Annotated in this window: 48 protein-coding genes and 1 tRNA gene (2 of these 49 only partly in view); 33 read left to right on the top strand and 16 right to left on the bottom strand. The window is 71.6% G+C overall.

Annotated features, from left to right (window positions below; genetic code table 11):
• On the bottom strand, nucleotides 1-651 hold the 5' portion of the coding sequence (locus ACIQFY_RS14620) for an RNA degradosome polyphosphate kinase (protein WP_066656733.1). The gene continues 1,515 nt to the left of window position 1, outside the view; 651 of the gene's 2,166 nt are visible here — the first part of the coding sequence; it begins with the start codon at nucleotides 649-651; the stop codon falls past the left edge of the window.
• Between the two features lie 252 nt (nucleotides 652-903).
• Between ACIQFY_RS14620 and ACIQFY_RS14625 the strand changes: the two genes are divergently transcribed.
• From ACIQFY_RS14625 to ACIQFY_RS14650, 6 genes are all read left to right on the top strand, one after another.
• Nucleotides 904-1,185 carry a hypothetical protein gene (locus tag ACIQFY_RS14625; RefSeq protein ID WP_058740961.1) on the top strand — a complete coding sequence of 94 codons (282 nt, stop codon included), beginning with the start codon at nucleotides 904-906 and terminating at the stop codon, nucleotides 1,183-1,185.
• Between the two features lie 114 nt (nucleotides 1,186-1,299).
• A complete protein-coding gene (locus ACIQFY_RS14630) occupies nucleotides 1,300-6,603 on the top strand; it encodes a DUF6531 domain-containing protein (protein ID WP_400340708.1) in 5,304 nt (1,767 codons plus the stop codon).
• Nucleotides 6,604-6,626: 23 nt separating this feature from the next.
• Complete coding sequence (locus ACIQFY_RS14635) at nucleotides 6,627-7,061, top strand: hypothetical protein (protein ID WP_400340709.1); 435 nt, start codon at nucleotides 6,627-6,629, stop codon at nucleotides 7,059-7,061.
• Nucleotides 7,062-7,963: 902 nt separating this feature from the next.
• Nucleotides 7,964-8,425: a hypothetical protein gene (locus ACIQFY_RS14640; protein ID WP_400340711.1), complete on the top strand. Its 462-nt coding sequence runs from the start codon at nucleotides 7,964-7,966 to the stop codon at nucleotides 8,423-8,425.
• Between the two features lie 2,518 nt (nucleotides 8,426-10,943).
• Entirely contained in the window at nucleotides 10,944-11,576 is a 633-nt protein-coding gene (locus ACIQFY_RS14645; protein ID WP_251155259.1) for a hypothetical protein, read from the top strand.
• Nucleotides 11,577-11,641: 65 nt separating this feature from the next.
• The gene (locus ACIQFY_RS14650) at nucleotides 11,642-12,601 is read left to right on the top strand and encodes a DUF3592 domain-containing protein (RefSeq protein WP_400340713.1); all 960 of its coding nucleotides are present in this window, start codon (nucleotides 11,642-11,644) and stop codon (nucleotides 12,599-12,601) included.
• A 120-nt stretch (nucleotides 12,602-12,721) separates the two neighbouring features.
• Here the strand turns inward: ACIQFY_RS14650 and ACIQFY_RS14655 are convergent, their stop codons facing one another.
• Nucleotides 12,722-13,687, bottom strand: coding sequence for a hypothetical protein (locus tag ACIQFY_RS14655; RefSeq protein WP_326497020.1), 966 nt, complete (start codon nucleotides 13,685-13,687; stop codon nucleotides 12,722-12,724).
• 276 nt (nucleotides 13,688-13,963) lie between these two features.
• Here ACIQFY_RS14655 and ACIQFY_RS14660 point away from each other — a divergent pair, with 276 nt between their 5' ends.
• The 3 genes from ACIQFY_RS14660 to ACIQFY_RS14670 are packed head-to-tail and all read left to right on the top strand — an operon-like array spanning nucleotide 13,964 to nucleotide 22,543.
• Nucleotides 13,964-16,747 carry a hypothetical protein gene (locus tag ACIQFY_RS14660; RefSeq protein ID WP_326497019.1) on the top strand — a complete coding sequence of 928 codons (2,784 nt, stop codon included), beginning with the start codon at nucleotides 13,964-13,966 and terminating at the stop codon, nucleotides 16,745-16,747.
• On the top strand, nucleotides 16,744-18,201 hold the full coding sequence (locus ACIQFY_RS14665) for a hypothetical protein (protein WP_326497018.1): 1,458 nt from the start codon (nucleotides 16,744-16,746) through the stop codon (nucleotides 18,199-18,201). The genes ACIQFY_RS14660 and ACIQFY_RS14665 overlap by 4 nt, the downstream gene beginning before the upstream one ends.
• A 55-nt stretch (nucleotides 18,202-18,256) precedes the next feature.
• Nucleotides 18,257-22,543: an FtsK/SpoIIIE domain-containing protein gene (locus tag ACIQFY_RS14670; RefSeq protein WP_400340715.1), complete on the top strand. Its 4,287-nt coding sequence runs from the start codon at nucleotides 18,257-18,259 to the stop codon at nucleotides 22,541-22,543.
• A 200-nt stretch (nucleotides 22,544-22,743) separates the two neighbouring features.
• Here ACIQFY_RS14670 and ACIQFY_RS14675 read toward each other — a convergent pair whose 3' ends face one another.
• Genes ACIQFY_RS14675 through ACIQFY_RS14685 form a run of 3 tightly spaced genes read right to left on the bottom strand, consistent with a single transcriptional unit; the run spans nucleotide 22,744 to nucleotide 26,354 of the window.
• Entirely contained in the window at nucleotides 22,744-24,780 is a 2,037-nt protein-coding gene (locus tag ACIQFY_RS14675; RefSeq protein WP_400340717.1) for a serine/threonine-protein kinase, read from the bottom strand.
• A 48-nt stretch (nucleotides 24,781-24,828) separates the two neighbouring features.
• Nucleotides 24,829-25,671 carry a mycothiol synthase gene (gene mshD / locus ACIQFY_RS14680; protein WP_326497015.1) on the bottom strand — a complete coding sequence of 281 codons (843 nt, stop codon included), beginning with the start codon at nucleotides 25,669-25,671 and terminating at the stop codon, nucleotides 24,829-24,831.
• Entirely contained in the window at nucleotides 25,671-26,354 is a 684-nt protein-coding gene (locus tag ACIQFY_RS14685) for a response regulator transcription factor (RefSeq protein WP_066656694.1), read from the bottom strand. Before ACIQFY_RS14685 ends, mshD begins: the two co-directional genes overlap by 1 nt.
• A 118-nt stretch (nucleotides 26,355-26,472) precedes the next feature.
• Here ACIQFY_RS14685 and ACIQFY_RS14690 point away from each other — a divergent pair, with 118 nt between their 5' ends.
• The 3 genes from ACIQFY_RS14690 (at nucleotide 26,473) to ACIQFY_RS14700 (ending at nucleotide 28,632) form a co-directional block, all read left to right on the top strand.
• Nucleotides 26,473-26,754, top strand: coding sequence for a hypothetical protein (locus tag ACIQFY_RS14690; protein ID WP_326497014.1), 282 nt, complete (start codon nucleotides 26,473-26,475; stop codon nucleotides 26,752-26,754).
• Nucleotides 26,755-26,956: 202 nt separating this feature from the next.
• Nucleotides 26,957-27,559: an FABP family protein gene (locus tag ACIQFY_RS14695; RefSeq protein WP_400340719.1), complete on the top strand. Its 603-nt coding sequence runs from the start codon at nucleotides 26,957-26,959 to the stop codon at nucleotides 27,557-27,559.
• Nucleotides 27,559-28,632, top strand: a complete 1,074-nt coding sequence (locus ACIQFY_RS14700) for a YgfZ/GcvT domain-containing protein (protein WP_400340720.1) — start codon at nucleotides 27,559-27,561, stop codon at nucleotides 28,630-28,632. The genes ACIQFY_RS14695 and ACIQFY_RS14700 overlap by 1 nt, the downstream gene beginning before the upstream one ends.
• Before the next feature lie 104 nt (nucleotides 28,633-28,736).
• Here ACIQFY_RS14700 and ACIQFY_RS14705 read toward each other — a convergent pair whose 3' ends face one another.
• Nucleotides 28,737-29,510, bottom strand: a complete 774-nt coding sequence (locus ACIQFY_RS14705) for a class I SAM-dependent methyltransferase (RefSeq protein WP_326497012.1) — start codon at nucleotides 29,508-29,510, stop codon at nucleotides 28,737-28,739.
• Nucleotides 29,511-29,555: 45 nt separating this feature from the next.
• On the opposite strand from ACIQFY_RS14705, the gene ACIQFY_RS14710 reads away from it, so the two are divergent.
• Nucleotides 29,556-30,302 (top strand): phosphoglyceromutase, encoded by a 747-nt coding sequence (locus ACIQFY_RS14710; protein ID WP_066656688.1) that lies wholly within the window; start codon nucleotides 29,556-29,558, stop codon nucleotides 30,300-30,302.
• Nucleotides 30,303-30,362: 60 nt separating this feature from the next.
• On the opposite strand, the gene ACIQFY_RS14715 is transcribed toward ACIQFY_RS14710, so the two are convergent.
• A complete protein-coding gene (locus tag ACIQFY_RS14715; protein ID WP_251160948.1) occupies nucleotides 30,363-30,911 on the bottom strand; it encodes an AAA family ATPase in 549 nt (182 codons plus the stop codon).
• A gap of 22 nt (nucleotides 30,912-30,933) precedes the next feature.
• Entirely contained in the window at nucleotides 30,934-31,605 is a 672-nt protein-coding gene (phoU, locus tag ACIQFY_RS14720) for a phosphate signaling complex protein PhoU (RefSeq protein WP_326497010.1), read from the bottom strand.
• A 158-nt stretch (nucleotides 31,606-31,763) separates the two neighbouring features.
• On the opposite strand from phoU, the gene ACIQFY_RS14725 reads away from it, so the two are divergent.
• Complete coding sequence (locus ACIQFY_RS14725; RefSeq protein ID WP_400340721.1) at nucleotides 31,764-32,930, top strand: sensor histidine kinase; 1,167 nt, start codon at nucleotides 31,764-31,766, stop codon at nucleotides 32,928-32,930.
• Nucleotides 32,927-33,607 carry a response regulator gene (locus tag ACIQFY_RS14730; RefSeq protein WP_400340723.1) on the top strand — a complete coding sequence of 227 codons (681 nt, stop codon included), beginning with the start codon at nucleotides 32,927-32,929 and terminating at the stop codon, nucleotides 33,605-33,607. The genes ACIQFY_RS14725 and ACIQFY_RS14730 overlap by 4 nt, the downstream gene beginning before the upstream one ends.
• 105 nt (nucleotides 33,608-33,712) lie before the next feature.
• On the opposite strand, the gene ACIQFY_RS14735 is transcribed toward ACIQFY_RS14730, so the two are convergent.
• On the bottom strand, nucleotides 33,713-34,363 hold the full coding sequence (locus tag ACIQFY_RS14735) for a hypothetical protein (RefSeq protein ID WP_066656653.1): 651 nt from the start codon (nucleotides 34,361-34,363) through the stop codon (nucleotides 33,713-33,715).
• A 157-nt stretch (nucleotides 34,364-34,520) separates the two neighbouring features.
• On the opposite strand from ACIQFY_RS14735, the gene ACIQFY_RS14740 reads away from it, so the two are divergent.
• From ACIQFY_RS14740 to rlmB, 4 genes are read left to right on the top strand one after another with little or no spacing between them, the layout of a single operon-like run.
• Nucleotides 34,521-35,003 (top strand): CarD family transcriptional regulator, encoded by a 483-nt coding sequence (locus ACIQFY_RS14740; protein WP_017888066.1) that lies wholly within the window; start codon nucleotides 34,521-34,523, stop codon nucleotides 35,001-35,003.
• Nucleotides 35,004-35,054: 51 nt separating this feature from the next.
• Complete coding sequence (ispD, locus tag ACIQFY_RS14745) at nucleotides 35,055-36,224, top strand: 2-C-methyl-D-erythritol 4-phosphate cytidylyltransferase (protein WP_326497007.1); 1,170 nt, start codon at nucleotides 35,055-35,057, stop codon at nucleotides 36,222-36,224.
• A gap of 53 nt (nucleotides 36,225-36,277) precedes the next feature.
• On the top strand, nucleotides 36,278-37,687 hold the full coding sequence (gene cysS, locus ACIQFY_RS14750) for a cysteine--tRNA ligase (protein WP_326497006.1): 1,410 nt from the start codon (nucleotides 36,278-36,280) through the stop codon (nucleotides 37,685-37,687).
• A 28-nt stretch (nucleotides 37,688-37,715) separates the two neighbouring features.
• Complete coding sequence (gene rlmB, locus ACIQFY_RS14755; RefSeq protein WP_066656632.1) at nucleotides 37,716-38,726, top strand: 23S rRNA (guanosine(2251)-2'-O)-methyltransferase RlmB; 1,011 nt, start codon at nucleotides 37,716-37,718, stop codon at nucleotides 38,724-38,726.
• Between the two features lie 203 nt (nucleotides 38,727-38,929).
• On the opposite strand, the gene ACIQFY_RS14760 is transcribed toward rlmB, so the two are convergent.
• Both ACIQFY_RS14760 and ACIQFY_RS14765 read right to left on the bottom strand, forming a co-directional pair.
• Nucleotides 38,930-40,234: a DUF4032 domain-containing protein gene (locus ACIQFY_RS14760; protein ID WP_326497004.1), complete on the bottom strand. Its 1,305-nt coding sequence runs from the start codon at nucleotides 40,232-40,234 to the stop codon at nucleotides 38,930-38,932.
• 140 nt (nucleotides 40,235-40,374) lie between these two features.
• On the bottom strand, nucleotides 40,375-41,475 hold the full coding sequence (locus tag ACIQFY_RS14765) for an ABC transporter ATP-binding protein (protein WP_066656626.1): 1,101 nt from the start codon (nucleotides 41,473-41,475) through the stop codon (nucleotides 40,375-40,377).
• 254 nt (nucleotides 41,476-41,729) lie between these two features.
• Between ACIQFY_RS14765 and ACIQFY_RS14770 the strand changes: the two genes are divergently transcribed.
• A complete protein-coding gene (locus ACIQFY_RS14770) occupies nucleotides 41,730-42,647 on the top strand; it encodes a thioredoxin domain-containing protein (RefSeq protein ID WP_066656620.1) in 918 nt (305 codons plus the stop codon).
• Nucleotides 42,648-42,761: 114 nt separating this feature from the next.
• Here ACIQFY_RS14770 and ACIQFY_RS14775 read toward each other — a convergent pair whose 3' ends face one another.
• Nucleotides 42,762-43,655, bottom strand: a complete 894-nt coding sequence (locus ACIQFY_RS14775; protein WP_326497002.1) for a neutral zinc metallopeptidase — start codon at nucleotides 43,653-43,655, stop codon at nucleotides 42,762-42,764.
• Nucleotides 43,656-43,757: 102 nt separating this feature from the next.
• Here ACIQFY_RS14775 and ACIQFY_RS14780 point away from each other — a divergent pair, with 102 nt between their 5' ends.
• Nucleotides 43,758-44,900: a glycerol dehydrogenase gene (locus ACIQFY_RS14780; protein WP_400340725.1), complete on the top strand. Its 1,143-nt coding sequence runs from the start codon at nucleotides 43,758-43,760 to the stop codon at nucleotides 44,898-44,900.
• Nucleotides 44,901-44,934: 34 nt separating this feature from the next.
• Nucleotides 44,935-45,876: a 2-deoxy-5-keto-D-gluconate 6-phosphate aldolase domain-containing protein gene (locus ACIQFY_RS14785; RefSeq protein ID WP_251155273.1), complete on the top strand. Its 942-nt coding sequence runs from the start codon at nucleotides 44,935-44,937 to the stop codon at nucleotides 45,874-45,876.
• 45 nt (nucleotides 45,877-45,921) lie between these two features.
• On the opposite strand, the gene ACIQFY_RS14790 is transcribed toward ACIQFY_RS14785, so the two are convergent.
• Entirely contained in the window at nucleotides 45,922-46,728 is an 807-nt protein-coding gene (locus ACIQFY_RS14790; protein WP_400340727.1) for an NAD(P)H-hydrate epimerase, read from the bottom strand.
• Here ACIQFY_RS14790 and ACIQFY_RS14795 point away from each other — a divergent pair.
• The 4 genes from ACIQFY_RS14795 (at nucleotide 46,727) to ACIQFY_RS14810 (ending at nucleotide 50,381) form a co-directional block, all read left to right on the top strand.
• Nucleotides 46,727-47,512 carry an alpha/beta fold hydrolase gene (locus ACIQFY_RS14795; RefSeq protein ID WP_066656580.1) on the top strand — a complete coding sequence of 262 codons (786 nt, stop codon included), beginning with the start codon at nucleotides 46,727-46,729 and terminating at the stop codon, nucleotides 47,510-47,512. The two genes, ACIQFY_RS14790 and ACIQFY_RS14795, sit on opposite strands and share 2 nt — an antisense overlap.
• A gap of 74 nt (nucleotides 47,513-47,586) precedes the next feature.
• Nucleotides 47,587-48,618, top strand: coding sequence for an aldo/keto reductase (locus tag ACIQFY_RS14800; protein ID WP_326496998.1), 1,032 nt, complete (start codon nucleotides 47,587-47,589; stop codon nucleotides 48,616-48,618).
• Nucleotides 48,619-48,937: 319 nt separating this feature from the next.
• Complete coding sequence (locus tag ACIQFY_RS14805) at nucleotides 48,938-49,102, top strand: hypothetical protein (RefSeq protein WP_400340729.1); 165 nt, start codon at nucleotides 48,938-48,940, stop codon at nucleotides 49,100-49,102.
• 109 nt (nucleotides 49,103-49,211) lie between these two features.
• Nucleotides 49,212-50,381, top strand: a complete 1,170-nt coding sequence (locus ACIQFY_RS14810) for a hypothetical protein (protein WP_400340730.1) — start codon at nucleotides 49,212-49,214, stop codon at nucleotides 50,379-50,381.
• A gap of 52 nt (nucleotides 50,382-50,433) precedes the next feature.
• Here ACIQFY_RS14810 and ACIQFY_RS14815 read toward each other — a convergent pair.
• A tRNA-Thr gene (locus tag ACIQFY_RS14815) sits at nucleotides 50,434-50,509 on the bottom strand.
• Nucleotides 50,510-50,545: 36 nt separating this feature from the next.
• The gene (gene msrB, locus ACIQFY_RS14820; RefSeq protein WP_066656573.1) at nucleotides 50,546-50,950 is read right to left on the bottom strand and encodes a peptide-methionine (R)-S-oxide reductase MsrB; all 405 of its coding nucleotides are present in this window, start codon (nucleotides 50,948-50,950) and stop codon (nucleotides 50,546-50,548) included.
• Between the two features lie 65 nt (nucleotides 50,951-51,015).
• Between msrB and ACIQFY_RS14825 the strand changes: the two genes are divergently transcribed.
• From ACIQFY_RS14825 to ACIQFY_RS14855, 7 genes are all read left to right on the top strand, one after another.
• Nucleotides 51,016-51,483: a GNAT family N-acetyltransferase gene (locus tag ACIQFY_RS14825; protein ID WP_400340733.1), complete on the top strand. Its 468-nt coding sequence runs from the start codon at nucleotides 51,016-51,018 to the stop codon at nucleotides 51,481-51,483.
• Nucleotides 51,480-52,478, top strand: coding sequence for a DUF2332 family protein (locus ACIQFY_RS14830; RefSeq protein ID WP_400340735.1), 999 nt, complete (start codon nucleotides 51,480-51,482; stop codon nucleotides 52,476-52,478). The genes ACIQFY_RS14825 and ACIQFY_RS14830 overlap by 4 nt, the downstream gene beginning before the upstream one ends.
• 97 nt (nucleotides 52,479-52,575) lie before the next feature.
• Nucleotides 52,576-52,869, top strand: a complete 294-nt coding sequence (locus ACIQFY_RS14835) for a DUF3263 domain-containing protein (RefSeq protein ID WP_235426381.1) — start codon at nucleotides 52,576-52,578, stop codon at nucleotides 52,867-52,869.
• Nucleotides 52,866-53,456, top strand: a complete 591-nt coding sequence (locus ACIQFY_RS14840) for a LytR C-terminal domain-containing protein (RefSeq protein ID WP_326496994.1) — start codon at nucleotides 52,866-52,868, stop codon at nucleotides 53,454-53,456. Before ACIQFY_RS14835 ends, ACIQFY_RS14840 begins: the two co-directional genes overlap by 4 nt.
• A 159-nt stretch (nucleotides 53,457-53,615) precedes the next feature.
• Complete coding sequence (locus tag ACIQFY_RS14845; RefSeq protein ID WP_066656547.1) at nucleotides 53,616-53,819, top strand: cold-shock protein; 204 nt, start codon at nucleotides 53,616-53,618, stop codon at nucleotides 53,817-53,819.
• Between the two features lie 258 nt (nucleotides 53,820-54,077).
• Nucleotides 54,078-55,697, top strand: coding sequence for a chaperonin GroEL (gene groL, locus ACIQFY_RS14850; RefSeq protein WP_326496993.1), 1,620 nt, complete (start codon nucleotides 54,078-54,080; stop codon nucleotides 55,695-55,697).
• A 570-nt stretch (nucleotides 55,698-56,267) separates the two neighbouring features.
• Complete coding sequence (locus tag ACIQFY_RS14855) at nucleotides 56,268-57,143, top strand: hypothetical protein (protein ID WP_400340737.1); 876 nt, start codon at nucleotides 56,268-56,270, stop codon at nucleotides 57,141-57,143.
• 166 nt (nucleotides 57,144-57,309) lie between these two features.
• Here ACIQFY_RS14855 and ACIQFY_RS14860 read toward each other — a convergent pair whose 3' ends face one another.
• Nucleotides 57,310-57,671, bottom strand: partial view of a sensor histidine kinase gene (locus ACIQFY_RS14860; RefSeq protein ID WP_400340739.1) — the final stretch only. Its footprint extends 1,339 nt past the window's final position; the window shows 362 of its 1,701 coding nt (coding positions 1,340-1,701); the start codon falls outside the window, past its right edge; the stop codon is at nucleotides 57,310-57,312.

The raw sequence follows: 57,671 nt of genomic DNA on the forward strand, positions 1-57,671 counted from the left end.
GGGCAGCGCGATGAAGCGGGAGAAGTTCTGCGGCACCTTGAGGCGCGCGAACTCCTGCCGCTGGGACTTGGGGTTGCGGACCCGGACGGCGAGGTTCAGCGACAGCCCGGAGATGTAGGGGAAGGGGTGCGCCGGGTCGACCGCGAGCGGCATGAGCACCGGGAAGATCCGCTCGTTGAAGTACTCACGCATGCGCAGCCGGTCGGCCTCGTCGAGGTCGGACCAGTGCTCGACGTGGATGCCCGCGGCGTCGAGGTCGGGCTTCAACGACTCGATGAAGGCGGCGGCGTGCCGGTCCTGGAGCTCGTGCGCCTTCGCCGCGATGTCGCGCAGCACGTCGCTCGGTGCTCGCCCGACGTTGGTCGGGACCGCGATCCCGGTGTCGATGCGACGCTTGAGGCCCGCGACGCGCACCATGAAGAACTCGTCGAGGTTGGACGCGAAGATCGCCAGGAAGTTGGCGCGCTCGAGGAGTGGCTGCGTGCGGTCCTCACCCAGCTCGAGCACGCGCTGGTTGAAGCGGAGCCAGCTCAGCTCGCGGTCGAAGTAGCGGTCCGAGGGCAGCGACTCGTGCTCGATCTCGACGACCTCGTCGAAGTCGTCGAGGTCGGGAGCGACGGATTCGCCGTCGAGCTGCGGTTCGGTGTCCATGCCGACATCCTGCCACCAGCCCCCGCTGCCCGGAGGAGCACAGGTGGCCGCTGTGGAAACGGAGCGTGAACGACCCGCCTGTGCAGGGGCGTCTGCCTGTCGCGCCGGTCGTACCCCTCGAAGTGGGGGAGGAAACGTCACGATATACGGACGGTGACATTGCCGGGCTTCGCGGGTATGGTGGGCGGCGTTCAGGCCTCCGGGGGGATTCCACTGCGCGGGGGTGCAGGTACGAAGAGAATGAGGTTGACCATGTCGCGTGTCCTTTCCACCGAGCAGGCGAAGTCCGCCATCCGACAGATCCAGTCCATCGTGAACGGCGGCTTCACGGACCAGATCTCGCAGCTCGACGCCCAGGGGCGCATCCTGTCCGACTCGAACGTGTGGGACGGCCCGCTCGCCTCGACGTTCCGTGGGTCGACCTGGCCCGAGACCAAGGCTGCCCTCGACAAGGCGAAGACCGAGCTCGAGCAGCTCCGCACGCAGCTCGACAAGATCTCGCAGGACATCTTCACCGCGGGTGGCGGCGCGTAAGCACCCACCCCACGCCCGGTCCACCGTCACGGTGGGCCGGGCGTTCGCGGTCGGGGGGCCGACCGCACCACGAAAACGACCAGAACGAGCTGCGACACATCCGGGGGATGCACCATGGCCGACCTGCACGGCAACGAGCCCGTCGAGTTCGACAACGCGACGGCTGATGCGCTGATCCACGCGCTGAACGGTTCTGCTGAGTCCATCGACGGACAGAGCGGGAGCCGCACGTCCTACGTGACCACCGCGGCGCAGGAGTTCCGCGGGCACTTCTCCGACCTGTTCGCGAGCAACTCGGACAAGGCGCACAACGACGGCAGGACCATCGCCGACAACCTGCGGACCGTCGCGACATGGGTGCAGCAGATGAAGGAGGCGGCCGAGCGCGAGAACGCACGCCGCAAGAAGGCCCGAGACTGGTACGAGGAGCACGAGGACCGGAACTTCATCGAGTGGCTCGGCGACAGGTTGCACGGTGCACCCCAGCCGCCGGAGGTCCACCACGAGGCAGCTCCGACGTTCCGTCCCGCAGGCGGCCCGAGCACCGCGCGCGACACACCGACCCCCGGCTCGGGCGGTGGTGGCGGCGGCGGTACCTCGTCAGCGCGCCCGGCTGATCTCCGTGCGTTCGCTACCGGCACGCGTTCTCTCGACCAGGCGCTCGAAGGGAAGCCGGCGCAGCTGCGGGGCAAGCTCGCCGACTTCGCCGCGCGTTGCTCGTGGGGTCACATCGACGCGGGCGGACTGGTGAACGCGTTCGACAAGTGGCTGCAGGCGAACGGCCAGGACGCCACCTGGGCCGACACCGTCGCGGATGCCTTCACCGCGGCCGGCGGCGAGGGCAACGTCTCGACGGTCGCGGACTCCGCGCTCGCCGCGGCGCTCGCAGCCGCCGGGGTCTCCGAGACCCGGCAGGACCTGCAGTTCGAACCGCCGTCGGCGTACGGCGCCCAGCCCACGACGGGGTTCTCGATGGACCCGGTCAACACCACGACCGGCAACTTCCTCGAACCGGAGCTCGACCTCGGGTTCACCGGCGCCTCGGCCTCGCTCGAGGTCACCCGCATGTACAACTCGCTCGACGAGCACGTCGGGATCTTCGGCCCGGGGTGGTCGTCGATCCTCGAGACGCGCCTGCTCCTCGACGACGAGGGGGCGACCTTCGTCGGCGCCGACGGCCGTCAGATCCGCTTCCCGCGTTCCGGCGAGGGCTGGGACCGCGGGGTCGGCGAGAACCGCTGGCTCGCCGCCGAGGGCGACCTGCTCGTCGTGCGCGACAACGCCGGGGTCCGGATCGACTTCACCCCGTCCGGTCTCTGGACCGGGCAGCGCGGCGGAATCGGAATGGCGGTCCGGGTCGTCCGCGACGCCGACGACCTCGTCGTCCGCCTCGAGCACGAACGCGGCCGCTGGGTCGAGATCGAGCACGTGGACGGGCGCGTCGCGGTCCTCCGGGCGTCCGACGGCCGGCGGGTCGAGTACGGCTACGACGACCACGGGCGGCTCGTCAGCGTGACCGACCCCGTCGGTACCCGCCGCTACGGATGGAACGACGACGACCTCATCGTCACCGTGACATCGGCTGCCGGGGTCGTCGAGGTCGACAACACCTACGACGACCAGCGCCGCGTGGTCGAACAGGTCAGCCCGCACGGCCGAGCGGTGCGCTTCGCATACCTGCCCGGTCGCGTCACGGTCGTGTCCGACCACGACGGCTCGCGCGCGAACTCCTACATCGCCGACGCCAAGGGTCGGCTCGTCGGGGTCATCGACTCCGACGACCGACGGCAGTCGATGAGCTACGACCGACACGGCAACCTGGTGTCGACCACTGAGCGTGACGGCTCCGTCACCGTGCACGCCTACGACGACCGCGGTCGGAAGACCCGGACGGTGACCCCGTCCGGTGGTGACGTCACCTACGGCTACGACGACCAGGACCGGGTGACCACCGTCGTCACCGAGGCCGGGGCGGTCGTGTCCTACCAGTACCACGGCGACGACCGCGACCCGTCCGTCATCGTCGATCCGGTCGGCGGCCGCACCGAGCTCACGTGGACGGACGGGGTCCTCACCCACGTGGTCGACCCGACCGGGGTCGTCCTCAACCTCGAGCACGACGAATTCGGCGAGCTGGTCGCGACCACGAACGCGGTCGGGGACACCGCCCGGATCGAGCGCGACGCCGCTGGTCGTCCCGTCGCGGCGGTCAGCCCGTCCGGTGCCCGGACCGAGTACCGCTGGGACGCGGCGGGGCTCCTCGTAGAGCGCCGCGACGCCGACGGTGCCGTCTGGCGGTACGAGCACACGGCCGGTGGGCGGGTCGCGGCTGTCATCGATCCGCTCGGAGCCCGCACCAGCTTCGAGTACGCGGCGAACGGCGAGCTGGCGACGATCGTCGACCCTCTGGGTCGGCGGGTCACGCGGACGTTCGACGACCAGGGGAACGTCGCCGCCCTCGCCCTGCCGGGTGACGCGGTCTGGACGTTCGCGCACGACGGGTTGTCGCGCCTCCAGACCGTCACCGACCCGACGGGCGCGACGTGGCGGCACGAGTACGACGCCAACGGCGGCCTCGCCGCCATCGTCGACCCGACCGGCGTCCGGCAGGAGATCGCACGGGACGTCGCGACCGGCGTCGCGACCCTACGTGATGCGTTCTCCGCCACCACATTCCGTTTCGACGAGTTCGGGCGACCCGTCGAGCAGACGAGTGACGAGACCGGTTCCGAGCTGGTGACGTACGACGCAGCCGGACGGCCCGTCGAGCTCGTCGACGGCGAAGGCGGCCTGACGCGCATCGAGCGCGACCTGGGTGGGCGGGTGATCGCGATCTTCAGCCCGTCCGGCGCCCGCTCGACCTACGAGTACGACGCGTGCGGGCGGCCGTCCGCGGCCGCCGACGCAACGGGGGCGCGGACCACGCTCACCTACGACGCGGACTCCCGCGTCGTCGCCCGGACGCTGCCCACCGGCGAGGTCGAGGAGACCACCTACGACGCGGTCGGCCGCGTTGTCGCGCAGACGTCCGCGGGGTCCGGCACGAGCCGGTACCGCTACGACCGGGCCGGGAGGCTCGTCTCCAGCCACGACGCACGCTTCGGTCGACGACGGTTCCGCTACGACGCTGCAGGGCAGCTGGTCGAGGCCGTCGACGGGCTCGGGGGCACCACCCGCTTCGCCTACGACGAGCGGGGCCGGCTGATCGAGGTCACGGACCCCGCCGGCGGTGTCACGCGGCGCCGGTACGACGGAGCGGACCGCGTGGTCGCGGTCGTAGACCCGCTCGGTCGCAAGACGACGGCTCGGTACGACGCCGCCGGTCGCCAGGTGGAGCAGATCGACCCAGAGGGGCGGACCACCAGCTGGACCTTCGACGCCGCCGGCCGCTCGACGGAGGTCCTGGTCGACGGTCAGCTGGTGAGCGAGACCAGACGCGACGCCGTCGACCGCACTGTCGTCGTCACCGACCACACCCGTGGAGCGGGTCGGACGGTCGACCACGAGCTCGAGTACGACCGCCGCGGGCTCCTCGTCCGACGGAGCCGCGGCGGGCGTTCCGTGCGGTGGGAGTACGACGCCGACGGCAACCGGACGGCGCGGATCGACCCGACGGGCGCACGGGTCGAGTGGCGCCGTGATCCAGTGGGCCGCGCCGTCGCCGTCGAACGACAAGGGCTCGCCGCGGCGACCTTCGCCTACGACGCAGCCGGGCGGATCGTCCAGGCGTCGACCGGCGACATCGTCCAGTCGTGGTCGTACGAGCGGGGTTCGCTGGTCGCCCACACGACGACGACGCCCGATGGCGCGATGGTCACGCGCATCGAGCGCGACGACCAGGGCCGGATCACGGCGATCGACGGTCCGGACGGTCGTGTCGAGTACGCGTACGACGAGGCCGGGCAGCTCGTCCGCGCGGGCGACTCCGCGTGGGAGTACGGCGACGGCGGGCGGCTGCTGCGCGAGGTCGTCGACGGTGCCGCGACGACGTTCGAGTACGACGCCGCCGGGCAGCTCACGGCCTGCGTCCGAGGCGAGGAGCGGACGGAGTACCTGTACGACGGGCTCGGTCGACGGATCCGTCGCACCCACCCCGACGGGTCGACCGAGGAGTACGCCTGGTCCGACCTCGGGTCCCTGACCGCCGTCGTGTCGCGGGACCGTTCGTACGGCGAGACCGGTCGAGCCGAGGTGTGGACCGACGTGCTCGGAGAGCTCGCCGAGGTCGATAGCGCCGAGGTGTGGTGGGACTCCGCCGCGTCGCTGCCCGCGATGGTGTCGATCGGCGGTGAGAGCGTGCTCGACCTGCCGGGCGGCGCGGTCGCCGTGGGCGACGCTTGGTCGATCGCAGGCTGGCGGAGCGCTCGTTCTACGGATTCTTCGGACCCGTGGGCGGTGCTCGCATCGGTCGAGGGACCGGCGCTGCCCGCCGGTGTCGCGCTCACCGCTGACGGCGGGCTGTCGATCGCCGGATTGGAGTGGCTCGGGGCGCGCGTGTACGACCCGGCGGCGCGGGGCTTCCTGTCGACCGACCCGTTGGCGCCCGTGCTCGGAGCGGCGTGGGCGGGTAATCCGTACTCGTACGCCGGGAACGACCCGATGCACGCGATCGACCCCCTGGGGCTCCGACCGGCAACGGATGAGGACCTTGCGGCGTACCGGGATGCGAACCAGGGCGTCATCGGCGCAGTCCGGAACTGGGCTGACGAGAACTCCGAGCTGATCTCGAACATTGCCATCGGTGTCGGCGTCGTCCTGGCGGTCGGCGCTATGTTCACCCCTCTGGGACCCGTTGTTGCACTCGCTGTCGCAGCAGGATCTGGAGCAGCGTTGGCCGGAGGATTCTCCATCAAGAAGAACCGAGGACCGGACGGGCGCGTCGACTGGGGCAAGGTCGGTCAGGACACACTCGTCGGCGCAGCGGCCGGTGCCGCCGGTGGCGGCGCGGCGATAGGTCTCGCGAAGGCCGCGCCGGCCGCTTCGCTCGCGCTCGGGTCAGGTGCCAGGGGTGTGGCGTCTCAAGCGTTCTCGTCCGCAGGCCGTGGCGCGATTGCGTCTGGAACCTCAGGCGCTGTCAACAACGTCGGGGACTACTACTTCAACGACGAGATCAAGGACAAGAACCCGCTCGGGTACGCAACGGCAGCCGCGACAGGGTTCGGCACCGGAGCAGCGTCCAGCATCGCTACGGGACGTCTCTCAGGATCATTCGTCAACAGTTTCGGGATCACGTCCACGGTCGGAAGGGAGATAGCAGGCAACGCCGTCTCGAGCGGTGTCGGCGTCGTGTCGTCCGAGGTGAACGAAGCGATCCGGCCTGGCGGCGACCCCTCGCTCGGAAACATCATCCAGACCTTCACGACCGGCGCAGCGCAGGGTGGTGACGGCCCGACGGTCGGGGTCCATCGGAGATGGTGAGAGCCGGAAGGTACGGTGTTCGCATGACCGGGAAGTCGACTACTGCGGCGAGGAAGAAGCGTCCTGTCGTCGGGATCGCCATCGTATTGCTGCTGTTCGTCGTTCCAGGGCTGCTCTTCTTTGTGATACCCGTCGGGATCACGGCGTACGACGACTCGCATCGGATGCCGATCACGTGCACCGTCCGTAGCGCCGTCACCGGAACGGAATCGAGCGGCTCGTTCAAGGGGGGCGGTGCGTCGGGGCCTCAGGTCGTTGTCGTGACCGAGCAGTGTGGCAAGATCCTGCTCCAAGACGGCATCAATTCCTCGAACGCGGATGCCGTCGCGAAGGAACTGTCAGATGCCGACCTCGTGCGTTTCAATGTCGGCGATGCGGCATACCGACTTCGCGCCCAACTTGCACTTTTTGGCGTGTCACCGACTGCCTACAGCTTCGAAGTCCTCAACGGCAGCTGATGCGCGCGGGAAGCCTGACGGACCGTGACGAACACGCGGAGCCGACCCAGACGTGACGGTGGCGGCGTCCGGCAGCCTCGGGGTGCTGATCGCTTGCGGAGTGCTCGTCGTTGTCGGCACTCTGATCCCTCTCCTCTTTGCTGGTAGGGCTGCTTCCGAGGTGCTCGCGTACGTGCTGATAGGGCCTCTTGTGGCCATAGCCGTGGCGGCTGGAGGGGGCGCCGCGTTGGCCGGGGGCATGTCGATCCAGTCGAACAAGGGCAAGGACGGCAGAGTCGACTGGGGGCGCGGTGGGAGTTGACACACTCATCGGCGGGGCAGCCGGTGCTCTTGGAGGCGCCACGTCATTCGGACTGTCGAAGGCAGTACCTGCGATGGCTCGATCGAGCGTCAACATTCTCGCTCGAGCGGGCAGCTCGCGAGTTTCGGGCAGGCGGGTCAATCGGGAATCTCGAGTGCTGTCCAAGGAGCGGGATCGAACGCCGCAGACTACGGAGTCAACACTGGCTGGAGCGGTGACGCTGGGGGATACTTTGCTGCGGCTGGGACCGGAGCCGCAACGGGGGCGGGGTTCAGTGCTACCTCAAGCGTTCTCTCGCCGAAACTTGGTTCGGCAATGATCCAAAAAATGGGCCTTGCGAAGTACTTCTCCTCGAACGCGGGACTTCACATTGCTTCGTCGGGGCTCAGCGCGGGCACGCAAACCGCCAATGCTTTGGCTACGAACGCCTTCGACTCAGTTGCTGGAGGGCTCAGCAGCATCGTCAATGAGTCAATCCGGCCCGGAGGGGACACCTCGGGGGACAATATCGGCCGGTCGTTCGTCAGTGAATTCATCGGTGGGGCCGAGGGTCCTGACGTGCACTCGCGAACGGGGCGGCACGTAGGATGAGGCCAGATCGATGGCCGCCCTTAGGTCGAAGGAACAAGAATTGGTTGAGCCTCAAAGGAAGTTGAGGGCTCAGGTAGCCCGCAACCGCGTCGTCGGCGTACTGATGCTGCTGGTGTTCATCATTCTCCCGATCGTGACCTTCGTGTTCGGTCCTTCGATAATGAGTAGATATGACCAGCGCCATATGATCACGATTACCTGCGATGTCGCGGCTGCTAAAGGCGAGATTATGTCATCTCGTTCGACGAAAGGTGCAGGAGGATCGCAGGCGCAGGTCTCGTTCGACACGCGGTGTGGCAACCTTCTTTACCAGGATGGCGTGACGCGTCAGAACATGAGATCGATCGCTGCCTCCGTGTCCCCGGGAACGCCGTACCGCTTCCATGTCGGAGAAGGTTCGTTCAAGCTCCGGGCGGTGCTCAGTTTTTTGAAGGTCGCACCCGTGGTGCAGGACTACAGCAAGGCGGATTGATCCTCATCATCTCAGCCCGAGGAGGCTTTGAAGGTGGACCGAGCGCCTCAGCCGAGATGGCGTGTGACTCTCGGCGTCACAATGAGTCAATTGAGTGAAGACCTGATATTCGAAGATGGTGGAGGCGGGAGGAGCGGCGTCCGAATGACTGGGAGGTGGCCTGTCGCGGCGAGGGAGAAGCGTCCGGTCATGGGGAACACCATAGTATTGCTGCTGTTCGGAGCGACTCGGCCAAGGGTGACGCAGTCCGTGTAGCGAGGTGGACCCGTGACACACAGTAGGCTGGCGCCTGGAGCTGCGCCGGCGTCGAAGGGATCAGCCGTTAGGGGCCGAACCATCTTTGCGGTAGCGATCGCGCTCATCCTGGCCGTGGTGGCATTCTTTTTCTTCGGACGAGGATGGATTGCGTCCTACGACAAAGAGCATCCTGTCGCTCTCGACTGCAGGATCTCGAGCGCGAAGGCCTCAGCAGTTTCGACGCACTCGGGTCGAGGTATTGGGTCCTTCACTGATCAGGTCGAAATTCAAACCTCGAATTGTGGTCACCTGGTCCTCCGGGACGGGATCACGAGTGAGAACAGTGACGAGATTGCCGCGAAATTCCAGGTGGGCAATACGTACCGGATTACGCTGGGCGAAGATTCTTTGATTCTGCGACCGCTGTTATCGATTCTCGGGACGGTCCCCGAGGTTCGAGGGTACAAGCGGATGTAAGGTCCTACCCTGGGTCGTCGAGAACCTGGACATCTAAGGAGTCTGGTCGACCGGGAGGCGAGCGCTCGCTGATCCCCCTCTAGTAGTGCCCATCATCAATCAGGTGGGCGAGGGCAAAGCAATTCTGCCAGTCTGGCCGGATGCCGATGGCAATGAGACCGGGACAAGCCCTCTGAGTCACGGATACACGTCAAGCTTCCGTAGCGGTACGCCAGCGTACAAGGGTAAGGTCGCGCCTCAGACCGGAGATGATGGTCTTGTGTACGCAGGTGGAACACCGCAGGTGCACATTCCCGAGTTCTACAAGCATGGGAGCATCGTTGATAAGTGGGAGATCTTCTGACGGCGGACTACGTGAAGCACTCTTCGATCGACTCGGTCGAATCGCGGGTTTGGCAGCCACTCTGCCCGAGGAGCGGGCTGCCGCAGCGCTGACGAGGTACGCTGAAGGACTTCGAGAACCTGGGCCCCGCGTCATGCAGGTGCATAAGGATGTTGCATTACTCCTTCGAGCGGGGCCGGGGAGCCTTTCTGATCAATATTTCGTCCGGGACGACGGTACTCCAGACATCGAAATTTCCGAGCGCTTTGTTGCCCTCGTTGAGGACGCGCGGAGGCTGAATAGTGCGCTCGAGGCGAGATTTTAAGAGCGTTCGAAACGTGCTTAGCAACGGGTATTGGGTCCTTCGCCGATCAGGTTGACATTCAGACCGCGCGAATTGTGATCACCTCGTCCTTCGGGACGGGATCACGAGTGAGAACAGTGACGAAGTTGCCGCGAGATTTCGCTTGGGCAAATCGCAGGTTGGCGGAGCGCTCGTTCCAAGGGCCCTTCGGACCCGATACTGGTCGCAGGTGCCGTGATCGGAGGACCTATGAGCACGAATGACGAGGAGGTGTCCCGGCTTTGCGAAGAGGTCAGCGGTTACCTGCGTGGAGCACGCCATGACGAGGCCGCTCGCTGGTATGAACAACAGGCGCGGGCGCTCAGGAACGACGTGGGGACTGAACGAGCAGCGCTGATCCGGGCAATACACGAGTCGGTCTCGGCTGGGGCTGGAGGTCCACTTGGTGTCGTGTTGACCGATGGCGGAGGGAAGGCTGATGACGAGGCGACAACCAGGTACAAGGGCGCTCTTGATCGTCTGTTCCGCTTGACTACGCAGTCGCGCTGGCGTGATTGGTTGCGAACCTGGACGGGATGACGGCGAGCGATCATCGAGGAGAACCCATTCGTCTACGGCGCGCCCTTCACCTCCTCCGTACGTATCCAGGATCGGTGCCGACGATCACACAGTCGACATCTGGCGGGTCAACGACGTGCTGACGGAAGTGGCTCGTCAATGTGACCGACGCGCAGTTGCGGTACCGCTTCCGCCGACCCGGATTCTCTCGCGGCGACACGCTGTTGAGCAGAGCAGGTTTGACAGGCCTCGGAAGGACCTTGGCGAGCTTTGATCGCGAGGGCCGACTCGTCGTCTTCATGGCAGCAGCCCCGGTCCTACCCGCGGTTGTGGCCTCCTTCGTGACAGAGGAACTGCTGACATGGGCCTGGGCGGCTTGCGTAGGCGATGCGACTCGGTGCGGTGACGCTGCCGCGATTGACCGTGAGGGACCGGGGGCAGGGTCGGAACCCCAGCCTGATACGTTGGATGCAGGCGCCGGTAGTGCTGGCGCCTGACATCGAGTACCGCGCACAGGGGGCGCCGGCGCTCGAGGGGGCGTGAGAAGCCGGCCGCGTGTCGGCCGGAGCACGGAACTTCGGGGACGTCCGGCGCGCGAGTGCTGACCGCGAAGGACCATCATGACGACGCCGAACAACGGGCAGCCCGGCGACTGGCAGCCGAACAACGGGCAGCCGGACCAGCATGCGCCCGGCTTCCAGCAGCCGAACCAGCAGCAGGCGCCCGGCTTCCAGCAGCCGGGCCAGCAGGCACCCGGGTACCAGCAGCAGCCCTACGCCGGCGCGAGCGGGAGCGTTCCCCCCTGGCAGCCGCCGACCCCGGAGAAGAAGGGGAAGAACGTCGCACTCCGGATCCTCATCCCGGTCGTCGCCGTCATCGCCGCGGTGGGTGCGTCGCTGGGCGTCCGCGCGTTCTTCAACGCCACCGCCGAGCCCTCGCCGTCGGCCCTCGCGACCGAGGCGGCGAAGCAGGTCAACGAGAACTACACCTTCCCGCTCGAGCTCGACGAGGTGACCCGCTGGGACGGCGTGACGGCCGACGGCGCGCAGCTCGAGTACGCCTACACGATCGACTCCTCGGTCGATCCGGCGAGCCTGACCGCGGCGGACCTCAAGTCGTCGGTCGTGTCGAACGTCTGCCAGAAGAAGGAGTCGCGCGACCTGCTGTCGAAGGCGATCGTGATGCGCTACTCGTACGTCTTCGACGGCACGGACCGCACGATCGACTTCTCGGTCACCAGCGCCGACTGCTGACCCCGGGCGGAGGCTGAGGAGGGGTGACTCCTGCACGCCGGGTCTTCCATGCGCTTCTCGCGGCGGTGGCGCTGACCAGCAGCGGGCTCATCGAGCTCGGGCACTTCGGCGTCCCGGGCTGGGCGTTCGCCGTCGTCACCGTCCTCGGACTCGGCTACGGTGCGGCGCTCGTGCGCGTCCGCGCAGCGGGTTGCCTCGTACCGACGGTGCTGTTCCTCGGGAGCTTCGTCGTGCTCGTCGTCCTCGTCGACCACGCGTCGGACTGGGGGCCGCTGCAGTACGGGTGGCTGCCCGCGGTGCTCGCCGGGGCGCTCCTCGCTCGGGTGCTGTTCCCGGACGTCGGGGCGAGGCGGCGCAAGGAGACGGCGGGCCGCGGGCTGCGCACGGCGGGTGGGGAGTGGCTGCGTGAGCTCGGCCCGTTCATGCTGTGCACGGGCGCGTTCTGCGCCGCCGCGCTGGGGGCGATCCTGCACAGCGAGGGCGACGAGGCACTGCGCTACGACGACGCTCTCCGACGGACCGGTGTGATCGTCACCGGCGAGGTCGTGCACGTCGAGCGTGTGCACGTCACCGGGTACAAGGGGCGAGGACACAGCGAGTACACGCCGGTGACCCGGCAACGGTACGAGGGCGTGGAGTACGAGACGATGCTCGACGAGTACACGGTGTCGAGCGATCCAGACTTCTACCGGGTCGGACAGCGCCTGCAGATCATGGTCGACCCGGACGATCCGACGACCGCCGGCGTCCGGTCCGAGGAGCTGCACGGGATGTTCGCGCGGAACGTCGACGACGGTCGCAACTACGCATTCACCGCGCTGCCGCTGCTGGCTGTGGGCGCACCGCTCCTCGCGGTGCAGACGGTCGAGGGCATCATCCGGAAGATCCGCACCAGGCACAGGCGGCGGTGGGCGAGAGCCAGGCGACAGGTGCTCGCCGCTCGACGGCGCGCTCGCCGTCTGGCCGCCGGTGTCGCGTCAGCCCACCGCGCTGGATCGTTCCCGCCACGCACCCCGACCGAGTGACCGCGCGACCGTCACCTGAGCAGCACGCGACAGCAGGAGGCGATCGCCCCGACGGAGCGGCCGTCCGTCGGACCGGCACCGCGCCTCCAGGCCGGGTCGTGCGGGATCAGCTGCCGACGGTCAGCGCGGGAGCCCGTTCACCCACGCGCGGAAGGTGACGGCATCGCTGTCACGGAGGACGACTGCCGGTGCGTCCTGCGCCTCGTACAGGAGCGCGAGGCTCTCCGGCGGCAGACCGGCCAGCTGCCGACCCCCGAGCGACGTCGGGGCGACGAGTGCCGGGCTGGCGAGGAACGCGAGGGGCTGCGAGTCGGATTCGACAACCCCTGTCCTGCCGTCGATGAGCGCGCGGACCTCTCCGGGTTGCAGCGCGACGACGTCGCCGCCGACGAACAGTCGGATGACCGGGCGTGGGCGACCGCCGGGGCCGAGTGGGACGGTGGTCCAGTCGGCGCTGCACGCGGCACCCCGCCAGGGCGGGATCGAGACGCCGTCCGGTCCGAGCGCTGCGGGGGCCACTGCACGGGGACGGACGACGCGCTCCTGCAGGTAGGCCTCGAGCTCCGCGTACCCGCGGGCCAGGCCCATGACGGAGAAGAGGCGCTTCCCGGTCACGTCACGTGCCTGCAGGCCGCCGTACTGGTTCGCGATCGGCAGCACCGCCGCAATCTCGGCCAGGTCGACGCGGCGCTCCTGGTGGAGGCCCTGGCGGACCAGCAGGTGGTCCTCCATCGCGAGCACCCGAGTCCGGCGCATCGAGCGGGACAGCACGATGCCGCCGATGCCGGCCAGCAGGAGGACGACCGCCACGATGACGAGGCTGTGCTCGATGCCGGTCGAGATCGTCGTGGCGGCGCCGAGTGCCAGCAGGGCTCCGACCACGACGAAGACGATGGCGACCACGCGGATGAGGACCCACTGGAAGGTCCGCAGGCGCACGGTGACGAGCGCGCCGTCCTCGTTGGGCAGCGACTCCCCACGCTCACGACGTCGGCGGTCGCTGTGCTTGGTCGCGGCTGTCACCGACCTCGTGATGACGAACGCCGCCACCATCGCGATCCCCACGGACGTGATCGTGATCCACATGTGTCGTCCCCCTCGTGCTGCGGCCACTGGACAGAGTGGTCGACCGCCACGTTCGCGACGGTCGACCACTCGATCATGCATCCCCGACCACCGGATGGTGTTCGGTGATCCCCCCAGGGCGCGTTGTGCAGAGTATCAATTCCAGCAGGCCCCGCAAGTTCGCATGTCGCCGTGCTGTGGCTCGAACGGGGGTGGTCTCCTCCTGTGGAGGACGGAACCTCACGGTATTTCAGCGGCTAGGATCGACCACGCAGTCGATTCTTGAGGGGGACGATCGTGATGTTGACGCGCGCCGGGGGAACCGGGAACCGGCAGGGGAGCCGCATCGCGGGAGTGGTGGCCGTCACGGGCGCACTCGCGCTGGTGCTCGCCGGGTGCACCGCCGACCAGGACCAGGTGACGGATCCGTCACGCGTGCTGCAGACGGTGGACACGACGCTCACGACGAACGGCGCCGTGAACGCGATCTCGGACACGACGATCTCGGTCGCCGGCACGCGCTCGTCCTCGAAGACCGTCGACCACGACGTGCAGGACGCGGCGGGGGACCTGCCGCTCCGGATCACCACGCAGTACACGACCGACAAGCGCTCCGGGACCGACCTCGCCGACCTCGACGGGTACTCCGGTCGCGTCGAGATCGACGTCACCGTCGAGAACCTCACGGTCCGGTCGCAGAACCTGTCGTACGACGTCGCAGGGGCGTCCCGTTCCACGCCGGCGCTGGTCGGCGCACCGTTCAGCGTCGCCGCGTCGACCGTCCTCGACGGGGTCGCACCGGACCGCATCGTGACCGAGTCCGTCGACGGCGGCGCGTCCACCGACGGGGTCGTGAGCACCAACGCCTCCGGTGACGCAGTCGTGCAGTGGGGCCGGCTGCTGGCGCCGCCGACGTCGGGAGCGAGCAGCACGCTGCACCTCGTCGCCGACGTCCGTGACTTCTCGACGCCCGCCATCGACGTCGCGGCGCAGCCCGGGCTGACGACCGACCTGTCGACCAGCGGCGTGATGAACGGGGCGTTCGGGTCCGAGACGGACTCCGAGCTCGCCCTGCAGCGTCGGACGATCGACCTCATCGCGCAGGTCAACGAGGTCCTCGCCCGTGCCGGCGGGACCATCACCGAGGTCCGCACGAACCTCGAGTCGACGTCCGAGACCCTCGGTGTGCGGACGGCGGAGCGGCTGCAGGAGAGCAGCGCGTCGCTCGCGAGCACGATGCAGTCGCTGTCGGGTGAGCTCGGTTCGCTGAACGGTGACCTCGGCTCGACCGTGCAGGCGACGCAGTCGACGGTGCTGCAGCAGCTGCAGCAGACGACGGGCAGCCTCGACGCGCTGCTCGGGGACACGTCGGCGACGGCGCCGAAGGCGGTGCTCGACGGTGAGGGATGCAACGCGGTCCCGCAGACCGGTGCAGCGGGCTCGAGCGTCTACGGGAACCTGCTGCGCGTGTCCGCGCAGCTCGAGGGCTACGCCGACGCGAGCGAGGCGTGCAAGCAGCAGGTGAGCGCGCAGCTCGCGACCTCGGTGGGGCCGACCTCTCCGGATGCCACGGCCTGCGCCGCCGAGGAGGCCCGTGGTTCGTTGACCTGCGCGCTCTGGGAATCGTCGGCTGCCGTCAACACCTCGCTGATCGGCCTGGTCAGCAAGGGGCAGCAGCTCGCGGACGGGCTGGACCCGGACCTCGCGAAGAAGGCGATCGAGCAGTCGGACGACCTGAACGGGGATCTGCAGCAGATCTCCGAGGCGCTGCAGGACATCGCGAGCGACGAGGACGGCACGGTCGGCGAGAAGCTGCGAGCACTCGACGCGCTCGTCACCACCACCAACGCGTCGGTGCGACCGGTGCAGGAGGCCGTCACCAGCGTGCACCGGCGCGCCGTCGCCGCGCGTGCGGAGGTCGGGGACCTCGACGATTCCGGCCTGTTCGGGAAGTCGACCCTGCAGGCGCAGAACCGGGCGCTCGCCGATCGCCTGTGCCAGCTCGCCCGACCGGGCGTCCTCAGCCCGGGGGACCTCGACCAGGACCAGGTCGACACCCTGCGGGGTTACCTCACCGCGGAGCCCTGCCCGGGAACGGATCAGCCCGAGGGCACGACGCTCCGCCCCGGCTTCGGCTTCTCGACCCCGATGGACGAGCGGCTCGACGAGCAGGCGGCGGCGTGGGACGACGTCGTCACCGGTACCGATCTCTCGGCCGCCAGCGGTGTCGGGCCCGCCGTGCGCGACCTCGCCGCTGCTGTCGACTCGCTCGAGCCCGGTGTGCGTGACCTGCGTGAGGCGATCCGGGACGACAGCGGGTCGGTCGACCAGTCGGTCACGGACCTGCAAGCCCTGCTGGACCCAGCGATCGAGTCGGGCGCTGTCGTCAACGACCAGCTCCAGCAGGTGCGTGACCAGCAGGCGGAGCTGCAGGACGCCGTGCGCGAGGCGTTCCAGCAGGCGTCGGACGACTCGGGCAAGCAGGTGCAGGCCCTCATCGACGAGCAGGTGCGCAAGGTCAGCGACACCGCCGGCACGAGCCGAGAAGCCGTCGTCGACGCGTTCGACAAGTCGATCGCCGGCCTGCGCACCACCTCGGGCGAGGTCACGAGCGACTCGAAGGGCACCATCGACGAGCAGAAGGGCTCGCTGCAGGAGCAGAGCAGCAGCCTCGCCTCGTCCGTGGACGAGCAGACCGCGGCGAGCCTCCAGCGCATCGACGCGAGCACCAGCGCCTCGGTCCGCGACGTCGAGGGCGCCAGCACGCTGCTCACCGGCGACCTCAACCGCGTGATGCTCGACCTCGGCGACCGCGAGGTCAACGGCTCCGGCATCCTCGGTGCGATGGCCACGAGCGCAGCGAAGTCCGACTCCGCCGACTACCAGCTCGCCCTCGCGTCGCAGAACGCCTCCGGCTACGCCAACGTCCGTGCCGAGGACGTCGCGGGCATCCTCCTGCAGCAGCAGCAGTTCCGCGCCTCGCTCGACCGGGCGGCGAAGCTCCCCGCCTTCCGTCTCGACGTTCCGTCCAGCGCGACGTCGACGACGCTCTACGCCTTCCGGATCGGAGCCGAGCGATGAGCCACGTGCAGGACCACTCGACCGAGGCGGCCGCAGAGGAGCCCGCGGAGACCGCAGCGCCCGACGCCGCCCGGACCCGGAGGCGCCGCCGCACCGCGATCATCGTCGCGGTGGCCGTCCTCGTGGTCGCCGCCGTCGTCACCGCGCTGCTCGCGGTGCGTGTCTCCGCCTCGACCCCGGCCGAGGCGGTCTCCGCGACGGCACCGGTGCCGATCAGTGTCGCCCACGTCCCCGACGGCACGAAGATCGGCGTCGTGGTCACCCTCGGCGACGGCGAGGGTGCCCAGTGGGACGACGCCGCGCAGGGTGCCCTGGTGGCGCAGCGTCGCCTGGAGCTCGGCGGCACGGACGTGCAACTCGTGACGGAGAACGACGGCGGGTCCGCCGACGGCGCACGGAAGGCCGTCGAGGCCCTCGCGTCCGACGGCGTCTCGGGCATCGTCGTGGCCACGTCCGGCGACCACGTCCGTGGGGCGTTCACCGCGGCGGCCGACGCCGGCATCCCGGTCGTCGCACCGTACGCGGCCGGCGCGGACGATGCCTGGTCGACCGCGCCGTCGACGGAGTCCGTCGCGACGGCGCTGCAGGACGCGCTCGGCGACGCCGCGTCGCCGCTGCTCGTCGACCTGGGCGGCGGAGCGCCGTCCGGTGTGCGGTTCGCCCACGTCCTCGACGCGACGAGCGCACCCGACCTCGGCGCTCTCGCCACCACCGTCGCGCAGCGCACCGGCGCGGCGGCGGGCTCCACCGACGCCACGACGGCCGACGCCACGACGGCCGACGACCAGGCTGCAGCCGAGCAGGCCGGAGCCGAGCAGGACGGCGACGAGCAGGCGGCACCCGACTCCGACGCCGTGGTCGTCAGCGGTCCGGCCGGACGACAGGGAGCGCTCGTCGCCGCCCTCCAGGAGGCCAACGTCACCGCTCCGGTCGTCCTGACCCCCGAGGCCACCAGCCCCGCCTTCGCGGCTGCGCTCGCCCAGGCGGGCGGCAGCCTCAGCGGCGCCTTCCGCACCGTCGGGGTCGAGACCGACGACGCCCGCGCCCTGTCCTCGGACGCCGAGGGCCGCGCCATGTCGGCGTTCCTCGGCGGCGTGCGGGTCCTCGCGGACGACGCGGACGCGAAGAACCTGACCGGCGACCGGTCCTTCGCATCGGTGGCGTCGGTGGCGGACGCCCGCAGTCACGACGCGGTCGTCGCGCTGGTGACGGCCGTCGGGTCGGCCCGGAGCACGGACGCCGCCGAGGTGTCGGACGCGTTGGCCCGGCTCGACCTCGGGGCCGGAGACGGCCTCGCGGGCCCGGCACTCGACTTCGGCGCGCGACAGGCCCTCGGCGATCCCGCCGGTGTGCTCGCCGCCTCCGCGCAGGACCTCGGGCTCCGCCCCGCCGCCGCGACCGAGGACGACGGGGCCACGCCCGCGCTCGTCTGGTTCTCCGACTCGACCGACTGACCCCGTCCCACCTGCACCACCCGCACCGCCGCACCACGCCCAGGGAGGACCGCCCATGCGCCTGCTGATCGAGCTCGACGACCGCCGCGAGACGATCGAGGCCGACGGGTGGGCGGAGTCCTCCACGCTGGGAGACCTCGTCGCGGCGTCGCTCGGCACCCCGCTCGACCCCGGCACACCCCTGGCGGTCGACGGTCACCGGACGAGCTCCGACACCCCGTTGCGCGACCTGGTGCTCCTCGAAGGGTCCCGGGTCGCCCGCACCACCGAGGAGCCACCGCGCGCCGTCGACGGGTGGAGCGTGACCCTGGCGGGCGGCCTCGGGGCGGGCGTCGTCGTCCCGGTGCCGCGCAGCCGTCGGCTCGTCGTCGGACGCGCTCCGCAGGCGGACGTCGTGCTCCCCACCGAGAGCGCGTCCTGGGAGCACTGCACCGTGGAGCGCGAGGACGACGGTGTCCGGGTGCGCGACTCCGGGTCGACGAACGGCACGGTCATCGCGGGGGAGCGCATCGACGACGAGGGCGTCCTGCTGACCGGGACCACGAGCGTCATCGTGGGCGGCGCGGTCCTGCTGCTCCGTCCCGAGCTGCCGGAGACGACCGTGCCGGCAGCGGGCACGTTGCCCAACCTCACGCCGGCCGCCACGGCGCCGTTCAACCGACCGCCCCGGCCGGGACGGCTCACCGACACCGAGCCGGTGTCCCCGCCGACGCGCAGGGACGTCGCCCCGGCGTCGAAGTTCAGCTGGATCACGGTGGCGGCTCCGCTCGTGCTCGCCGGGGCGATGGTGCTCCTGCTCGGGGACGCCCGCTTCGCACTGTTCGCGCTGCTCAGCCCCGTGACCGCGATCGGCATGTGGTTCGAGCAGAAGCACCGCCGGGCGAAGAACCTGAAGGAGGAGGAGACGCGCTTCACCGAGGCGGTCGAGACCTTCCGGGGCGAGATCGCCGCGGCGGCAGCCGTCGAGGCGGCCCGCCGGCAGGACCTCGTGCCCGACCCGGCGACCGTCGTGCGTCGAGCGCTCGTCCCCACCACCGACCTGTGGCAGCGTCGGTCGGACGACGACGACTTCCTCAGCCTGCACGCCGGTACCGGTGACGCGCCGTGGCGTCCCGAGGTCGACCAGCGGGCGGCGTCGTCGAAGCTCGAGGACGAGGCGAAGGCCGCGATCGCGGACAGCCGGCTCACGGCGGCGCCGGTCGTCGCCGACCTGTCGGACGCCGGCGTGGTCGGCATCGTCGGTGACCGCGACGGTGCGCTCGCCCTGGCCCGCAGCCTGCTGGCGCAGGCGACCGTGCACTGCGGACCCGCGGACCTGACGGTCGGGGTGTTCTGCGACGCGGGCCGCGAGGACGACTGGTCCTGGGCCTCCTGGCTGCCGCACACGCGCGTCGCGGGCAGCAGCACCGGCGCCCGGTGGATGTCGGCGCAGCGCGACCAGAGCGCCGCCGTCCTGCGCGGGCTGCAGGAGTCGCTCGACGAGCTGCCCACGCCGAACCTGCTCGTCGTCGTGGACTCCGACGTCCTCACCGAGGGCCGCGACGCTCCGGCGCGCAGCCTGCTCGGCCAGGGCCGCGCGGTCCCCGGTGTGTCGCTGCGCCCGGGGGAGCGACGCCAGCGGGTGAGCGGCATCGTCATCGCGACGAACGAGCAGCAGCTGCCCGCCGCCTGCACGTCCATCGTCACGGTCGGTGCGGACGCGGCTGCGACGGTCTACCGCCCCGAGGACCGCACGCGGGTCGAGGACGTCGTGCTCGCCGGCCTCACCCCGGACACGGCGGAGCGCGCCGCCCGCGCCGTCGCCCACTTCGACGACCCGGAGCTCACGGTCCCCGGCGCATCGCTGCCGTCGCTCGTCCGCCTGCCCGAACTCCTCGCGCGGAGCGCCGCGGCCCCTGGCGCGGGCCACGGGACCGCAGCCGTCGACACGACCACCGCCGAGGGCATCCGGACCCTCTGGCAGACCAGCACCGGTACCTCGACCCCGGTCGGTTCCTCGGAGTCCGGCGTCCTCGAGATCGACCTGGTGCGCGACGGCCCCCACGGCCTGGTCGGTGGGACCACGGGTTCCGGCAAGAGCGAGTTCCTCCGCTCGTTCGTCGCCGGCCTCGCGGCCCGGAACGACCCCACCCGGCTCAACTTCCTCCTCGTCGACTTCAAGGGCGGCGCCGCCTTCGCCGCCTGCGAGCGGCTGCCGCACACCATCGGCACGATCAGCAACCTCGACGAGCAGCTGGCAGACCGAGCCATCCGCGCGCTCGAGGCCGAGCTCGAGCGTCGCCAGCGGGTCTTCGCGACGGCCGGTGCCGACATCGACAACCTCGACGCCTACCTGGCGACACGGCCGACCGAGCCGATGCCGCGCCTGCTCTTCGTCGTCGACGAGTTCGCCATGCTCGCGAAGGAGTTCCCGGACGTCCTGACCTCGCTCGTCGCGATCGCTGCGGTCGGCCGGACGCTCGGCGTGCACATGGTGCTGGCCACCCAGCGGCCGGCCGGCGTCGTGAGCGAGGACATCCTCGCGAACACGAACCTCCGGGTGGCGCTCCGCGTGCAGAGTCGCGAGGACTCGACGAACGTCATCGGCGTGCCCGCCGCGGCGGGCATCGGACGCCAGCAGACCGGCCGCGCCTACGTGAAGCTCGGGCAGGACGACATCACCCCGGTGCAGACCGCCCTGGTCACCGGCCGCGCGCGCGACGAACGGGTCGAGCAGCCGGTCTCCGTCCGCCCGACCGACGTCTTCGGCGTCCCGGCACCGGCGCCCGCACCCGGGCCGAGTGCGTCGGACGACACCGACCTCGACGTCCTCATCGAGGCGATCCGCGCAGCGAACGACGCCGCCGGGTACGCGGCACCCCGCCCCATCTGGCCCGAGGCGCTGGGAGCCCGGGTCGACCTGGCGGAGGTCCCGGAACCGCCCAGCGGCAGCGGGCGTCGTCTCGTGCCCGTCGCGCTCGCCGACGACCCCGACCACCAGCGCCAGGTCGCCGGCGGCTGGGACCTCGACGAGGGCAACCTCGTCCTGATGGGCATCCCGGGCAGCGGCACGAGCACCGCCCTGTCCGCCCTCGCCCTGCGCCTCGCGCGGACGACGAGCCCCGACGACCTCGACCTCCTCGTCCTGGACATGGGACCGGGGGACCTGGCACCGCTCGCGCAGCTGCCCCACACGACGGCCTACGTCGGGTCCGGCGCCGGGGCGGGCGAGCTGCAGGCCCGCTTCCTCCGGCACCTGCGCGCCGACCTCGAGCGCCGTCGTGCGAGCCCCGGCGGACGTCGCGCCGTCGTCCTGATCGACGGCCTCGCCGCGCTCCGCGACGAGTACCAGGACTTCGAGGGCCAGCAGCTCCTCGACGCCCTGTACCGCGTCTACGCGGAGGGGCCGGCGCTGGGGATCTCCTTCGCCGTCTCCACGACGCGGGCGAAGGCCGTGCCGTCCGCGATGGACGAGGTCACGACCCAGAAGTGGATGTTCCGCCTGGCCGACCCGTACGACTACGCGTCCATCGGGGTCCGTCCGAAGGACGTCCCGCCGCCCGTGCCGGGTCGGTACATCGACTCGACGACGAAGCTGCAGAGCCACGTCGCGACGCCGTCGGTGCCCCTCGCCGGAGCCGTCGCCGAGGTCGCCACGGCGTGGCCGGACGCCGCGGCGAAGACGAGCGCCGTCGGACGTCTGCCCGATGCGGTCCGGGTGCAGGACCTCCGGACCCCGGCCCGCTTCGACACGGAGCCGTGGCGCCTGCCGGTCGGCATCGCGGAGGACGACCTCGGCACCGCGGCGCTCGAGGTCTACGACGGCGAGCACGTGCTCGTCGCCGGCCCGGCGCGCTCCGGCAAGTCGACGGTGCTCCTCGCCCTCGCCGACCTGGCACGGTCCGCCGAGGGCGTCCGCCCCGCCGTGTGGGCGGTCTGCGACCGCCGGTCCCCGCTCGCCGACGGTGTGTTCGACCGCCTCGCGGTCGGTGCGGACGAGGTCCCCGCCCTGCTGGCCGGCCTCCGCCTGGAGCGGGGCCCGGTCCTGCTGCTCGTCGACGACGCCGAACGCTTCGACGACGCCGACCAGTCGATCGCCTCGCTGCTGTCCTCCGAGCGGCCGGGCCTGTGCGTGGTCGCGGCTGGCCGGTCCGCCGACCTCCGATCGCTCTACAGCCACTGGACGCGATCGGTCCGGAAGTCCCGCTGCGGCGTGCTGCTGCAGCCCGACGTCGACTACGACGGCGAACTGCTCGGAGTCACGCTGCCGAGACGGGCCCCCGTCGCGCTGACCGTCGGCCGCGGCTACGCCGCATCCGGCGGTGCGGTCCGGCTCGTCCAGACCGCCGCTGCCGGCGCCTGACCGGCGCGACCACCACCGGACGGGAGGCGCATCGCACCGCCGCCACGTGCCTCCCGTCCGGCGGGTCCGCGACCGGGAGGCACGGCACACCGCCGCCACGCACCTCCCGTCCGGCGGATCCGCGACCGGGAGTCGCGGTGCACGCCCGCCGCGCGCCTCCCGGCGTGACCCACGTCACGTCCCGCGAGGGCGGACGCCGGTCAGTCGCGGGTGGTGATGCCGAAGGGCGAGCTCTCGAGGTCCGTGAAGTTGCCCACCGTCGCGCGGACGGTGCAGGACGGCGCGACGGACAGTGCGGTCACGACGAGGCCGTCCGAGGACACGGCCAGCGCACCCGAGCACCCGTCGGCGAAGCGCACCCCGGCCTCCCCGCCGGCGACGTCGGTGAGCATCTCCGACGGCTTCCCGGTCGAGGGGCTGCGGTAGAGGGGGTTCAGTTCGTCGGCACCGCTCGGCCACACCGGTACGAGCGTCACGGGCAGCGTGGTCTGGCTGACCGTGCGGTCGGGCGTGCGGACCTCGACGCCCTGCAGTCGCTGCACGGGGTACGAGGTCCCGGTCACGGCCTGGTCGGTGACGGCCGTCGTGGTCGCGCTGCCCGCCGCGTCGAGCCACTCCTGGAGCCCGGCCTGGTCCGGCACGTCGGACAGTCGCACGGTCGCCTGCACGGTCAGGTCCTCGCCCGCCGGGACCACCACGTCGGAGAGCGTCCAGCCGCAGCGGACGTCGACGCCGGTCAGCGACGGTTGGTTCCGGGCACCACTCGCCTCGTCGCCGCTCCACGTCACCGCGGGACACTCGGACCGCGCTCCGACCCCGGGCACCACCTCGAGCAGCGGGCCGCGGAGCGTCGCGGACTGGGCGGCGTACGTGATCGACAGGTCCACCGTGCCGGCCTGCGGGTCGACGGTCGCCTTGCGGGTCGTCGAGAGTCCGGTCGGCAGCGGACGGTCCTGCTGGTAGGCGCTCGCGGCCTGCGCCGTGCGGGCCGCACTCGGGGTGTCCTTGCCGCCCACGGCGCCGGGGAGCCAGACGACCCCGCCGACGACGAGTGCGGCGACGAGCACCACGCCGAGGGCACCGAGCCCGAGCATGCGGTTCGTGAGCCAGTCCGGGCGCTGCCACCGGCCGCGCGCCGGGGCCTCGGGTTCGCGAGCGGCGGCGACCGGAGGGCGTGCGAGCGGCCGGAAGACCGTCTGCGAGCCCGCCTGCCCGAGTTCGGGCACCGGTCCGGCGTCCTCAGCAGCAGGTGACGGGCCGGAGCCGTCCGCCGGGGGACCGTCGGACGCGGTACCGCCGCCGGGACGGAGTCCGCGCACCACGGTGGCGGGCCGCTCGACCTCGGCGAAGGACTCCGGATCGGCAGTCGGGGCCAGCGCCGGGGCGTCGGCCAGCTGTCGGGCGAGGCGGCGCAGGGTGGCCGCGGCGTCGGCGGCCGCGGGTCGTGCGGCCGGGTCCTTGGCGAGCATCGTCGACACCGCCGTCCACAGCGACGCGGGGACGTCGAGCTGCGGCGGGTCCGAGGTGACGTGGCGGTAGGCGACGGCGAAGTCGGTGCCCGGTCCGGCGAAGGGGGTGCGTCCGGCGAGCAGCTCGTAGAGCATCACCCCGGCGCCGTACACGTCGGCCGCGGGGCCCGAACGCCCTTGGCTGATCGACTCGGGGGCCATGTACTGCGGCGTGCCGAGCAGCCCGGTCGTGGTTTGCTGCCGGTCGGCCATGACGGACGCGATCCCGAAGTCCGACACCCGGACGTCGCCCGTGGCGCCGGGTGCCCACGGGGACGCGAGCAGCACGTTGTCGGGCTTGACGTCGCGGTGGGTGACGTCCTGCCCGTGCGCGGCGGCGAGGGCGTCGAGCGTCTCGGCGGTGATCGTCAGGGCGTCCCGGGGCGGCAGCGTCCCGGCGTCGGCGAGCAGGTCGCGGGCGGAGCCCCCGCCGACCAGGTCCATGACGATCGCGAGTCGGTCGCCCTCGACGACGAGGTCGCGCACCCGGACGATCGACGGGTGCTGCAGGCCGAGCAGCACGGTGCGTTCGCGGACGAACCGCTCGACGACGGCCGGGTCGGCGGCGAGCTCGGCGCGCAGCAGCTTGGCGGCCACGTGCTCCCCGGTCGCGGTGTGCTCGGCGCGCCAGACCTCGCCGGTCGCGCCGGTGCCGAGCAGGTCGACCAGCCGGTACGACGCACCGAGCGGTTCGCCGCGGCCGTACTGCGCCCGACCCTGCTCCGTCACGTTGCCCCCGACTGCCCCCGGTCGACCCCTCGTCGACCTCGCGTCATGTTACCGGCCGGACCCTGCGGCGTACTGCACGTCGATCGCGTGCTGCGTGAAGCCGGACCGGCGGTAGAGCGCCAGCGCGGGCTCGTTGTCGCCCTCGACGTAGAGCGCAGACGCGGTCAGTCCACGACCGGCCAGCCGGGCCGAGCCCGCGCGCATCAGGACCCCGCCGAGCCGACGCCCCTGCAGGTCCGGCCGGACCGCGACCGCGTAGAACTCGCCGACGCCGTCCTCGACCTTGAGCCAGCACGATCCCGCGAGCGCGCCGGAGTCGTCGCGCAGGAGCAGCAGGTCGTCGCCGGAGAACCACGGCTCGGCCTCGCGGGCGCGCAGGTCCTCGAGCGTCATCCGGCCCTGCTCTGGGTGGTGCGCGAAGGCCGCGGCGTTGAGGGTCAGCCAGGCGTCCTCGTCCTCGGGGTCGCCCGGGCGGAAGGCGTCGATGCGGTACCCGTCGGGGACATCGGCCCCGGTGGGTTCGTCCGACACCGTCGCCCGGAGCTGCAGCAGGGTCCGTACCGGCGTCCAGCCGTACCGGTCGGCGAGGGCACGGGCGGCCGGGTGGTCCCCGTGCGCCCACGCGAGGCGCGGAACGCCCGAGGCCGCCGTCGCGCCCCCGGCGCCCGGGGTGAGCACCTGCGCGACGAGTGCCGACCCGACGCCCTGGCCACGGGCCTCCGGGGCGACGACGAGTTCCAGCTCGCCGTCCCGGACCACGGCGACCCCGCGTTCGTCCCCGACCACCGCGGCACGGCCGGCGCGCACGTCGACCAGGGTCTGGTCGGAGAACGGCGGGGCCTCGCCCGCGGCGGTCGCGGCGGCCGCGAGCATCTCGACGACGGCGAGCACTACTGGGCCGCCAGCCGGTCGGCCTCGTCGTCGTGCACGTTGAAGCGGTAGCCGACGTTGCGGACCGTGCCGATGAGCGACTCGAGGTCGCCGAGCTTGGCGCGGAGCCGTCGCACGTGCACGTCGACCGTGCGGGTGCCGCCGAAGTAGTCGTAGCCCCAGACCTCGCTCAGGAGCTGCTCGCGGGTGAAGACGCGCGAGGGGTGGGAGGCGAAGAAGCGCAGGAGCTCGAACTCCTTGAAGGTGAGGTCGAGCGGCCGGCCCCGCACCTTCGCCGAGTAGCTCGCCTCGTCGATGACGACCCCGGAGGCCTGGATCTTCGAGCCCGACGGGTTCTTGGCGGCGCGTCCCGTGGTGAGGCGGATGCGCGCGTCGACCTCGGCGGGCCCGGCGCTCTCGAGCACGACGTCGTCGACGTTCCACTCGCTGTTCACCGCGGTGAGCCCGCCCTCGGTCACGACGAGGATGACCGGCGTCGTCGAGCCGCTCGTCGCGAGGATCTTGCACAGCGCCTTGGCGCTCACGAGGTCGAGGCGGGCGTCCACGAACATCAGGTCGCTCTGCGGGGCGTTGACCAGCTGGGCGGCCTCGGCCGGGACGTGGCGGATCCGGTGGCTCAGCAGACCGAGACTCGGCAGGACGTCGCCGGGCGCGGCTGAGGTGAGTACCAGGAGCTGGGCCACAGGACCTCCAGAACGAGGGGACGTCGTGGAGCCATCCTAGTGATGTGTCGGAAGGGGCCCGCCGACCGGCCGGTCGGTCGGGCGTCCCGGTCGGCGAGGCCCTGTCATGATGGAACGCGTGACCGAGCCCGTCCCACCCCTCGACCAGCGCCGCCTGCGGCTCACCTCCGTGCTGCCGGTCTGGATCCTCGCCGTGGTCGGTGCGGTGCTCGTGCTGGCCCTGACGCAGAAGGACTCGTTCGCCTGGCTCCTGCTCGTCTTCGTGCTCTGCGTGCTCGTGAGCTTCGTGCTGCAGCTCATCACCGCGACCAAGGACGGGCTGGTCGAGCGGATCAGCATCGCGTCCTCCGGCGCCTTCGTCGTCGTGCTCGTCACGGCCGTGGTGCTGCTGGCGCGCTGAGCCGCGCGACCCGAGACCCGCGACCGCGCGACCTGCGACCGCGCGGCACGCCCCCTGGCGCCGTCAGGCGTCCCGCGTAGACTCGCGGCATGGATTCGCTGCTTGCGCTCGAGCTGTTCTACGTGGGCCTCCTCGGCCTGGCGTCGCTCGCGATCGCGTTCATCTCGGTCGTCGTCGTCGTGAAGCTGTTCAAGGGTCAGCGTTGATCGAACTGCCCGAGGGTCTGGCGCCCGAACTCGTCCCGCTGTCCTGGCTCGTCGGTGTCTGGGAGGGCACGGGCGTCGTCGAGTACCCGGTGGGTCACGAGGACGAGCCCCGCAAGTACGAGTTCGGCCAGCGCGTGAGCTTCAGCCACGACGGCCTGCCGTACCTCAACTACTCCTCGACGACGTGGCTGCTCGACGACGACCACACGCCCCTCGCCGCCGAGATGGGCTACTGGCGCATCGACCGGCCGAACGAGCCCGGTGACCGCGGTCCCGCGATGCTCATGGGCGACGGCCCCGCGCCGTTCAGCACGGTGGAGAGCGTCGAGGCGCTCCGGAACACGACCGACGGCTTCGACGTCGAGGCCGCGATCATCCACCCGACCGGGCTCAACGAGCTCTACGTCGGACGCGTCAGGAAGGGCCGGATCGACCTGGCCACCGACGCCGTGATGCGCTCGCCGAACGCGAAGGACTACTCGGCCGCGACCCGCCTGTACGGCCTGGTCGAGGGCAAGCTCTTCTGGGCGTGGGACATCGCCGCGCTCGGGCAGCAGCTCACCTCGCACGCCTCGGGGCAGCTCGCGAAGGTCGACTGATGTCCGCCTTCAGCGGGCGCGACGGCTTCGTCGCGACCGAGGCCGGTCCCGCCGCCCACTTCGGCAGCCCCGTCGGTGAGCAGCGGGCGCTCGCCTCCGGTCGCGCGGTCGTCGAGCTCGGCCTCGGGGTCGTCACGGTCAGCGGACCGGACCGGCTGTCCTGGCTCAACTCGATCACCTCGCAGCTGCTCACCGGCCTCGCACCGGGCACGAGCACGGAGACGCTCGTCCTCGACCAGTCCGGCCGCGTCGAGCACGCCGCCCGGGTGGTCGACGACGGCGAGGCCACCTGGCTCCTCACCGAGCCCGCGGACGCCGCACCGCTCGCGGCCTGGCTCGACTCGATGCGCTTCATGCTCCGCGTCGAGGTCACCGACCGGTCGGCCGACCTCGTCACGCTCGGCCGCTTCGCGGGTTCGGCAGCGCCCGACGGCGTGGTCGTCGAGTGGGTCGACCCGTGGTCGTCGGTCACGCCCGGCGGATGGGGCTACGCCGCCCCGGAGGCCCATCCCGCCTCCGACTGGACCCTCCGCATCGACGTGGTCACCCCGGACGCCGTGTCTGCGCTGGCAGCGTCGGACATTCCGGTCGCGGGGCTGCTCGCGTTCGAGGCCCTGCGCATCGCCGCGTGGCGGCCCTCGCTCGCGGACGTCGACGAGCGGACGATCCCGCACGAGCTCGACTGGCTCCGCTCCGCCGTGCACCTGTCGAAGGGCTGCTACCGCGGGCAGGAGACCGTCGCCAAGGTGCACAACCTCGGGCACCCGCCGCGCCGCGTGGTGATGCTGCACCTGGACGGCTCGGACGGCGTGCTGCCCGCGCCGGGCACCGCGGTCGAGCTCGACGGCAAGGACGTCGGGCGGCTCACCGCGTCGGCGCTCCACCACGAGCTCGGGCCGGTCGGGCTCGCGGTCGTGAAGCGCTCGCTCGACCCCGCCGTGACGCTGACCCTGACCCTGACCGTCGACGACGTCGTGGTCACGGCCGCGCAGGAGACGATCGTCCCGCCGGAGGCCGGCGCGACGGCGAACGTCCCGCGCCTGCCCCGGCTCGGAGCCGTGCGCCGTTCGTAGTCGTCGCCGGACGCGGTCCGGCGAGACCCGGCCCCGCGGACGTCTTCGCGCCCGCACGACCGTGGACGTGTCCGCCCGGGCGAGTCTCGTGGCGCGGTGGCCGCTCAGGCGGGAGCGACGGCGGACCAGGGGACGCTGAGCTCACCGAGGCGCCACCGGTGCACCCCGTGCAGCACGGGCCAGCCTCGGTCGCGCATGCCATGCACCGTCGCGATCCACCGCTGGCGGGGGCCGTACGTGCCGAGCGGGGCGGCGACCGCCCACGCACGGTCGAGGTCGAGCAGGAACGCGTGCACCCGTTCCCCGGGGACGTTGCGGTGGATCAGGGCCTTCGGCAGTCGCTCCGCCACGATGCTCGGCAGCTCGAGGTCGGCGACGCGCAGGGACAGCGTGAACGTGTGCGGCTCGTGCTCGTCGAGCGTCACCCAGGACGCCACGCGGCCGACCTCGTTGCAGGTGCCCTCGACGAGCGCCCCGCCGGGCTGCAGGCGGTCCTGCATGATCCGCCACGAGTCGACGACGGCCGACTCGTCGTACTGCCGGAGGACGTTGAACGCCCGGATCACTGCGGGCCGGCGGCCACCGGGCGTCGGCGTCTCGAAGCCGCCGAGCCGGAACGTCACCCCGTCACGGGTGCCCGCGTTCGCCAGCGCCACGCGCGACGGCTCGATCTCGATGCCGGTGACCTCGACGTCGGGTCGGACCCGGGCCAGCCGGTCGCGGAGCTCCAGGGTCGTCGTCGGTCGGGCGCCGTACCCGACGTCGGCCACGAGCGGGTCGTCCGTCCGTCGGAGCGCGGGGAGTGCGGCGATCCAGCGGTCGACACGACGGAGCCGGTTGTACCCGGTGGTCCCGCGCGTGACGTTCCCGATGGGCATGGACCCCAGGGTACCGAGGCGTACCCGCTCGGTAGACTCGGACGCATGACCTCCACGCTCGTCCTGCTGCGTCACGGCAACAGTGACTGGAACCAGAAGAACCTGTTCACCGGTTGGGTCGACGTCCGGCTCTCCGAGCTCGGCGAGAAGGAGGCGAAGCGTGCCGGCACCCTCATCGCCGAGTCGGGCATCGTCCCCGACGTCCTCTACACGTCGCTGCTGACCCGCGCGATCCAGACCGCCGACATCGCCCTGCTCGAGGCCGACCTGGCCTGGCTGCCGGTGAAGCGCGACTGGCGCCTCAACGAGCGCCACTACGGAGACCTGCAGGGCAAGGACAAGGCCCAGACGCTCGAGCAGTACGGCGAGCAGCAGTTCATGGAGTGGCGTCGCTCGTTCGACGTGCCGCCGCCCCCCATCGCGGACGACGCCGAGTGGTCGCAGGCCGGGGACCGCCGCTACGCCGACCTCGGCGACCAGCTGCCCCGCACCGAGTCGCTGAAGCTCGTCATCGACCGTCTGCTGCCGTACTGGGAGTCGGACATCACGAAGGACCTGGGCGAGGGGAAGACCGTCCTGGTCACCGCGCACGGCAACTCGCTCCGCGCCCTCGTGAAGCACCTCGACGGCATCTCCGACGACGACATCGCGGGCCTCAACATCCCGACGGGCATCCCGCTCGTGTACGAGCTCGACGACGACTTCCGTCCGACGAAGCCCTCGTACTACCTCGACCCGGAGGCCGCCGCTGCCGGTGCCGCCGCGGTCGCCGCGCAGGGCGCCAAGAAGTAGCACCAGCACGACGAACGCCCCGCCGGACACCGGCGGGGCGTTCGTGCACCCGGGGCGGGCTCAGACGAAGTGGTCGGCGATCTCCTGCACGAGCGCCCCGACGTCGTAGGGGCGACCGGTGTCGACCCGCACGACGGGGACGCCCGGCAGCCCGATCGGTGCGGCCGCGTCGCCGTGCTCGTCCCAGAAGGCCAGGATCTCCGCCAGGTCCCCGTGCACCTCGTGCCGGACGGGCAGTGTGCCGGGCTCGTACCGGTCGCGCAGCCGGTCCGCGGCGGTGACCCGGTCGACCTGGCAGAACACCTCGACGGCGCGCGGTGAGCCGGCGGAGGCGAGTCCGGCCTCCAGACGGTCGCGGTCACGGGACGGCAGCCAGACGGCGTCGAGGACGACCCCGTTCTCGACGGCCCGCGCCATCGACCACATCGTGTCCATCGCGATCCCACCGAGCTCGCGCGAGCCGATCATCGGACCGACCACGTCGGCCAGGGGTTCCTTGATGCGGTCCTTCGACAGGAAGGGACAGCCGAGCACCTCGGCCAGGGCGGCGCCCACCGTGCTCTTGCCCGAACCGGGCATCCCGTTGACGACGATCGCGACCTGAGCCATGCCACGATCCTGGCAGAACCCGTCAGGCGGGGGAGGTCGTCACCGACGCGGCGCCGGTCCAGTCGCCGGTCGCCAGGTACTCGACCTTCTTCGCGATCGAGACCGCGTGGTCCGCGAAGCGCTCGTGGTAGCGCGAGGCCAGGGTCGCGTCGACCGTGTCGATCGGGTTCCCCTTCCAGGTCTCGCCGAGCACGAAGTCGAACACGCTCGCGTGCAGCTCGTCGACGGCGTCGTCCTCGTCGCGGATCTCCGCGGCCAGAGCGATGTCCTCGGTCGCGAGCAGGCGCGTGAGCTTCTGGGCCATCTGCACGTCGTGCGCGCCCATCTGCTTGAAGGTGCCGCGCAGGCCCTTCGGCACGACCTTCTCGGGGAAGCGCTGGCGGGCGAGCTGCGCGATGTGCTCGGCCATGTCGCCCATGCGCTCGAGCGACGAGCTGACGCGCAGCGCGGTCACGACGACGCGGAGGTCACGGGCGACCGGCGCCTGCCGCGCGAGGATGTCGATCGCGATCTCGTCGAGGCTGTTCGCCGCGTGGTCGATCATGGCGTCGTCGGCGATCACCTCCTCGGCGAGGGCGACGTCGGACTCGCTGAACGCCTGCGTCGCACGGGTGATGGCGGACTCGACGAGTCCGGCGATCTCGGTCAGACGCTCCTGGACGTCCTGGAGCTCCTGCTGGAAGACTTCGCGCATGGGGGATGTGCCTCTCTGATGCGTACCGGACGAGTGTCGTCAGCCCAGGTGAACGAACGGTGACCTGAGGCTGAACACCTCACGATCCGGGGCCTCGACTGCGCGGAAGCGGGGTGAACGGCGTCGGAACCCCGCGTGACGATCCCTACACTGGCGGCATGGACAACGCGTGGCTCGTGCCACTGTCGATGCTCCTCGGCGGGGTCTTCGGCGCAGGGGTCGTGGTGCTGGTCATCACGGCGGAGCGCACGGCCCGGGCAGCCGACGTCGCGGAACGGACGCTGCCCGACGGCGTCGCCGCGGTCATCGCCACGATGCACAACCCGGCCGTGGTCGTCGACCCCTCGAACACGGTCGTCGCCGCGTCGCCGCAGGCACTGACCGTCGGGCTCGTCGTGCGGCGGAAGCTCGTGCACGCCGAGCTCGTCGCCCTGGTGGACCAGGTGCGCAGGAGCGGGGAGATGGGGTCGGAGGACCTCGAGCTGCCCCGCGGGCGCAGCGGGGAACTGGTCGGCTACCTGAGCTTCCGGGCGGCGCAGCTCGGCAACCGCTACGTGCTCGTCACGGCCGACGACCTGACCGAGAGCCGCCGCATCGACGAGGTCCGACGCGACTTCGTGGCGAACATCTCGCACGAGCTGAAGACCCCCATCGGGGCGATCGGCCTGCTCGCCGAGACCCTCGTCGTCGCCGCCGACGACCCGGACCACGTGAAGCGGTTCGCCGGGCAGCTCATCACCGAGTCCGAGCGGCTCGGGGCCCTGACGAAGGACATCATCGAGCTGTCGCGGCTGCAGTCGGTCGACACCCTCGAGAACAGCGAGGAGACGTCGGTCGACAAGATCGTGCAGGCGGCGGTCGACGCGAACGAGGTCGTCGCCCGCGCCCGGGAGATCGAGATCGTGCGGGCCAAGCGGTCGAAGCTGCGGGTCATGGGCGACCCGGGGCTGCTGCAGGTCGCGGTGTCGAACCTCATCGCCAACGCGGTCAAGTACTCCCCGGACCACACCCGTGTGGGCGTCGGCGTCCGCTCCACGAAGGGCTTCGTCGAGATCGCGGTGACCGACCAGGGCGTCGGCATCCCGGAGGCCGACCTCGACCGCGTGTTCGAGCGCTTCTACCGCGTCGACCCCGCACGGTCGCGGGCCACCGGCGGCACCGGTCTCGGGCTCGCCATCGTCAAGCACGTCGTCGGCAACCACGGCGGCGACGTCCGCGTCTGGTCGCAGCCCGGCAAGGGCTCGACCTTCACGATCCGCCTGCCCGAGGCGGATCCCGAACTCACCACCGCACTCGAAGAGCAACTGGAAGAGCAGGCATCGTGACCAAGATCCTCATCGTCGACGACGAGCCGGCCCTGAGCGAGCCCCTGGAGTTCCTCCTGCAGCGCGAGGGGTACGAGACCGCCGTCGCCGCGGACGGCGTGACCGCGCTGTCGAAGTTCGACACCGAGAACCCCGACCTGATCCTGCTCGACCTCATGCTGCCCGGACTGAGCGGCACCGAGGTGTGCCGGCAGGTCCGGACGCGCTCGAACGTGCCGATCATCATGCTCACCGCGAAGGACTCCGAGGTGGACATCGTCGTCGGGCTCGAGCTCGGCGCCGACGACTACGTGACGAAGCCGTACTCGACCCGGGAGCTCCTGGCCCGGCTCCGGGCGGTGCTGCGTCGGCGCACCGAGGACGACCCGGGTGACAGCGGCATCCTGCAGGTCGGCGGGATCCGGATGGACGTCGAGCGGCACACCGTGTCGGTCGACGGGGTGGAGACGCCGATGCCCCTCAAGGAGTTCGAGCTGCTCGAACTCCTGCTCCGGAACGCCGGACGCGTGCTCACCCGCGGGCAGCTCATCGACCGCGTGTGGGGGTCGGACTACTTCGGGGACACGAAGACGCTCGACGTGCACATCAAGCGCATCCGGTCGAAGATCGAGCGCCTGCCGAGCGCCCCGGAGGTCCTGGTGACGGTGCGCGGTCTGGGGTACCGGATCGAGGGCTGACCGGCGACGCACCGGAGGCCCGGTGCCGGTTCCGGGAACCGGCACCGGGCCTCCGGTGCGTTGCGTGTGTGCGTGCCTGCGTCGCGCCCGTCCGGCGCGCGGCGGTCAGTTCGTGCCGCTGTCGCCCTCGGACGAATCGGTCTGCGAGTCGCCCGACTGGGTGCCCGGAGCGGTGGCGTCACCGGTGGGCTCGGAGCCGCTCTCCGACGGCGAGGTCTCCGTGCTCGACGGGGTGGCCGACGGAGACGTCGTCGGGGCGAGGGTCTGGTACTCCTCGAGCGCGCTGGTCAGCACCGGGACGTTGGCGGACACGCCCTCGGCGCCCGAGTACGAGAAGTACGTCTTGACGAGCGAGCCGGGAACGGCGTCGGCGCCCGAGAAGACGAGCTCCGGCTGGCCGGCGGAGCGCGTGCCCTGCGTCTCGGCTCCGGACTGGACGCTGGACTCGGCCTCGCTCGAGGGGCCGGCCGGGACAGCGGGATCGACGTGCGAGTTCGCCGGGATCTCGACCGTCTGGGTCACGCCGCCGACCTCGACGCTCATGGTGACGTCCTTCGACCCCGTGTTGATGAAGCTCCCGACGAAGCGCGCGTCCTCGCCGCCGTCGGAGATGAGCAGCGCGTTCCGGATGTCGATCGAGCCGGTGCTGACGTTCACGCCGTCGGTGATCTGCTTGATCTCCTTGGTGTGCGCGGGCGACATGAACTCGCAGCCGGTGGCGCCGAGCGCGATGGATGCCGCAACGGCGACGGACACGAGTACCCGAGCTCGCAAGAGATTCCTCCGGAAGATCACGATGTGGACCAGGCGGTCCGCGTCCATCCTACCGATCGTCGGGGGTGCGGGCCGCCCAGGCCCCTTACCCGAAAGGTCCTTGTGGTAAACTGGGGGTCCTGGGAACGGAGCCTGATACATGCAATTCGAGGTCGGCGAGACCGTCGTCTACCCCCACCACGGGGCGGCAACCATCTCTGAAGTCAAGACGCGCGTCATCAAGGGCGAGGAAAAGGTGTACCTGAAGCTGCGTGTCACGCAGGGTGACCTGACGATCGAGGTGCCGGCGGACAACGTCGACCTGGTCGGCGTCCGTGACGTCATCGGCAAGGAAGGCCTCGACAAGGTCTTCGAGGTCCTGCGGGCACCCTTCACGGAAGAGCCCACGAACTGGTCTCGCCGGTACAAGGCGAACCTGGAGAAGCTGGCGTCCGGTGACGTCATCAAGGTCTCCGAGGTCGTGCGCGACCTCTGGCGCCGCGACCAGGACCGCGGACTCTCCGCGGGTGAGAAGCGGATGCTGGCCAAGGCCCGGCAGATCCTGATCTCCGAGCTCGCCCTGGCCGAGAAGACCGACGAGGACAAGGCATCGACCGTCCTCGACGAGGTCCTCGCCTCGTAGCGCGGACCGCAGCTGGACACCACGACGACGACCGTCCTGCTTCCCGATCGGGTGAGCAGGGCGGTCGTCGTCGTCGCAGCCGGGTCCGGCACGCGGTTGGGCATCGGGGACGCGAAGGCGTTCGTCCCCGTCGCGGGCGAGCCGATGCTGAACCGTGCCCTGCGCACCGTGCTCACCCTGGCCGAGCCGACCTTCCTCGTGGTCGTGGCACCCGCAGCACGGCTCGACGAGTGCCGCGCCCTGGTCGCGGCGACCGCCGGACACGCGGTCGACCTCACCGTGGTCGTCGCGGGCGGTGCTGACCGCCACGCCTCGGTCCAGGCGGGCCTCGACGCCCTGCCGCACGGCATCGAGTGGGTCGGTGTCCACGACGCCGCCCGCTGCCTGACGCCGTCGGCGCAGTTCGACGCCGTGTTCGACCGTGCACGCGCGACCGGTGACGGCGCCGTCCCGGCCCTGCCCGTCACGGACACGGTCAAGCGTGTCGACGCGGACGTCGTGGTCGAGACCGTCGACCGGTCGGCGCTCGTCGGGGTGCAGACGCCGCAGGTCTTCCCGCTCGCCGCACTCCGCGCCGCCTACGCGGGCGCCGAGCGCTCCGAGACCGACGACGCGGGTGTGTTCCGGGCGGCCGGGGGAACGGTCCGCACGGTGCCGGGTGACGCAGACGCGTTCAAGATCACCACGCGGTGGGACCTCGCACGGGCCGAGGCGCTCGTGGCCTCCCGCACCGGTGCGGCAGCCGCGGCGCCCGACGTCCGCGTGGGCCTCGGGGTCGACGTGCACGCCTTCGACGCCGCGTCGCCGTGCCGGGTCGGGCTGCTCGACTTCCCCGGCGAAGCGGGTCTCTCCGGGCACAGCGACGGCGACGCGGTCGCCCACGCGGTCTGCGACGCACTGCTGTCGGCGGGCGGCCTCGGCGACATCGGCGGGCGCTTCGGCACCTCCGACCCGCGCTACGCCGGGGCCACCGGTGACGTCTTCGTCCGCGGGGCAATCGAGCTCCTGCGCTCGGCCGGTCTCGCGCCGACCTCGGTCACGGTCCAGGTGATCGGGAACCGTCCCCGCATCGGTGCCCGACGCGACGAGATGCAGGCGGCCCTGGCCGCGGTCGTCGGTGCTCCCGTCGCGGTCTCCGGCACGACGACGGACGGCCTCGGCCTGACCGGGCGCGGTGAGGGGCTCGCCGCGATCGCGACCGCCGTCGTCCGGCCGCGCTGACCGCTCCCGAACCCCTCCGTCACCCGGCGCGTCCGACGTCCTAGGCTTGGGGCGTGACCGTTCGCCTGTACGACTCCCGCGCCGCAGCCGTCGTCGACCTCGTCCCGCTGGTCGACGGACAGGTGAGCATGTACGTGTGCGGACCGACGGTGCAGTCGTCGCCGCACATCGGACACCTGCGCTCGGCACTGGTCTACGACGTGTGGCGCCGGTGGCTGACGTACCGCGGGTACCGGGTGACCCTCGTGCGGAACGTCACCGACATCGACGACAAGGTGCTCGACCTGGCCGCGGGCACCGACGAGCAGTGGTTCGCCCGGGCGTACCGCGTCGAGCGGGAGTTCACCGCCGCGTACGACGCCCTCGGGATCCTCGCCCCGACGTACGAGCCACGGGCGACCGCGAGCGTTCCGCAGATGCACGAGATCATCGCGCGGCTGATCGAGCGCGGGCACGCGTACGCCGCCGCCGACGGCACGGGCGACGTGTACTTCGACACCGGCAGCTGGGAGTCCTACGGCGCCCTGACGCGCCAGCGACGCGAGGACATGGTCGAGGCCACCGACGCCGACCCCCGCGGCAAGCGCGACCCGCGGGACTTCGCGCTGTGGAAGGGCGCCAAGCCGGGTGAGCCGACGACGGCGACCTGGGACTCCCCATGGGGGCCGGGCCGCCCGGGCTGGCACATCGAGTGCTCGGCGATGTCGCGGCGCTACCTCGGCCCGGCGTTCGACATCCACGGCGGAGGCCTCGACCTGCGCTTCCCGCACCACGAGAACGAGCTCGCGCAGTCGACCGCGGCCGGCGACCCGTTCGCGTCGTACTGGCTGCACAACGGCCTGGTGACGGTCGAGGGGCAGAAGATGTCGAAGTCCCTCGGGAACTCGATCTTCGCCGCCGACTTCCTCGCGTCCGCCCGTCCGGCCGTGGTCCGGTACTTCCTCGGCGCGGCGCACTACCGGTCCTCGATCGACCACCACGACGGCTCGCTGGCCGAGGCCGAGGCCGCCTACGACCGGATCGAGGGGTTCCTGGCCCGTGCGGAACCCCGGCTCGAGGGGGTCCCGCTCCGCGACGCCCCGGCCGTGCCCGACGCGTTCGCGGCCGCGATGGACGACGACCTCGCGGTGCCGCAGGCACTGGCCGTGCTGCACGAGACGGTCCGTGCCGGGAACGCCGCGCTCGACTCCGACGATGCGGAAGCGCTCGGGGTCGCGTACCATCAGGTGGCCGCCATGGTCGAGGTCCTCGGCATCGACCCGCGAGCGGCCCACTGGTCCGGTGGTGCGCAGGACGTCTCGGCCGCACCGCTCGCCGCGCTCGTCGACCGCCTCGTGCAGGAGCGCGCCGACGCCCGTGCGGCACGCGACTTCGCCACGGCGGACCGGGTGCGGGACGACCTCGCAGCCGCGGGGATCACCATCGAGGACACCGCAGCAGGAACACGCTGGAGCATCGCCTGACAACGGCCGTGCCGGACAGGAGAGAGCAATGAAGAACGTCTCGGGGAGCAAGAAGGGCCGGCCCGGCGCCGTCCGCTCCGGCCGCAAGGGCAACAAGCAGGTCGGCTCCGGCGGCCAGGGCGCGCAGGCGCTCGAGGGGCGCAAGCCCACGCCGAAGGCCGAGGACCGGCCGTACCACCCCGCCGGCAAGCGCAAGGCGGCGAAGGACCGGCTCGACGCTGCCCGCGGCCGTCACGGTGCGTCGAGCTCGCCGCAGCAGCGCACCGGCCGGCCGCCGCAGCGCAAGAGCGACGACTCCGAGCTCGTGACCGGGCGCAACTCCGTGCTCGAGGCCCTGCGCACGAAGACCCCGTCGACGACGCTGTACATCGCCGCCCGCATCGAGGTCGACGACCGCGTCAAGGAGATCCTGGCGCTCGCCAACCACCGCGGCGTCCCGATCATGGAGATCATGCGGCCAGAGCTCGACCGCATCACGGGCCACGACAGCGTGCACCAGGGTGTCGCGCTGAAGGTCCCGGCGTACGAGTACGCCGTCGCCGAGGACCTTGCCGAGCGCGCGTTCTCCCGCGACCAGGTCCCGCTCATGGTCGCCCTCGACGGCATCACCGACCCGCGGAACCTCGGCGCGATCATCCGCTCGACCGCCGCCTTCGGTGGCCACGGCGTCATCGTGCCGCAGCGCCGCTCGGTCGGCGTCACGGCGTCGGCGTGGAAGACGAGTGCCGGTGCCGCTGCGCGCACGCCCGTCGCGATGGCGCCGAACCTGACGCAGACGCTCAAGTCGCTGAAGTCGATGGGGCTCTTCGTGCTCGGTCTCGACGGCGACGGGGACGTCGAGCTCGACGCCCTCGAGCTCGCCGACCGGCCGATCGTGATCGTCGTCGGGTCCGAGGGCAAGGGACTGTCCCGCCTGGTCACCGAGACCTGCGACGCGATCGTCTCGATCCCGATCTCCAGTGCCACCGAGTCGCTCAACGCGGGCATCGCCGCGAGCGTCACCCTGTGGGAGGTCGCTCGGCGCCGTCGCGCCGAGTAGCGCCCCGCGCACGGACGCACGCGCAGGAGGCCCGGTGCCGGTCCACGAGACCGGCACCGGGCCTCCAGTCCGTCCGGTGCGCGTCCCGCGAGCGGGCAGGACACGCCGCGGGACGGAGGTCCGTCGGGCAGGACACGTCGCCCGACGCCACCGAGCGCGCCAGGTCTCGCCCGCTCGGGCGAGGGCGCAGGGGAGCGGGACCGTCAGACCGTCGCGCGCCAGTCCTCGACGTCGTCCTCGTCTGCCGTGTCGTCGTCGACGACGGGGATCGGCAGCGTCATGGACGACGTCGGCGGGTTGATGAGCAGCCGCTCGTCGCGGCGGTGCCGCAGCACGTCGTTGATGTACGCGGTCGTGGCCTCGGGCAGGGAGACCGAGCGCTCTTCCTCCTGGGACATGAACCAGCGGTGCTCGAGCAGCTCGTGGAAGACCTCCGCGGGCTCCAGACGTCCGCGCAGGTCACGCGGGATCGAGCGGATCACCGGCTCGAACACCCGGGACACCCACTCGTGCGCCACCATCTCCTCGTCGAGCTGGTCCCGCCCGTTCCGCGCCCGGTAGGCGTCGAGGTCGTTGAGCAGCCGCCGCGCCTGGTTCTCGCCGGCGTCGAGCCCGGTCAGCCGGAGCAGACGCCTCTGGTGGTGTCCGGCGTCGACGACCTTCGGCTGGATCCGCACCTGCGAGCCGCCCTCGGTGGTATGGATCGAGAGCTCCTCGATGTCGAACCCGAGGGCGTTGAGGCGCTCGACCCGGTCGTTGATGCGCCAGCGCTCCTTGACGTCGAACTGCTCGGTGCCGGTCAGCTCCTTCCAGAGCGTCCGGTACTGCGCGACGATCCGGTTCGACACGTCCACGGGGTCGGCGTTCTCGTCGAGGCGCCCGCCGGCCTCGAGGTCGAGGAGCTCACCGGCGATGTTGACCCGGGCCACCTCGAGGTCGTTCTCGCGCTGGCCGTTGGAGAGGCCGCCCGGGTAGAGCTTCCCGGTCTCGGCGTCCACGAGGTACGCGGCGAAGGCACCAGCGTCGCGGCGGAACAGGGTGTTCGACAGCGAGACGTCGCCCCAGTAGAAGCCGATGACGTGCAAGCGCACGAGCAGCAGCGCGAGGGCGTCGACCAGGCGCGTGGCGGTCTCCGGCCGCAGGGTCTGCGAGTACAGCGCGCGGTACGGCAGCGAGAAGCGCAGGTGCCGGGTCACGAGCACCGGGTGCAGGGGCTCGCCGTCGGCGTCGGCTCGGTTCGTGATCACCGCGACCGGGTCGACGCACGGCACGTCCATGCGCTGCAGCGTGCGGAGCATCTCGTACTCGGCCCGCGCGACCTCCTCCCCGGTCTCCTTGACGGCCGCGACGTACCCGCTCAGGTGCACGAAGCGCACGAGGTGCCGCGAGATCCCCTTGGGCAGGGCGACGATGACGTCGTCGGGCCAGTCCTCGAGCGGCAGGTCCCACGGCAGGTCGAGCAGGCCGGGGTCGACGGTGGCGGCGGTGATGGCGAGGGAGTCGGGCACGGTTGGCTCCTGGAGGGCGCGGCACCGGACGTCGGGCTCGTGGCGGCGGCACCACGCGCACGGCGTCCGGTGGGTGGAACAGCGGGAGCCCGCGCCCGCCCTGGTGAGGCGGGCGCGGGCGCCCGGGGGAACTGCGCAGACTACGCGCTGACGACTGCCTTGTCGTCGAGGCGCTCGCCCGACTCGGTGTCGAAGGCGTGCACGTGGCCCTGCTTCGGCGTGATGACGATCGTGTCGCCGATCGACGGGTGCGAACGCCCGTCGACACGGGCGACGATGTCCGTGCGCTGGCCGTTCACGTCGGCGTGGCCGTAGAGGTAGCCGTCCGCGCCGAGCTCCTCGACGACGTCGACCGTCACCGGCAGGCCCTCGCCCGAGGTCGACACGACGACGTCCTCGGGGCGGATGCCGACGGTGATGTTGCCGGAGCGCGCGTTCGACAGGGTGTCGCGGTCGAGCGGGTGGTTCAGCGTGCCGAACTTGATGCCGCCCTCGATGACGTCGGCCGGCAGCAGGTTCATGGCCGGCGAACCGATGAAGCCGGCGACGAACACGTTGTTCGGCTTCTCGTACAGGTCGCGCGGGGAGCCGACCTGCTGCAGGATGCCGTCCTTGAGCACCGCGATGCGGTCGCCCATGGTCAGGGCCTCGGTCTGGTCGTGCGTGACGTAGACCGTGGTGACGCCGAGGCGACGCTGCAGCGACGCGATCTGGGTGCGGGTCTGCACGCGGAGCTTGGCGTCGAGGTTCGACAGCGGCTCGTCCATGAGGAACACCTGCGGCTGACGGACGATCGCGCGGCCCATCGCGACGCGCTGACGCTGACCACCCGAGAGCGCCTTCGGCTTGCGGCCGAGGTACTGCTCGAGGTCGAGGAGCTTCGCGGCCTCCTGCACGCGGGTGGCGCGCTCCTCCTTCCCGACACCGGCGATCTTGAGCGCGAAGCCCATGTTCTCGGCGACGGTCATGTGCGGGTACAGCGCGTAGTTCTGGAACACCATCGCGATGTCGCGGTCCTTCGGCGGGACGTCGGTGACGTCGCGCTCGCCGATGCGGATGGCGCCGGAGTTGACCTCTTCGAGGCCGGCGAGCATGCGCAGGGAGGTGGACTTGCCGCAGCCCGAGGGGCCGACGAGGACGAGGAACTCGCCGTCGGCGACGTCCAGGTCGAGGGAGTCGACCGCGGGGCGGGTGCCTCCGGGGTAGAGACGGGTTGCCTTGTCGTAGGTGACGGACGCCATGAGCGTTCGATCCTTCCTTCACCGGCAGGTACGTGCCGGACGATCCGTTGTGAAGCGGTTGCCCGTGGGGGCCCCGGATGGTCGTCGTCGACCATCGGTGCTCATACAACACGAGTTCCCCCGCCAGCGCCAGTGTCCGGTCCGACCTGGTTGGCTGGTCCCAGGAAGGACCACTACGATCGGCGGGTCCGTCCGGCGTACGGGGGAAGGCGAGGCCGTGCGGACGTCAGGAGCAACGTGAGGACCAACGACGCATGACCAACCGCCCCGAGGGTGACGCACGCGCCGCGCGCAACGAACGCCGAGAGGCCGCACGGCAGCGGGCCCAGCGAGCACGGACCCAGCAGAAGCGCCGGCAGCGCGGCACACGCCTGGGACTGCAGATCGGGCTCGGGGTCGTGCTCCTCGCCGCGGTGGCGGTCGTCACGCTGGTGCTGGTCGACTCGGTGAAGCCCGCCGGCCCCGGACCGTCCACGATGTCGCAGGGCGGCATCACGATCGGCGAGGGCCTGCGCCCGGTCGGGGCGTCCTCGTCGTCCCCGACGCCCGACGCGACCGACGCGTCCGACCCGGTGCGGATCACCATGTACGTCGACTACCTCTGCGACACCTGCGCGCAGTTCGAGGACGCCAACAGCGAGTACATCGCGAGCCTGGTCGACTCCGGCGCCGCGACGGTCGACATCCACCCGGTCGCCGTGCTGACGAACCGGTCGCAGGGCACGAAGTACTCGCTGCGCGCCGCGAACGCCGCGGCCTGCGTCGCGGACCGGTCGCCCGACCAGTTCTACGCCGTGAACCAGGCGCTCTTCGCGCGGCAGCCCGACCAGGGCACCTCCGGCCTCACCGACGCGCAGCTCGAGCGGCTCGTCACCGGGGTCGACGGCGTGCAGGACGCGGCTGCGATCCGCGACTGCATCCAGGACCAGACCTACGCCAAGTGGGTCGACGAGCGCACGGCCGACGTGACCGGCGGCGACATCCCCGGCTCGTCGCTCGACGAGTTCCCCGGGCCGCCCCTGGTGCTCGTGAACGGCAAGCAGTACGAGCTCACCGCGCCGATCACCAACGACGACTTCCGCACCTTCGTGGTGTCGGCGGCCGGGGCGTCGGACGCGACGCCGTCGCCCACCGCGACCCCGACCCCCTCCGCGAGCGCGTCCGCCGGCTGACGTCGCGACCGTTCGGCAGACCGACGGACGGGAGGCTCCCCACCGGACCGGTGGGGAGCCTCCCGTGCGTCCGGGGGCGGCTCGTGACCCGAGCGTGCGGCCGCGACCCGCGGATCAGAGCTGGGAGCCCGGCACGCTGAACGTGTCGCAGGCGGTGGCCCCGCGCTCGTAGCCCCGCGTGAACCACGCCTGGCGCTGGGCGCTGGACCCGTGCGTGAACGAGTCGGGGTCGACGCGACCCGTGGCCCGTTCCTGGATGCTGTCGTCGCCGACGGCGCTCGCGGCGGACAGCGCGTCGGCGATCTGCGCCCGGGTGACCGGTTCGAAGAACGTCTCGCCGTTCGCGTCGCGGGTGGTCGCGGCCGAGCCCACCCAGGAGCCCGCGTAGCAGTCCGCCTGCAGTTCGACGCGGACACTCCCCGAGGACGCGCCGGTGCCGGAGCGGTCGGTGTCGGCGAAGGTGCCCTCGAGCTGCTGCACGTGGTGGCCCCACTCGTGCGCGACGACGTACATCTGGGCGAGCGGACCGCCGGACGAGCCGTACCGGGACTGCAGGTCGTCGTAGAACGCCGTGTCGAGGAAGATCGAGCGGTCTGGCGGGCAGTAGAACGGGCCGGTGGCCGCCGAGGCCTGACCGCAACCGGTGTCCGTCGACCCGTCGAAGAGCACGAAGCCCGGCGTCGTGTACGAGATCCCGAGGTCGGCGGCCTCGGTCGTCCAGTAGGCGTCGAGCGACTCGGCCGCGCCCTCCATGCGGCACTCGACCCGCTGGTTCGCGTCGCGGCCGGTGCGGCACTCCTCGGCGGGCTGCACCGTCTCGTCCTGCTGCTGGATCTGGGTGGTGCCGCTGCCGTCGCCGACGATGCCGCTCAGGTCGACCCCGGTGAACTGCGCGATGAGGAACACCACGATCGCCGCGACACCGACGCCGCCACCACCGATCGCCGCCGTCCGCCCGCGGCGCTTCACCTTCCCGCCGCTGAGCTGCGAGTCCTCGTTGAACGTCATGCCGCCGACCGTACCCGCAGCCGACCCGCGTAGCGTCCGGTGCGTCGGCACCGCCGACACCTGTCGTACAACAGCACGATCCACCCGGAAGGAAGCAGCACCATGGCCACTCCGATCAGCACCGTCATGAGCCCCGCCCGCTACGTGCAGGGCAAGGACGCGATCACCCGCGTCGGGGAGTTCGTCGCGCCGATCGGGAAGCGTCCGTTGCTCGTCGCCGACGACGTGGTGTGGGGCATCGTCGAGGACGCCGTCCGCACGAGCTTCGACGCCGCCGGGCTGCCGGTCGAGCGGGTCGGCTTCGGACGCTTCGCCACCCCGCAGGCGATCGACGACCTCACCGCGAAGATCCGCGAGACGGACTCCGACGTGGTCGTCGGCCTCGGCGGCGGGTCCGCGATCGACGCCGCGAAGGCCTCCGGGCACCTCGCCGGGGTCCGCTGGGCGAGCGTGCCGACCGCCGCCAGCACGGACGCCCCGACCTCCGCGCTCGCGGTCGTGTACTCGGAGGAGGGCGAGTTCATCGAGTACCGCTTCTTCCCGCACAACCCGGACCTCGTGCTCATCGACACGAAGCTCGTCGCGAACGCCCCCGTGCAGTTCCTCGTCGCGGGCATCGGCGACGCCCTCGCGACCTGGGTCGAGGCCCGTGCCGCGAAGCGCGCGAACGCCGACACCATGGCCGGCGGGCTGCAGACCGAGACCGGTGTCGCGCTCGCGGAGCTGTCGTGGCAGCTCCTCCACGACAACGCGCTCCAGGCGATCGAGTCCGTGAAGGCGAAGGTCGTCACGCCCGCGCTCGAGAAGGTCGTCGAGGCGAACACCCTGCTCTCCGGGCTCGGCTTCGAGTCCGGTGGCCTCGCCGCGGCGCACGCGATCCACAACGGCCTGACCGCGGCCCCGCAGGCGCACGGCCTCGCGCACGGGCAGAAGGTCAACGTCGGCACGATCGCGCAGCTCGTGCTCGAGGGGGCGCCCGCCGACGAGATCGAGGACTTCGTCGTCTTCACGACGAGGGTCGGACTGCCGAACACCCTGACCGAGATCGGGCTGACCGTCGACGACCGGGACGTGCTCCGGGCCGTCGCCGAGGCCGCCACCGTGGAGAGCGAGACGATCCACAACATGCCGTTCCCCGTGACCGCCGAGGCCGTGGTCGACGCGCTCGTGGCGATCGAGGGCATCTCGCGCAGCATCCGTGCCGCCCACGGGCTGCCGGAGCCGGAACTGTACCGCGCCCACTGAGCGCGGACGGAGGGGGTGCGAGCAGCATGGCGGCATGGCCGACCTCGATGAACAGCACCCCCTCTTCCTCCTCGCGATGGACCAGCGGTCCTCGCTCCTGGAGCACACCTACGGCGACGAGTCCGGCGAGCCCGCGGACGAGGCCGACGCCCAGCGCGTCCGCGCGGGCAAGCAGCTCGTGTACCGCGGCGTGCTCACTGCGCTCGCCGCAGGGGCCTCCCGCGCACGCACCGGCGTGCTCGTCGACGAGCGCTACGGCGACGACGTCGCCCGGCTCGTCCGCGAGGCCGGGCTGCAGCTCGCGATGCCGATCGAGCGATCCGGCCGCGACTGGTTCGAGCTCGAGTACGGCGACGACTGGCTCGCGCACGTGGACTCGTTCGACCCCGACTTCGTGAAGGTCCTGGTCCGCGACAACCCCGCGTTCGACGCCGGTGACCGGCAGGCGCAGGCCGAACGGCTCGCCGAGGTCTCCCGCGCCCTGCACGACGCCGACCGCGCGTTCCTGGTCGAGCTCCTCGTCCCGGGCACCGACGACCAGCAGGCGCAGGCGGACGACTACGACCGCGACGTCCGCCCGGGACTCGTCGTCGAGACCATCGGGTACCTGCAGGAGCACGGGGTCGAGCCGGACGTGTGGAAGCTCGAGGGCCTCGACCGCACCGAGGACGCCGAGCGCGTCGTCGCCGCCGTGCGCGCCGGAGGTCGGGACCACGTGCAGTGCATCGTGCTGGGCCGCGACGCCCCCGAGGACCAGCTCGACCGGTGGCTGCGCGTCGCAGCACCCGTCGACGGCTTCGTCGGCTTCGCCATCGGGCGGAGCAACTGGGAGGACGCGCTCGACGACGTCGTGCAGCAGGGGCTCGACCACGAGGCGGCCGAGCAGGTGATCGCCGCCAACTACCGGCACTTCGTCGACACGTGGCTCGAGGCGCGCCCCGACGTCGTCGACGGGGTGGACGCCGGCGCGGCCTGATCCCGTTCCCGCCGACGCCGGGTCGGTGTCGGGCGCGGGCCGGCGTCAGGTGCGGACGAGCGGATCCATCGTCGCCAGGTCCGCTCCGATGCCGACGTCGACGAGCTCGATGCGCCCGGCGAGCGTCGCCCCGGGGCCGGTGAGCAGGCCCGCCTTGACCCCGCCGAAGGTCACGGTGACGTCGGCGTGGAGCACGTGGTCGTCGGCCACCGCGCCGGTGTCGACGTCGATGCCGCTCGGCACGTCGACGGCGACGACGAACGGGGCGCGCTGGTCGCGGGCGAGCTCGCGGATCGCGTCGACGACCTGCCGAGCGGGGGAGCGCAAGGGGGTGCCGCCGCCGGCACCGATGCCGAGGATGCCGTCGAGCACCAGGTCGGCTCCCGCGGCGGCCTCGGCGGCGACCGCCGCCAGGCGCTCGGCGTCCGGGGTCGCGGCGGCCCGCAGGATGTCGGCCGCACCCGCGTCCGTCCGGTCCGCCCGGGGACCTGTCGGGCCGTCCAGGAGGCGCGCCCCGGCGTCCAGCGCCGCAGCCAGGCCCGCCTCGTGGACACGTGCGCCGACGCGCAGCACCGCCACGTGCCTCCCGTCCGACGCCAGCTGCGCGCCCGCGAACAGGGCGTCACCGCCGTTGTCGCCGCTGCCCACCAGCAGCAGGACCGACCCCGGGCCGTCCTGCGGGCGGACCGCCGGGTCGTCGAGCAGCTCGCCGACGATGCGGGCCAGCCCCGCCGCCGCGCGCTGCATGAGGGGTTCGCCCGCCTCGAGGTGCGGCCGCTCCGCCGCCCGGACCTGATCGCCGCCGTAGCCGTCCATGACCACCACCATGCCCCGGTAGCCTGGTCGCGCCATGTCACTCGTCCCCGAAGCGCCCCGCCCCCGTGCCGTGATGTCCCCGGACGGCCTGAAGCTCGCGACGTACGACTTCGGCGAGCCGGACGCCCCCGTCGTGGTGGCCGTGCACGGCTTCGCCTCCGGCGCCGTCCTGAACTGGCACGCCTCGGGGTGGACCCGTGACCTCGTCCGAGCGGGCTACCGCGTCGTCGCGCTCGACCAGCGCGGGCACGGTGCCTCGTCGAAGCCGCACGACCCGTCCGCGTACTCGATGGACCTGCTCGTCGCCGACGTCACCACGGTCATCGACACCTACCTGCTCGACGACGTCGCGTTCCTCGGGTACTCGCTCGGCGCCCGTGTCGGCTGGCACACGGCCGAGCAGATCCCGGACCGGATCTCGCGGGCCGTCCTCGGCGGGATCCCGGACGCCGACCCGATGCGCCGCGTGGCGGTCGACCAGGCGAAGGCGTACATCGCCGACGGCACCCCGGTCGAGGACCGGGTGACGAACGGGTACCTGCAGATGGCGGCGAACGTCGAGGGGAACGACCTCCGCGCGCTCGTCGCGATGGTCGAGGGGATGCGGAACAGCGTCGAGCCGACGCCGGAGAACGCCCCCGCGCAGCCGATCCTGATGGCGGCGGGCAGCGAGGACGGCATCCGGGACAGCGCCGTGCGGCTGGCCGAGGCGGCGCCGGACGCGTCGTTCTTCGAGATCCCGCGTCGGAACCACTTCAACGCCCCCACGTCGCGCGACTTCCGTGAGCGTGCGATCGCCTTCCTGTCCGAGGGACGCTGAGGGGGCGGTGCGCACCCCTGACGGGTACTGGCAGGTCCCCGCTGGCGGAGGAGACCGGGCGTAGCGTCCCGGCCATGGACTACAGACTCCTCGGCAACAGCGGGACATCGGTGTCGACGCTGACCCTCGGCACCATGACGTTCGGCAGTGAGGCCGACGAACCCACCTCCCACCAGATCCTCGACACGTTCGTCGCAGCGGGCGGCACGCTCGTCGACACCGCGGACGTGTACTCCGGCAACGAGTCCGAGCGCATCATCGGCCGGTGGCTCGCCGCCCACCCGACCGAGGCGCAGCAGGTCGTCCTCGCGACGAAGGGCCGGTTCCCCCAGGGTGACGGCCCGAACGACCTCGGCCTGTCCCGCCGTCACCTGCGCGTCGCGCTCGACGCCTCGCTCGAGCGGCTCGGTGTGGAGCACATCGACCTCTACCAGATGCACGCGTGGGACGCCCTGACCCCGATCGAGGAGACCCTGCGCTTCCTCGACGACGCCGTGTCCGCCGGGAAGATCGGCACCTACGGGTTCTCGAACTACCTCGGCCACCAGGTGACGAAGGCCGTGTACGAGGCGAAGGCACACGGCTGGGCACCGCCGGTGACGCTGCAGCCGCAGTACAACCTGCTCGTGCGGGACATCGAGCACGAGGTCGTGCCCGCGTGCCTGGACGCCGGCATCGGTCTGCTCCCGTGGTCGCCCCTGGCCGGCGGCTGGCTCTCCGGGAAGTACCAGCGCGACGAGGCTCCGACGGGCTCGACACGTCTCGGCGAGAACCCGCAGCGCGGCATGGAGGCGTGGGAGGCCCGCAACGGCGACGAGCGCACGTGGAAGGTGCTCGACGCGGTCTCCGCGGTCGCCGACGCGCACGGTGCCTCGAAGTCGCAGGTCGCCCTCGCCTGGCTGCTCGCGCGGCCCGCGGTGACGAGCGTCATCCTCGGCGCCCGGACGGTCTCGCAGCTCGAGGACAACCTCGGCGCTGCCGACCTCGTGCTCACCGACGACGAGCTGCAGGCCCTGACGGACGCGAGTGCCCCGCGGGTCGACGACTACCCCTACGGCACCGCCGGCGTCGCCCAGCGCGAGCGCCGCATCACGGGTGGACGCTGATCGCGGTCGGACACTGATCGCGGTCGGACGCAGAGCACGGCCGTGCGCGCCGGGCATCCGCCCGGCGCGCACACAGCGGGGACGCAGTCCGACCGGCCGGTTCCTGCACGTCCGTGCGGGTTCGCGTGGATCGGACCGGAACCGTGGACACGTCACCGGGTGCGGTGACACCATCGAGGGACGACCGGCTGGTTACCGCGTCGAGCGCGCGGAACGCCTCCTGATCCGCGTTCCGCGCGCCGGAGGGCCCGGGACGTCCATCGTCCGGGCCCTCCGTGCTCCCGCCGGAGGGCGTCGGCTCCCGCCGTAGGATCGTCCGGTGCCCGGTCGACGCCACGCCCTCGTGCTCCAGGACCGCCGAGCGGTGCGGATCGTCGCCCTCGTCCTGCTCGCCCTGGCAGCCGCCTACCAGTGCTTCTGGCGGATCGCCGACGAGAACACCGGCGGCGACGAGTCCACCTACGTCCGCGCCGGCTTCGCGTAGGTGCACGGCGCGTTCGACCAGAACCGCGAGCACCCGCCGACGGCGAAGTACCTGTTCGGGCTCGCGCAGCTCGTCGGGGGCGAAGGGGCCACCGCGCCCCCGGGTCCTCGTGAGTGCCCTCGTCGTCCTCGGCGCCGCCGTCATGTTCGTGTGGCTCCGCGCCGAGGTCGGCTTCTGGGCGGGGTGGACCGCCGCGGCGCTCCGGACGCTGACGCCCCGCGGCGGATCCGGTGCGCGGCTCGACCGTGTCGCGCTCCTCGACCCGGTGATGGTGTTCTTCGCCCTGGCCGCGCTCTTGGCCGTGTGGACCTGGACGCGGACCGGCCGGTGGTGGTGGCTCCCGCTGTCCGCGGTGCTCATGGCCGCCTCGGTGACGTCGAAGGCATCGACGCTCGTGCTGGTGCCCGTGTTCCTGCTCGCCCCGCTGCTGTTCCGGCAGTCGCGTCGGCTCGTCGTCGGCGGCGTCGTCTGGGCAGTGGTCTTCACGGTGACGGTCGTCGCGCTGTACGCCCCGATGGGCATGCGCTCGACGGTGCTCTACATGCTGTCCTTCCAGGAGGAGCAGAACGAGGACGGCCACCTCGCCGTGATCGCCGGGCAGACCCACCAGTTCGCACCGTGGTGGGCGAACTGGTGGTTCCTGGCGCAGGGCGTCGGGCTGCCGGTGCTCGTCGTCCTGGCCGCCGGGGTGCTGCTCGCGTTCGTCGTCCGTCCGGACCGGCTCGTGGTGTTCCTCGCCGCACCGCTCCTGCTGCTCGTCGCGTTCTACACGGTGGCGGCGAAGATCGCGCTGCCGACCTACTACAGCGCGTGGACGCCCTGGATCGTCCTGCTCGCCACGGTCGGACTCGGCCGGCTCGCGGTGCTCCGCCCCCGACCGCTGACCGGCGCGCTCGCCGCGCTCCTCGTCGTCGTCGCGCTCGTCGGCAGCATCCCGACCGCGCGGGCGGTCTGGCAGACACGCCCCGAGGGGGTCGGGCGCCTCCTGCCGCTGTTGCGGAGCGAGGGCATCCGGGACGGCCGCATCTTCTTCGGCGCGATCACCCCGAGTGACTACGACCAGTACGTCGGCGCGCGCGGTGTGCGCGACGTCGACGACGCACCGTTCGAGGCGATCGTGGTCGGCCGCGACCGGCGCTTCCCGCTGCCGCAGGAGGTCACGGACCTGCTGCGCGACGAGCGGTCGTCGTTCGAGCGGGTGCGCCTGGACCGCATCGTCGTCTGGATCCCGGACGGCGAGATCGAACGGGACGCGGACGGCGAGCTCGACGTGCGGTGACGGCGAGCTGCGGACGACGGCTCCACCTCGGGCTGCACGAGGAGCCGTGATCTGGGGCCGGCAGCGGGACTCGAACCCGCAACCCCCGTATTACAAGTACGGTGCGCTACCAATTGCGCCATGCCGGCTGACGCGCCCATCCTACCGGCGGACGCGCCGGGGGCTCATTCGCCCTGCTCGGAGAAGTTCAGCGACAGGGAGTTCATGCAGTAGCGGTCACCCGTCGGGGTGCCGAAGCCGTCGGGGAACACGTGCCCGAGGTGCGAGCCGCAGTTCGCGCAGCGGACCTCGGTGCGGACCATGCCGAGGGACTTGTCCTCGATGAGCTGGACCGCCTCGGGGCGGACCGACTCGTAGAACGACGGCCAGCCGCAACCGGAGTCGAACTTCGTGCCGCTCTGGAACAGCTCCGCACCGCACGCCGCACACGTGTACGTGCCGGCGCGCTCCTCGTCGAGCAGCTCACCCGTCCACGGGCGCTCGGTCCCGGCCTGCCGGAGCACGGCGTACTGGTCCGGGGAGAGCTCCTCGCGCCACTGGGCGTCCGACTTGTCGACGTTGTACGCCATTGCTTCCTCCTGCTTCCGGTCGGGGCTCGATGGTGATGCCCGACCCCTTCAGTAAACTCGCGACGATGTCCGAGCATTCCGTCCGCCACGCCCGCTGGACCCGCCTGACGACGGACGAACTGTACGGCATCGTGCGGCTGCGGATCCGCGTCTTCGCCCTCGAGCAGCGGGTCACCGCCGACGACTTCGACGGCCGTGACCGCGAGCCCGACACCGAGCACTGGTGGTTCGGAGCGGACGGCGATCCGGTCGGGTACCTCCGCCTCGTCCGGCCCGCCCCGGACGAGGACCACCCCGCGGCCAGCGAGCCGCCGGCCTGGGTGATCGGCCGGGTCGCCACCCACCCCGACCACCGGGGGCAGGGGATCGCCGGACGGCTGGTCGCGGGGGTGCTCGAGGCGCACGGCCACGAGCCGTTCGTCCTGCACGCCCAGGAGTACGTCGCGGGCCTCTACGAACGCCACGGCTTCGTCCGGTTCGGTGCGCCCTACGACGAGGCCGGCATCCGTCACGTCGGCATGCACCGCCCGTGACCGGCACGCGCGAGCGGTACGCCACCTACGCGGCGCGCATCGCTCCGGCCTCGCCGTCGTACGCGGCATGGGCACGCTCGGTCGACGACGACCTGGTCGCGCTCCTCGACGCGGTCCCCGAGCAGCAGCGGCAACCGGAGCTGGTCTTCGCCGTCGCACGTCGGCTGGGTGCCGACCCGTCGGACCCCGGAGCGCTCCGTGCGCTCGGCCGGGAGGCCCGTGCCGCGTTCGTCACGGCGCTCGCCGCCGCCACGGTGCAGGCCAACGACCCGCGGCGGCTCGGTCCCGTCGTCCCGCTGTTCGCGGCGCTCGCCGCGGCGGACCCGCGGCCGCTCGGCCTCGTCGACGCCGGGGCCGCCGCCGGGCTCTGCTCGATCCCGGACCGGGTGACGCTCGACCACCGGACCGGGGACGGCACGGTCCGGGTGCACACCGCCGTCGCCGAGCCGTCGGTGCACCTGACGGTCGACGCCAGCGGCGCGGTCCCCGAGCCGGCCGGCACCCCGATCCGGATCGGCGCGCGGGTCGCCCTCGACCCGAACCCGATCGACCTCGCCGAGCCCGGTGCGTTCGACCGGCTGGTCGAGGCCGTCCCGCCCGAGGCGACGGACCGCACCGCCCTGATGCGCGAGGCGGCGCGCGCGACGCTCGCCGTGCCTCCCGTCCGGATCCGTGGCACGCTGCCCGGCGACCTCGACCGTGCACTCGACGCGTTGCCGGACGGCGTCCGCCCCGTGGTGCTCACCACCGGGACCCTCGTCTACGTGCCGGGTGCCGACCGCCAGCGCGTGGTCGACCGGCTGGCAGAGCGTGGCGTGCACTGGGTCGCGGTCGAACGGACGGGCACCCTGCGCGGGGTGGCCGCGACGCTGCCCGACGACGTCGACCCGGCGGACCCGGACGCCTTCGCCACGGTGTCGCTCGACGGCGTGGCGACGGCGGTCTGCGACCCGTTCGGCGTCCGGGTGCGGTGGTTCCGGCGGCCCGGAGCCTGAACCGGGCTTCGCGACAGTCCAGCGGCGTGCCAGGGTCGGACCGCCGGGCACCCCTACGATGTGCGAGACCCGTGACCGAACCGTGACCGGAAGTGCCGTGACCGCCCTCCCCACCGACGAGCTCAGCGAGCTCGACCAGCGCGTGCTCGCGTTCGAGCACGACCGGGCGCGGCACGACCGCACGAAGGAGGCGGAGATCCGGGTCGAGTTCGACATGTCGCCGGCGCGCTACTACCAGGTGCTCAACCGCGTGATCGACCTTCCCGCCGCGCTCGCGCTCGACCCCCAGCTGGTCGGTCGGCTGCAGCGGCTCCGGCACGCACGCACCCGAGCACGAGCGGCGCGCGCGTTCGTCGCCCCCGCGCCCGATCCCCGTGAAGAGGAACGATGACCGAGAGATTCCCGCGAGACCGGTTCGACGACGTCACCGACGGCCCCCGGGTCGGAGCGCACCGCGGTGCCCGTCGTCGTGGACGCGGGTGGATCGCGTTCGCCTGGGGCGCCCTCGCGACCGGTGTGCTCGTGCTCGTCGGTGTCCTCGTGCTCGCGCTGCTGAACGGCAGCTACTCGTTCCCGGGGTCGACCTCGTCGCCGCGCCCGTCGTCGAGCTCGTCGGCGTCGGCCGCGCCGTCGGAGTCGCCCTCGGAGTCGCCGTCGGCGCCCGCCTCCGAGGAGCCGAGCGCTGCGGAGCCCTCGGCGCAGGGCGCGACGAGCGTCGTCGTGCTGAACGGCACGACGACGACCGGTCTGGCCGCCCGCGCCAGCAGCGCACTGACCACCGCGGGCTGGCAGGTCGCCTCGACGGGTGACGCCGGGACGACGGGGACGACGACCTCGGTCGTGTACTACCAGCAGCCCGAGCAGCAGGCCGTGGCACAGGGTGTGGCGAAGGCGCTCGGCATCGCGACGGTGGAGCAGTCGTCGGCGTTCCCGAACGCCGACGTCAGCGTCGTGCTCGGCGCCGACTACGGCGGCTGACGCGCGCTGTGTGACGGAGGTGTTTCGGGCACGTTGATTTCTGACGCGATCGGCGTGCAAGAACGTCACACCTCTTGCCTTGCCGCCGTTGTTGCACGAGAGTCATCGCCAGACGGCGATGGCGTCGTCCGCAACTGCAGCACCAGGGAGCAAGAGATCATGGCCAACGGAACCGTGAAGTGGTTCAACGCCGAGAAGGGCTTCGGCTTCATCACCGTGGATGGAGGGGGCCAGGACGTGTTCGTGCACTACTCGGCGATCGACATGTCGGGGTACAAGGTCCTCGAGGAGGGCCAGGCGGTGACGTTCGACGTCGGCACCGGGTCGAAGGGCCCACAGGCGGAGGCGGTCCGTCCCGCCTGAGCCCAGGACCACTCGACCGACGCGCCGTCCCCTCGGGGGCGGCGCGTTCGTCGTGCACGGCGCTCTGCCCGCCGAGCAGCCACCACCCGGGCCGACCGTGCCGGGTCCCGGCCGCAACGTGTCCTGGGAAGTCGAGCCGCGCCTCCCGACTGTGTTGCACTCACACCCGGCGAGTGCCAGAATCGGCGTTGGCACTCGCTTGCGCTGAGTGCCAGTACGACCCCCACGCACGACGTCCGGGAGGGACGAGAAACTCACATGGCTAAGATCATTGCTTTCGACGAGGAGGCCCGTCGTGGCCTCGAGCGCGGCCTGAACACCCTGGCCGACGCCGTGAAGGTGACGCTCGGCCCGCGCGGCCGCAACGTCGTCCTCGAGAAGAAGTGGGGCGCCCCCACGATCACGAACGACGGTGTCTCCATCGCCAAGGAGATCGAGCTCGACGACCCGTACGAGAAGATCGGCGCGGAGCTCGTCAAGGAGGTCGCCAAGAAGACCGACGACGTCGCCGGTGACGGTACGACCACCGCGACCGTGCTCGCCCAGGCGCTCGTCCGCGAGGGCCTCCGCAACGTCGCCGCCGGTGCCGACCCCGTGTCGCTCAAGCGCGGCATCGAGAAGGCCGTCGCCGCCGTCTCCGACCAGCTCCTCGCCAACGCGAAGGACATCGAGACCAAGGACCAGATCGCCGCGACCGCGTCGATCTCGGCCGCCGACCCCACCATCGGTGCGCTCATCGCCGAGGCGATCGACAAGGTCGGCAAGGAGGGTGTCGTCACCGTCGAGGAGTCGAACACCTTCGGCACCGAGCTCGAGCTGACCGAGGGCATGCGCTTCGACAAGGGCTACCTGTCGCAGTACTTCGTCACGGACCCGGAGCGCCAGGAGGCCGTCTTCGAGGACCCGTACATCCTCATCGTCAACTCGAAGATCTCCAACATCAAGGACCTGCTCCCGGTCGTCGACAAGGTGATCCAGGCGGGCAAGCAGCTTCTCATCATCGCCGAGGACGTCGACGGCGAAGCCCTCGCGACCCTCGTCGTGAACAAGATCCGCGGCATCTTCAAGTCCGTCGCCGTCAAGGCACCGGGCTTCGGTGACCGTCGCAAGGCCATGCTGCAGGACATCGCGATCCTGACCGGCGGCCAGGTCATCTCGGAAGAGGTCGGCCTCAAGCTCGAGAACGCGACCCTCGACCTGCTGGGCAAGGCCCGCAAGGTGATCATCACCAAGGACGAGACCACGATCATCGAGGGTGCCGGCGACGACGAGCAGATCGCGGGCCGCGTCCGTCAGATCCGCTCCGAGATCGAGGCGACCGACTCCGACTACGACCGCGAGAAGCTCCAGGAGCGCCTCGCGAAGCTCGCCGGTGGTGTGGCGGTCATCAAGGCCGGTGCCGCGACCGAGGTCGAGCTCAAGGAGCGCAAGCACCGCATCGAGGACGCCGTCCGCAACGCGAAGGCCGCCGTCGAGGAGGGCATCGTCGCCGGTGGTGGCGTCGCCCTCATCCAGGCGTCCGTCGTGCTCGACACGCTCTCGCTCGAGGGTGACGAGGCGACCGGTGCGAACATCGTCCGCGTCGCGATCGACGCGCCGCTCAAGCAGATCGCGCTGAACGCCGGTCTCGAGCCGGGCGTCGTCGCCGCCAAGGTCCGCGAGCTCGAGTCCGGCCACGGCCTCAACGCCGCGACCGGCGAGTACGTCGACCTCGTCGCCGCGGGCATCATCGACCCGGCCAAGGTCACGCGCTCGGCGCTGCAGAACGCCGCGTCGATCGCCGGTCTGTTCCTCACGACCGAGGCCGTCGTCGCAGACAAGCCGGAGAAGAACCCGGCCATGCCGGCCGGCGACCCCACGGGTGGCATGGACTTCTAGTCCCGGTAGCCGGAAGGGCCCCGCACGCAGCGCGTGCGGGGCCCTTCCGCGTGCGGGCGCCGCCGGCGGGCGGCCGCCGGCGGGCGGCCGCCGGCGGGCGGGCGCCGGCGGGGGGGCGCCGGGGGGGGGCGCCCGGGGGGGGGCCCGGGGGGGCGGGCCCCCGCCGGCCCGGCCCCCGCCCGGCCGCGGGCGGGCCCCGGCCGGGGGGCGGCCCCCCGGGGGGGGGGGGCGGGGGGGGGGGGCCGGGGGGGGGGGCCGGCGGGGGGGGGCCCGCGGGGGGGCGCCGCGGGCGGGCGGCCGCGTGCGGGCGGCCGCCGGCGGGCCGGCCGCCGGCGGGCCGGCGGGCGGCGGGCGGGCCGGGCCGGGCAGCCCTGGCTCGGTTTCGGTCGCAAGACTTGCCGCTCAGAACCGGCAGCGACGGCAGGTCATGCGCCCGCAACGACCGCGCGCGGCATGCCGTGCTACCAGGACGTAGGTGCTTCTCCCGCACGGGAGGCTCGGCTGCGGTCGTTCTCCACAGGTGCGCCCGCCTCTGGCTCGGGTGGTGCCGTGCGCCTCCAGGCTACGAGCATGACCACTCCGCGCGCACTGCCCAACGGCCTCGCGGAACGGGCCTTCACCGTCGCACAAGCTCGTCGGTACGGCGAGGGTACGAGCCGCATGCGCCGCGCTGATCTCCGGCGTCCCGTCCACGGCGTCCGCGTGCCTCGTGACCGCGACGCGAGCCTGGTCGACTGCATCGCCCTGGTGCTCCGCCCCGACCAGCGGTTCAGCCACACGACCGCAGTCAGCGTGTGGGGAGCGCCGGTGCCGAGGGAACACCGCGAAGGGTCGCGGGTACACGTGGCGACCATCGGCGGAGCGAGCCTCATGCGGCGTCCGGGTGTCACGGCCCATCGTGTGGCCGACGACGAGACCGTCGAGCAGGACGGCCTCCCGGTCAGCACGCCGGCCCGCGCCTGGGCCGAGTGCGCGACCCTCTTCGACTTCCGAGCGCTCGTCGTCCTCGGCGACCACCTCGTCGGATGGGCGGGACTCGCCACGATCGAGGATCTCGCGCGTGCGCTCCGTCCCCGCGGGCACGGGGTCGTCCTCGCGCGGGCTGCACTCGAGGCCGTGCGTCCGGGGAGCGAGTCACCCATGGAGACGCTGATCCGCCTCGACGTCGTGGATGCAGGATTCCCGGAGCCCGAGCTCAACCACGAGGTGTTCGACGAGCGCGGTACGTTCCTCGGACGGGTGGACATGTGCTGGCCACAGCTCCGTATCGCGCTCGAGTACGACGGCGACCATCACCGCGAGCGCGACGTCTTCCGACACGATCAACGCCGAGGGAACGGGTTCGCTGTCAACGGGTGGATCGTGGTGCACGCGACGGCTGCCGACGCGGCTCGACCTGCGGTGCTGTTCGAGCGACTCCGTCAAGCGTTCGCCGCCCGTTCCTGAGCCGGTCCGGCAGCTCTGATGTCGCTCGCTCCCACAGGTCCGCGCCGTGCTCCGGTCGCACGACCTGCCGCCTGCGACCGTTCGAGTCGCACGACATGCCGCGTCGGCCGGAGTTGAGCGGCAAGCCGTGCGACCAGAACGGGCGGCGACGGCCGGGGCCGGCGCGTCAGGCGGCGGGGGACTGCGGGGTGGGGGTGTAGTCGCGGGGGAGCAGGGGGAGCCAGACGCGGAAGGTCGCGCCGCCGCCCTCGGTGTCGAACACCTCGACGGAGCCGTTGTGCGCGTGCACGATGCCCGACACGATCGCGAGGCCGAGGCCCGAGCCGCCGGTGTCCCGCGCGCGCGAGGTGTCCGCCCGCCAGAAGCGCTGGAAGATCTTCTCGCGCAGCTGCGGCGGGATGCCCTCGCCGTGGTCGATCACGTCGATGTGGGCCATGCCGAGGTCGTCGTCCACGCCGATGCCGATCTCGATCGGGTCGTCGTGCGCGGTGAAGCGCATGGCGTTCCCCATCAGGTTCGTCACGACCT

Origin of the sequence: Curtobacterium sp. NPDC092190 (assembly GCF_044755625.1) — a bacterium.
Taxonomy (GTDB): Bacteria; Actinomycetota; Actinomycetes; order Actinomycetales; family Microbacteriaceae; genus Curtobacterium.

Coding starts and splice junctions, on each gene's coding strand:
- ACIQFY_RS14625 (WP_058740961.1), top strand. CDS start 904: ATGTCGCGTGTCCTTTCCACCGAGCAGGCGAAGTCCGCCATCCGACAG.
- ACIQFY_RS14630 (WP_400340708.1), top strand. CDS start 1,300: ATGGCCGACCTGCACGGCAACGAGCCCGTCGAGTTCGACAACGCGACG.
- ACIQFY_RS14635 (WP_400340709.1), top strand. CDS start 6,627: ATGACCGGGAAGTCGACTACTGCGGCGAGGAAGAAGCGTCCTGTCGTC.
- ACIQFY_RS14640 (WP_400340711.1), top strand. CDS start 7,964: ATGGCCGCCCTTAGGTCGAAGGAACAAGAATTGGTTGAGCCTCAAAGG.
- ACIQFY_RS14645 (WP_251155259.1), top strand. CDS start 10,944: ATGACGACGCCGAACAACGGGCAGCCCGGCGACTGGCAGCCGAACAAC.
- ACIQFY_RS14655 (WP_326497020.1), bottom strand. CDS start 13,687: ATGTGGATCACGATCACGTCCGTGGGGATCGCGATGGTGGCGGCGTTC.
- ACIQFY_RS14665 (WP_326497018.1), top strand. CDS start 16,744: ATGAGCCACGTGCAGGACCACTCGACCGAGGCGGCCGCAGAGGAGCCC.
- ACIQFY_RS14670 (WP_400340715.1), top strand. CDS start 18,257: ATGCGCCTGCTGATCGAGCTCGACGACCGCCGCGAGACGATCGAGGCC.
- ACIQFY_RS14700 (WP_400340720.1), top strand. CDS start 27,559: ATGTCCGCCTTCAGCGGGCGCGACGGCTTCGTCGCGACCGAGGCCGGT.
- ACIQFY_RS14705 (WP_326497012.1), bottom strand. CDS start 29,510: ATGCCCATCGGGAACGTCACGCGCGGGACCACCGGGTACAACCGGCTC.
- ACIQFY_RS14710 (WP_066656688.1), top strand. CDS start 29,556: ATGACCTCCACGCTCGTCCTGCTGCGTCACGGCAACAGTGACTGGAAC.
- ACIQFY_RS14715 (WP_251160948.1), bottom strand. CDS start 30,911: ATGGCTCAGGTCGCGATCGTCGTCAACGGGATGCCCGGTTCGGGCAAG.
- phoU (WP_326497010.1), bottom strand. CDS start 31,605: ATGCGCGAAGTCTTCCAGCAGGAGCTCCAGGACGTCCAGGAGCGTCTG.
- ACIQFY_RS14725 (WP_400340721.1), top strand. CDS start 31,764: ATGGACAACGCGTGGCTCGTGCCACTGTCGATGCTCCTCGGCGGGGTC.
- ACIQFY_RS14740 (WP_017888066.1), top strand. CDS start 34,521: ATGCAATTCGAGGTCGGCGAGACCGTCGTCTACCCCCACCACGGGGCG.
- rlmB (WP_066656632.1), top strand. CDS start 37,716: ATGAAGAACGTCTCGGGGAGCAAGAAGGGCCGGCCCGGCGCCGTCCGC.
- ACIQFY_RS14765 (WP_066656626.1), bottom strand. CDS start 41,475: ATGGCGTCCGTCACCTACGACAAGGCAACCCGTCTCTACCCCGGAGGC.
- ACIQFY_RS14770 (WP_066656620.1), top strand. CDS start 41,730: ATGACCAACCGCCCCGAGGGTGACGCACGCGCCGCGCGCAACGAACGC.
- ACIQFY_RS14775 (WP_326497002.1), bottom strand. CDS start 43,655: ATGACGTTCAACGAGGACTCGCAGCTCAGCGGCGGGAAGGTGAAGCGC.
- ACIQFY_RS14780 (WP_400340725.1), top strand. CDS start 43,758: ATGGCCACTCCGATCAGCACCGTCATGAGCCCCGCCCGCTACGTGCAG.
- ACIQFY_RS14785 (WP_251155273.1), top strand. CDS start 44,935: ATGGCCGACCTCGATGAACAGCACCCCCTCTTCCTCCTCGCGATGGAC.
- ACIQFY_RS14795 (WP_066656580.1), top strand. CDS start 46,727: ATGTCACTCGTCCCCGAAGCGCCCCGCCCCCGTGCCGTGATGTCCCCG.
- ACIQFY_RS14790 (WP_400340727.1), bottom strand. CDS start 46,728: ATGGCGCGACCAGGCTACCGGGGCATGGTGGTGGTCATGGACGGCTAC.
- ACIQFY_RS14800 (WP_326496998.1), top strand. CDS start 47,587: ATGGACTACAGACTCCTCGGCAACAGCGGGACATCGGTGTCGACGCTG.
- msrB (WP_066656573.1), bottom strand. CDS start 50,950: ATGGCGTACAACGTCGACAAGTCGGACGCCCAGTGGCGCGAGGAGCTC.
- ACIQFY_RS14825 (WP_400340733.1), top strand. CDS start 51,016: ATGTCCGAGCATTCCGTCCGCCACGCCCGCTGGACCCGCCTGACGACG.
- ACIQFY_RS14840 (WP_326496994.1), top strand. CDS start 52,866: ATGACCGAGAGATTCCCGCGAGACCGGTTCGACGACGTCACCGACGGC.
- ACIQFY_RS14845 (WP_066656547.1), top strand. CDS start 53,616: ATGGCCAACGGAACCGTGAAGTGGTTCAACGCCGAGAAGGGCTTCGGC.
- groL (WP_326496993.1), top strand. CDS start 54,078: ATGGCTAAGATCATTGCTTTCGACGAGGAGGCCCGTCGTGGCCTCGAG.
- ACIQFY_RS14855 (WP_400340737.1), top strand. CDS start 56,268: ATGACCACTCCGCGCGCACTGCCCAACGGCCTCGCGGAACGGGCCTTC.